This window comes from Ruegeria sp. N8 (assembly GCF_056531325.1).
In genome coordinates this window covers 56834-114504 of sequence record NZ_JBQFLQ010000002.1, presented here as the reverse complement: position 1 = coordinate 114504, position 57671 = coordinate 56834, and the positions used below count along the sequence as shown (strand labels likewise).

Below are 57671 nucleotides of genomic sequence, written 5' to 3'. Positions count from 1 at the left end.
TCTGGCAATTGCGCGAGATGGCGGATCGCGAAGGCAAGCTGTGCGCGTTCTACAGCGTCTCGACCAAATACCTGCCGACCTTTCTGGACCTCGGCCTGTCGATCCTGAAAATAGGAGAGGTCGCGCGGGTGCCGCTGAAAGATTTCTCGCTGGACGGCAAGTCGCGCAAGCGCTTCCGGCAGGCCAAGAACCGGGCCGAGCGCGAAGGCTATGTGTTCGAGATCATCCCGAAAGAGGACTTGGCCCCATACCTGCCAGAACTGCGTCAGGTTTCAGACGACTGGCTGGCGCAGAAAGCGGGCGAGGAAAAGGGCTTTGCCCTTGGTGGGTTTGACGATGCCTACCTGTCCTATTTCGACCACGCCGTGCTGCGCGACAAGGAAGGGGGGCGGATCGTGGCCTTTGCCAACCTGTTCCAGGGCGGTCAAAAATCCGAGCTATCGCTGGACCTGATGCGCTATGAACCCGATAGCCCCAGCTTTGTCATGGACGCGCTGTTCGCCGAGATGATGTCATGGGGCTCTGAGCAGGGCTTCCAATGGTTCTCACTGGGTGCAGCGCCATTTTCGGGGATCGAGAACCGGCAACTGGCCTCAATCTGGAACCGGATCGGAGGATTCGTTTATGAGCATGGCGAGCAGTTCTATCACTTCGAAGGGCTGCGCAGTTTCAAACAGAAGTTCGACCCGGAATGGAGCCCGAACTATCTGGCCAGCCCCGGTGGTCTGGCTGCACCTCGTATTTTGTATGAGGTGAATATCCTTATCTCGGGCGGGTTGCGGGGCCTCACCAAATAGTCGCTAATTCAGGCTGGCTTGCTGCGGCGTCTCTCGCAGCAAATCGCCCCAATCGGTTCGATAGGCCATCTCGGCCAGAACCGTTTCGGGCAGGAATTCCTGATTTTGCCGAATCTGCCAGCCGCCACCCAGCCCTTTGTAGACCGCTACCAGATTGCTGGACACCTGCTGACGCGCTTCGATCAGGTTCGCCTGCGAATTCAGCAGCGCGGTCTGCGTGTTCAGGATGCGGGAATAATCCGCGATCCCGTCCCGGTATTGATCCACCGCGATCTCGGCTGCGCGGCGCGAGGCGGCGACGCTGTTTTCATAGAACACAACCTGTTTGCGCGATTGGGAATAGGCGACCATGGCGCTTTCGACCTCGGAATAGGCGGTCAGCACAGTGTTCTGATAATTCGCGATCAGCGCCTGATAGGCGGCGTCCTGCGCGCGGACATTGTTCTTAATCCGGCCGTAGTTCAGCACGTTCCAGACGACGCCCGCATTGGCCAGTCCTGTGGAGCTGGCCGAGGTGAACAGGTCACGCCCACCGGACGCCTGCACCCCGATCGAGCCGGACAGGATGAACTGCGGATACAGATCCGCCATGGCGATCCCGACCTGCGCAGATTGCGTGGCTGCCGCCAGTTCCGCCGCGCGCACATCGGGACGGCGACGTAGCAGTTCGGCCGGAACACCCACGGCGACGTTTGACCGGGCCGAGGGGATACGCCCTGAATTGCCCAACAGACTGGTCATGCGCGAGGGTGTCGCGCCCAGCAGAACCGCCAGCGCATTCTTGGTTTGTTGCAGATCGCTTTCCAGCGCGGGCACCAGTGCTTTAGTGTTGTTCAGAAGGGCGGTGGATTCCTGCACATCCAGTTCGGTCGTGACGCCATTGTTGAACCGCAACTGGGTCAGGTCCGCCGATTCCTGTTGCAGCCGGATGTTTTCCCGCGCGACCGCCAGCGATTCCTGCAAGGCGCGGATATTGACATAGAGCGCGGCAACATCGCCCGTCAGCGTCACCAGCGCGTCGTCGTAATTGGCCACCTGCAACGCAAGATTGGACCGCGCCGCCTGCACGCCGCGCCGTTGCTGGCCCCAGACGTCCAGTTCCCACTGCGCGTCAAACCCGGCTTGCGATGTCGAAAACTCGGTGTCCAGCGGGATGATCTCGCGGATATCTGCGATGGGGCCGAGGTTTTCGCTGACCTGACGCCGCTCGATCGAGGCGCCGATGGCTTGTGATTGCGGGTACAACTCGCCAAACGCGATGCCCAACTGCGCACGGGCTTGCAATACGCGAGCCCCGGCCACCTGCAGGTCGAGGTTCTGGGCATAAGCCTCGTTTATCAATCTGTTGAGAGTTGGGTCATTGAATGTCTCCCACCATTTGACCACGGGCGCGCTGCGCGAGGTCAAACCGCTGGGTCCGGCACTGGGGCTGTTGACCTCGATCCATTCCTTCACGACCGGAGAGTTTGGGCGCACGAAATCCGGCCCTACCGGTGCGCATCCGGCCAACAGGGCGGCGCATAGCACGGTGCCCATCAGTTGGCGGATCAGGAGGGTTCGTTTCATGCGCTATGTCCTCAGATATCCAGCGGGCGGATGAAATTCGCAAATGAGTAGAGGCGAATGTTGATGCGCCGCAGAAATTCAAAGCTTTTGCCCTGACCGGTATAGATTGCGACCGCCGCGTGACCGCCTGCGGGGAAGGTGTGTCCATCCGGAATATCGACCGAGATTTGCACCGCAATGCGGCCCGGCAGTTTAGGCAGCTCAAAGCCGGGCAGGCGGCCCGAGGGCAGGTATTGCCCCTGACGGGTGGCCCACCAGATCGCTTCGACCTTGCCGGTGAGGATTTCCCCGGGATAAAGGTCCAACGCGATCTCAACCTCTTGCCCCGGCTCAACGAATTTCAGGTTCTGTTGCCGGTAAGTCGCCAGAATATAGGGGTTGTCGGTGGTGACAAAGCTGGCAATTGCCCCCAGACGCAGGTCACCGACGACAAGGCCGGGTCGGGCCTGCTGTGAAACGATCATGCCATCTTCGGGCGCGTAGATCGTGGTGTTGTCCAGATAATACTGCGCCTTGTCCAACTGTGCCTGCGCCTGAAGGATACCGGTATTCACCCCGTCGATCTGCGATGCTTGCGCCAATTCGGCCTTTTCCAGATTGGCTTGTGCCTCTTTGATCTTGGCCTCATCTTCGGTGACTTGTTCGTTCCAGCGATCCAGCTCATCCTGACGCGCCCCGCCTGCGGGAACGAGGTTCTGATATCGCGTCTGCTGGGTCAAAGCGTATGCAAGCTGTGCATTGGCGCGTTCGACCGCCTCGCCTGCGGCGATGACATCCTGTTCAAGGATCTTGGCGTTCTGCTGCGCGGCCACAAGCTGGGCCTTGGCTTCATCAAGCTCTAGCGCGAAGATGGTGTCGTCAAAGCGGTAGAGGGGATCGCCCTTTTTCACTTGCGTGTTCGGCTCGACCAGAACTTCGGTCAGCAGGGTGGGGCCGGTCAGACGCGGTACAATCTGGATGGTCGAACGCACCACATGGCTGTCGATGGAAAACGGCTGGAAGAAGCGCAGGGCGACCAGAAAGATCAACAACAGATGCGCGCCGACCCAGAAGGACACGATCCCCCATGCAATGTTGAACTTCAGCCATTGCAGTTTGAAGAAAATGAGCCAAACGAAAATAAGATAAAAAAGCGTAATGCCGAGGGCGACAAACATCGTGTGGAGGGTCCTTTGGCCTTAGCTTTTCTGCGGCTCATCCGGGTCAAGCGGATCGCGGTATTCCTCATTCAAGGTACCACCCAACCGTTTGATCTCTTTGCGGATCGCGTCGCGTTCGTCGTCTGGCATCCGGCGGATATCGACTGTGGTTCCATCATGGAAGGCCCAGATGAAGGCATGCACCCAGGGCACGATGGCCAGAAAGCCCATCCAGCCCATGATCTTGACGGCCTCGGCATGCGGATGGTTGCGCTTGATCGCGATGCGACCGGGCAGCCCCATGATGAACAAAAACAACGCCATGACTGCGCCCAGCAGCGGGATCAACGCGACAAAAGTCAGATAATCGTAGTAGCCAAGGGGTTGGCCCAACAGTCCCATGCTCGTGCCTCCTTGTTGGAAGGTTGTCCTATCCTCAGACGTCGGCACGGGGTTCGTCAATTAAATTATCGGCTGCCGCCCCGTCAGGCGCACAGTTTGACCTTCGTATTCCATTCCGCGCATTTCTTGGCCAGGTCTTCTGCCAAAGGTTGATCGGTGTAAAACACATCGACATTGGTCAGCGAGGCGATCCGCGCGGGCGCGGTTCTTTGGAATTTCGAGTGGTCGGCGACCAGCAGGCTGTGTCGGGCTTGGGCAATGATCGTCTGGCTGACCTTAACCTCCTGAAAGTCGAAATCCAGCAAATCGCCCGCCGCATCCAGGGCCGAGCATCCAATCACTGCGTAGTCAAACTTGAATTGCTCGATCGTCGAGATCGTCAGATCCCCCACCAGCCCACCGTCCGAGCGGCGCAGCACGCCCCCGGCGACAACGATCTGGCAGTTTGGGTTTTCGACAAGGATATTGGCGACATTCATGTTGTTGGTCACCACCATCAGGTCTTTGTGGTTCAGCAGTTGACGCGCGACGGCCTCGGTCGAAGTGCCGATATTCATGAAGAGGGACGCACCGTCGGGTATGTCCTGCGCGCAGGCTTGTGCGATCTGAACCTTGGTGTCGGCGTTGAGCGCCCGGCGGTCTTCGTAGCCGATATTCGACACGCCCGAGCGCAAGACCGCACCTCCGTGAACGCGGTCCAGCTTTCCCATGTCCGCCAGTTCAGAAAGGTCGCGGCGGATGGTTTGTACAGTGACATCAAATCTTTGCGCCAGTTCTTCGACCATGACACGGCCATCCTGTCGTGCAACTTCCAGAATGTCGGATTGGCGGAAGGACAGGGACATTTGAGACTCCGATAAGGGAATGTTCGATTTTATTCCTTTCCAACCTGTTTGCGGGAGGTTTCGGTAAAACTGCAAGGCCATTTTGCCAAAATTTCCATTTTGATGTAAAAAACGAACAATAACGAAAGTAAACATTGACGACCCGAGCGTGTATCGGGTTAATGGCGCTAAGTTTTCACGTCATGGGCATCTTGAGATATGACTCAGCAAAATCAGCAAGTGACCGACCTTTTCATTATCGGTGGAGGGATCAATGGCTGCGGTATCGCGCGGGATGCCGCCGGGCGCGGATTGTCGGTCATGCTGGCCGAAATGAACGATCTGGCTTCGGCTACATCCTCAGCCTCGACCAAGCTGTTTCACGGCGGGCTGCGTTATCTGGAGTATTTTGAGTTTCGACTGGTGCGCGAGGCTCTGATCGAACGCGAAACCCTGCTGCGGGCGATGCCGCATATCAGCTGGCCGATGCGGTTTGTGCTGCCTTATCACAAGGACATGCGGTTTGACTCTGAGACGCCGACCTCACGGCTGCTCGGCACTGTGATGCCATGGATGAAGGGGCGCCGCCCGGCGTGGCTGATCCGTCTGGGACTGTTTCTTTATGACCATCTGGGCGGACGTAAAATTCTGCCGGGGACCAGCGCGTTGGACCTAAGCACTGCGACCGAGGGCGTTCCGTTACAGGATCGGTTCCAGACGGCCTATGAATATTCCGATTGCTGGATCGAGGACTCGCGGTTGGTTGTCCTGAACGCGCGGGATGCCGAGGCGCGGGGTGCGCAGATCATGACCCGGACCGAAGTTCTGTCGGCAAAACGCGTGGATGATCTCTGGGAGATCACGCTCAGCGACAAGCGGTCAGACGAGACCCGCACAGTGCGGGCAAAGATGCTGATCAATGCGGGCGGTCCCTGGGTCGGCGATATCATCCAGACTAAAATCCACATGAACTCACGCGAAGGGGTTCGTCTTGTGCGCGGTAGCCATATCGTAACGCCACGGCTGTTCGACCACGAAAAATGCTACTTCTTTCAGGGTGAGGATGGCCGCATAATCTTTGCCATTCCTTACGAACGGGATTTCACCTTGATCGGCACCACCGATCAGGACCATGCTGACCCGTCTGAACCGCCTGTCTGCACTGAGGCTGAGCAGGATTATCTGTGTGCTTTCGCCTCGCGCTATTTCAAATCGCCGGTGACGCGGGATCAGATTGTCTGGACCTATTCGGGTGTGCGCCCGCTTTATGATGATGGGGCTAGCAGCGCCACAGCGGCCACGCGAGACTATACGCTGAAGGTGAACGCCGTGGGCGGGGCACCTGTGTTGAATGTGTTTGGCGGCAAGATCACCACCTATCGGCGTCTGGCCGAAAGCGCGCTTGAGAAAGTGGCGGAACACTTCCCCGATCTTCCGGGGCCATGGACGGCAGGCGTCGCCTTGCCGGGCGGAGATTTTCCGGTGGATGGTGTGGAAAAACTGATTGGCCAAATTCAGGCAGAGTTTACGTTCCTTGATCGCGGCTGGGCCGAGCGGCTTGTGCGCGCCTATGGCACCGAAGTACGCAACATATTGGGTGATGCGAAAACAACCAGTGATCTGGGCGAAGACTTCGGCGCGACACTGTTCGCGCGCGAGTTGGACTGGCTGACAACCCGCGAATACGCCTGCACTGCCGAGGATGTGGTCTGGCGACGCAACAAGCTGGGGCTGAGGCTGACGTCGGAGCAGATCGCGCGCATTCAGGCGTGGATGGATCAAAAACTGGCTTGAACGACCTGTACACAGAAAAAAGCCCCGCTGGTTGAGCGGGGCTTTTTGGTTCAGGCTGTTTCCTCGGATGGGCCGGGGTCGTTCTTGGTGCCCTTGATCCATTCTCGCAGTCCCTGCATCAGGGCATAGAGAACCGGAACCAGAATGACACCGATCAGCGTCGCCGCCAGCATTCCTCCGAACACGGCAACACCGATGGCCTTCTGGCTGGCCGCACCGGCGCCATTGGCGGCTAGCAGCGGCACAACACCAAGCAGGAACGAGAGCGCGGTCATCATCACCGCGCGGAAACGCTGATGCGCAGCTTCGGCAGCTGCTTCCTTAATCGACAGGCCGTTGGCGCGTTGCTCCATCGCAAATTCGACGATCAGAATGCCATTCTTCGAAGCGAGCCCCACAAGCATGATCATCCCGATCTGTGTATAGAGGTTGATGTCACTACCGACGATAGCCACCGCCGCCACCGCCCCGAACAAGGCGACGATCACAGATAGCAGGATCGAGACTGGCAACGACCAACTCTCGTACTGACCCACTAGGAACAGATACCCGAACAAGATTGCCAGCCCCAGGATCACGATCACCAGACCGCCCGAAGCCAGCTGCTGCTGCGCTGTGCCGGTCCACTCAAACGCATAACCGGGGGGCAGGGCGTTGGCGGATTCCTCGGTCATGACAGTGATTGCATCGCCGCTGGACAAGCCGGGGGCAGGAACCGCCGTCACCGTGGCAGACCGGAACAGGTTGTGCCGTTTCAGCAAAACCGGACCCAGCACATTTTCCACGTCGATCAACGTTCCCAAAGGAACCATCTCGCCCTTGGTCGAGCGAACATAGAGGTTTGCGATGTCGTCGACCTTGGTCCGGTATGACCCTTCGGCCTGAATCATCACGCGGTAGACCCGCCCGAACAGGTTGAAGTCGTTCACGTAGTACGAACCCAACTGCGCCTGCATGGTCTGGAAAATCTCGGCCACCGAGACTTGCAGTGTTTTGGCCTTTTCACGATCCAGATCGACAAACAACTGTGGAACATTGGCGCGGAAGGTTGTGTAGGCCTGTCCGATCTCAGGTCGTTGGTTCGCCGCATAGACAAACGAACCCACGGCCGAGGCCAAATCCTGAGGCGAGCCCCCTCCGGTCTGCTGTACCTCCATCTCGACACCCGCCGACATGCCCAGACCCTGAATGGGGGGTGGGTTGAACGCCACGATCGAGGCTGCAGATTCGCCGTTTGCAATTGCCAGAACTTTGCTCAGGATAGCGTCGGCGGTCAGGTCCGGCTCTTGCCGCTCTTCCCAGTTCTCAAGGTTCACAAAGATTGCGGCCCCGTTGGTCGTCGTGCCGTTCAGCAACGAGAACCCGTTGACTAGAACGGTACTGGCCACACCCGGAATTTCGCGGATCTTGTCGTCGACGCGGCTGGAGACGGTTTCGGTCCGCTCTAGTGTAGCAGCGTCGGGCAGTTGGATGTCCACGAATAGATATCCGTTATCCTCAAGCGGGATAAAGCCCTTGGATGTGGTGCCCATGATCGTACCGGTGCCCATCGCCAGAACGACGATGACACCTAAAGCCACCACCGGCAGGATCAGCATCTTGCGCACAATGGCGACGTAGCCGCTGCGCACGGTTCCGATGAAGTTTTCGAACATCGCCAGCAGCCCTTTTGGAGGACCGGACCGCGCCCGCAGCACCAGACCGCACAGGGCAGGGGACAGTGTCAGTGCGTTGATGGACGAAATCACAACAGCGGTCGAAATCGTCACTGCAAATTGTGAATAAAGTCTTCCTGAGATGCCCGGCATAAAGGTTACAGGCACGAAAACAGCCAGTAGAACCAGGGTGGTCGCGATCACCGGCCCGGTGATCTGGCCCATCGCCTTGCGGGTCGCCTCGGCGGGGGGGAGGCCTTCTTCGGCGATGATCCGTTCCACGTTCTCGACAACCACGATGGCGTCATCCACCACGATCCCGATGGCCAGCACCAGCGCAAACAGAGAGATCGTGTTCAGCGACATCCCAAAGGCCAGAAGGAATGCGAATGTTCCGATCAGAGAGACAGGGATGGCCACCGCTGGAATGATCGTTGCCCGCCAACTGCCCAGAAAGACAAACACCACTGAAATCACCAGAATGAAGGTCAGGATCAGGGTCGAGACCACGTCATTCAGCGATTGCTCAACGAAATCGGTTGTGTTGAAGGGCACTTGATATTCAACATCCGTCGGGAAGGATCGCGACAGGCGATCCAACTCGGCCTGAACGCGTTCAGACACGGCCAACGCGTTCGCGCCAGGAGCCTGGTAAATGCCGATGACGGTAGCAGGCACAGCCTGGAAATAGCCCGAGGCCGAATAGAACTGAGCGCCCAGCTCGACCCGTGCGATATCTTTGACCCGTACAATCGATCCTGCCTCACCAGTACGGATCACGATATCACCGAATTCATCGGCCGAGGTCAGTCGGCCCTTGGTCTTGATGGTGTACTGAAATGTTTGGCCCTCTGGCACAGGCGGAGACCCGATAGACCCTGCAGAGACCTCGATATTCTGTTCCCGGATGGCACTGATCACATCGCCCGGCGTGATCGACAAGGCGGCCATCTGATCAGGGTCCATCCAGATTCGCATTGCGTATTCCAGGTTGGTCAGAACATCAGCCTTACCAACGCCCTGAACCCGCGCCAGCGCGTCTTTCAGGTTGATCGACGCATAGTTCGACAGGAAGACACTGTCATATGTCCCATTGGGTGATGTCAGCGTGACCAAGAGCAGCATGTTGGTCGAAGCTTTTTGCGTGACGACGCCCGAAGAGGTCACTTCGGTAGGCAGCGAAGACATCGCCTGTGCCACGCGGTTTTGCACGTTGACTGATGCGATGTCGGGGTCAGTTCCGACTTCAAACGTAATATTCAGCGAATAGGAACCGTTGTCGGACGATGTCGACGTCATATAGATCATGTCGTCCACACCGTTGACCTGCGCCTCGATCGGGGCGGCGACGGTGTTTTCGACCGTCTCGGCATTTGCACCGGTATAGGTGGTCGTAACACTGACCACGGGCGGGGTGATGTCGGGGAATTGCGCCACCGGCAGCACCATGTAACCGATGCCGCCCATGATGGTCAGCACCAGCGAAATGACAAGCGCCAGCTTGGGCCGGCTGATGAACAGGGCAGAGAACATCCGTTATTCTCCCGGCTGCTCAGAGGCGACAACCGCATCAACGGCAACACCCGGACGCACCCGTTGCAAACCCTCGACAATCACGCTTTCCCCTGCGCGCAGCCCATCCTTGACGATGATAGCGGTCTCAACCGTGTTGCCGGTGGTTATATAGCGCTGTTCGACCATTTGCTGATCATTCACGACCAGCACAAACTCGCCCCTCTGATCGCGCTGCAAAGCGGCTTGCGGGATCAACACCTCAGTCGTTGGTTTCAATGCCTCGATCTGCACGCTTAAGAATGCACCATCGACGATCAGACGCTTGGCGTTGTCGAATTGAGCCCGCATCCTGATCGCCCCGGTCAGCGGGTCTATTCGGTTGTCGACAAAGACGATTGTACCTTCCTCATCCAGTTCGGTCCCGTTGGGCAGGACAACTTTCACCACTGGGCTTTTATTGCTTTCCGCAAGCGAGGCGGCGTTTTCACCCACCGCCTGCAGAACCGACGTGAACTCCTTTTCGTTCAGCGAAAAATTCACATAGATCGGGGCTTCGCTGACTATATTCACCAGTGGTGGATTATTCGGCCCAACCACATCCCCGACACTTGTAGTAGCGCGACCGATACGTCCGTCGAAGGGAGCGTGGATTTCCGTATAGCTGAGATCAAGTTTGGCTTGTTTAATCGCGGCCTGCGCGGACTTGACCTCGGCTTCGGCCACCAGTTCATTGGCGCGGGCAATGTCGCGTTCGGATTCTGGGGTCGCGTCACGCTCGTACAATTCCTGTTTACGTGCGAGCTCCACCTTGGCCAGTTCCAGATTGGCCTGCGCCCGGTCCAGATCGGCATTTCTGGCATCCAGCGTGGCCTGATAGAGGTCAGGCTCGATGGTAAACAGCAGATCGCCTTCCTTAACCAACGCACCATCTTCCACGTTCTGACTGTCCAGAAACCCGCTGACCCGAGCGATGATATCCGCCTTATTCAGCGCCTCGGCCCGACCGATAAAGGTTGCTTCCTCGGTAATGTCCTGAGTGTAGGCGGCCGCGATTGAAACCTTGGGCGGTTGCGCATCGCCAGTGTCTTGCGCTGTGCTGGGATCGGCAAGTGTAATCAAGCCCAACGCGGCAGCGCAACTGAGCGCTTTGAACGACCGGCCACTCTGCAAAGGTTTCAAAAAGTTTGGATCAAAGAACATGGCGAATGCCTCGTGATGGTCTAACAAAAATCGACCCGACCACCCACTTACAGGCCGAGTCGATTGCACTTTGAGACGAGGATGACGGGTTTGCGATTTTTTCTCAAGCGTATTGAGGTTTTTCGCTGGGGATAAGATCTAGAAAAAATGCTGGAAGTGCGGTTGTTTACGTGGTGTTTTTCGCTTTTTCTCTTTTGGGTTTGGGGTCGTGTGCGAACAGGCGGGCAAGAAAAAAGGGGCCGAAAGGCCCCTTTGTCTTGATCCTTGTTGGCGCCTAGATGCGTGTGCCCGCGAAGCGGGTCTCCCAATCTTCGCGCTGCTCGTCGGTGATCTTGGCGAACAGCACATCCGGCACCGCGAACGCGTGACCCGCAGGTAGCGCTTCCAAAGCCTCGGCCACTTGATCGGGCCAGCTTGTGTCCAGCGTATTCATCGCGCTGAGCATCCGGGCCGAGGTTTCGGGGATGAACGGCGCGCTGAGCACCGCGTAAAGGCGAATCAGGTTCAGGCCCAGGCGGACCTGCGCGGCGGCTTGTTCGGGGTCTTCCTTGAAGGTCGACCACGGCGCCGCAGATTGCAGATATTCATTGCCTGCCACCCAAATCGCGCGCAATTCTTGCGCTGATTTGCGAACCTCCATCGCCTCCATGAACCCTTCATAGGCACGGACGCGGCGGGTGAGTTCCGCGATAAGCTCTTGTTCACGATCACCAAATGTGCCGCCCTCTGGCACCGCCTCACTGAATTTTGAACGGCAGAACTTGGTGATCCGGCTGACGAAATTGCCCAGCACGTCAGCGAGGTCCTTGTTCACCGATTGCTGGAAATTCTCCCACGTGAACTCGCTATCGCTGCTTTCCGGCGCATGGCTCAGCAGCCACCAGCGCCAGTAATCGGCGGGCAGGATCTCAAGCGCCTGATCCATGAAAACGCCGCGGCCTTGGCTGGTCGAGAACTGGCCGCCATCATAGTTCAGATAGTTGAAGGATTTCAGGTGATCGACCATCTTCCACGGCTCGCCCGAACCCAGAATTGTGGCGGGGAAGCTGAGCGTATGGAAGGGCACGTTGTCCTTGCCCATGAATTGTACGTAACGGACGTCATCCGCACCTTTGTCGGTGCGCCACCAGCGTTCCCACTCTGCATCCGGTTTGCCGCTGGCATCGGCCCATTCCTTGGCGCAGGCGATATATTCGATCGGCGCGTCGAACCAGACATAGAAGACCTTGCCTTCCATCCCCGGCCAGTCCTGATCGCCTTTCTTCACCGGCACACCCCAGTCCAGATCACGGGTGATGCCGCGATCCTGCAGGCCGTCGCCGTCATGCAGCCACTTCTTGGCAATCGAAGTCGTCAAGATCGGCCAGTCGGCTTTGCTGTCGATCCATGCATCCAGCTGATCTTTCATCGCGGATTGGCGCAGATACAGGTGCTTGGTCTCGCGGATCTCTAGATCAGTCGAGCCGCTGATGGCGCTGCGCGGCTCGATCAGGTCGGTTGGGTCTAACTGCTTGGTGCAGTTTTCGCACTGATCGCCGCGCGCGCGGTCATAGCCGCAGTTGGGGCAGGTGCCCTCGATATAGCGGTCAGGCAGGAACCGGCCATCGGCGTTGGAATAGACCTGTTTCTCGCTGACCTCACGGATCAGCCCGGCCTCGTCCAGCTTGCCAGCGAAATGCTGGGTCAGTCGTTTGTTCTGATCGCTGGAAGACCGCCCGAAGTGATCGAAGCTCAACCCAAAGCGGTTCGCGATATCGGCCTGAACGGCGTACATATCGGCGCAATAGTCTGCCACCGGTTTGCCCGCCTTTGCTGCGGCCAACTCTGCTGGCGTGCCGTGCTCGTCGGTGGCACACAGGAACATGACCTCATTCCCTCGGCCGCGCTGGTAGCGTGCATACAGATCAGCTGGCAATTGCGAGCCGATCAGGTTGCCGAGGTGCTTGATCCCGTTGATGTAAGGGATCGCCGAGGTGATGAGAATCCGAGCCATTTTGCGTTTCCACGTGTCTAACTGCGCGACCGTCTACCTTATGTGACCGCCCAGCAAAACCCCGGCTTTTACCCACATGTCATTTTAGACACGCATCTATCAGAAAACGCGCCACTGATGCGGCCGCCGATTGTACCCGGATGACAGCGCGCAATACCCATAGGTTGTAAATTGGAATCACAACCTCTTGAATTTCGAGAAATGACTTCCCATATGAAATGTATACCAAAGTATACAATAACGAGGGCGATCCGCTGATGTTCGACTTTTTGCTCGAGGGTGCTTTTGTGCCCTTTACCCTTTCGCTTGCGCTGCTGTTCGGTCTGCTGGCGCTAGAGCTTGTGGCTCTGGCGATCGGCGGCAGCCTACTGGCGGGTGAGGGCGAGGTTGACCTGGATGCGGTTGATGCGCCTGATCTGGATGTGGCCGACCTTGATCTAGACATCGACGCGGATGTTGATCTGGGTGACTTTGAGCTGGCCGAGATCGAGGCTGATGCGCCGGGGGCCGAACTGCCCGGGCCTATGGCATGGTTGGGTCTGGGCAAGGTGCCCTTCATGATCTGGCTGGCGGTGCTGCTTGCGGGCTTTGGCCTGTCGGGCATGGGCCTGCAACTGGCGCTGCGCGACCTGCTGGGCTTTGACATGCCATCTTGGATCGCCGCCATCCCGGCTGGCGCATTCGGACTGTGGTTCGCACGCGGCTTTGGCGGTGTTTTTGCCCGCCTTCTGCCCAAGACCGAGACCGAAGCGATGTCGGAACGGATGCTTGCTCGCCGTCGTGGTGTGATCACCCAAGGCACCGCATCGCGCGGCCGGCCGGCCGAGGTGCGCGTCATGGATCGCTTTGGCAACACGCATTACCTGCGCGCCGAGCCACTGCAGGACAAAGAGATGTTGGAGCAGGGCACGGATGTCCTTGTTCTACGCGACAGACGGCGCGACCGGTTCGTAATGGTCGGCTTGTCAGACTAACCAAATTTCAAACCCCAACTCGGAGGATTTTGCATGGAAGTTCAATTCCTGGCCGTCACGGTTGTGACTATTCTGGCCGTACTCTTGTTCATTGGCCTTGTGCTGGGCCGTCTCTATCGTCGCGCTACGCGTGAAGTCAGTCTGGTGAAAACCGGGGCAGGCGGCAAAAAGGTCATCATGGATGGCGGCGTCATCATTGTGCCGCTGCTGCACGAGGTCAGCCCCGTTAACATGAAGACCCTGCGCCTTGAGGTGCAGCGCAGCGGTGAGGCCGCGCTGATTACCAAAGACCGGATGCGCGTGGACGTAGGTGTCGAGTTCTACGTCTCGGTCATGGCGACCGAAGAGGGTATCGCACGTGCTGCGCAAACGCTGGGCGACCGCACTTTCGACGTTGAGCAACTGCGTGAGATGATCGAAGGCAAGCTGATTGACGGCTTGCGCGCCGTGGCGGCTCAGATGACCATGGATGGTCTGCATGAGAACCGCGCCGACTTTGTGCAAGAGGTGCAGAATGCGGTGTCCGAAGACCTGTTGAAGAACGGTCTGTCGCTGGAATCTGTCTCGCTGACTGCGTTGGACCAGACTCCGTTCGAAGCTCTGGACGAGAACAACGCCTTTAACGCGGTGGGTATGCGCAAGCTGGCCGAGGTGATTGCCGTGTCCAAAAAGGAACGCGCGCAGATTGATGCCGAGGCTGAGGTTGAAGTACGTCGTGCCGCGATGGAGGCGGAACGCCAAAAGCTGCTGATCGAACAGGATGAGGCGCAGGCACGGATTGAGCAGGCCCAAAAGGTCGAAACCATGCGCGTGGCGCAAGAGGCCGAAATCGCAGCCCGGACCGAGGACTCGGTGCGCGAGACTGAACGCGCCCGGATCGCCCGTGAAGAAGCCATCCGTTCGGCCGATATTGAGCGGGAGCGTAAAATCCGCGATGCCGAGATTGCCAAAGAGCGTGAGATTGAAGTGGCCGAACAGGAACGTCAGATCATCATCGCGCAGAAATCCGAAGAGGAAAGCCGCGCGCGTGCGTCTGCCGACTTGGCCCGTGCCGAGGCGACCAAGGCAACCGAAGCCGTCGCGACCGCCCGCGAGGTGGCCGAAGCCGAGCGGATCAAGCAGATCGCTCTGATCGAAGCCACGCGTGAGGCCGAACGTCAGGCGACCGCGATCCGGCTGGCCGCGCAGGCCGAGAAAGAGGCCGCCGCTGACCGCGCCGAAGCCCGCCGCGAAGAGGCGCAGGCCGAGGCGGACGCGCTGAACATCCGGGCCGAGGCCAAGAAAAACGACATGCTGGCCGAAGCCGAAGGCAAGCGCGCCATTGTCGAGGCCGACAATGCTCTGTCCGCGGCCCAGATCCGCATGAAGGTCGATATGGCGCGGATTGAGACGATGCCATCGATCATCTCGGAGATGGTCAAGCCTGCGGAAAAAATCGACTCGATTAAGATCCATCAGGTGGGCGGCATCGGGGCCGGGGCCTCGGGCGGCACGGCCAACAGCGACAAGCCGGTGGTCAATCAGGCACTGGATTCGATCATGGGCATGGCGGTGCAGATGCCCGCGCTCAAGAAGCTGGGCGAAGAGCTTGGTCTGTCGATGGAAAACGGTGTCGGCGGCGTAGTGAACGGAGCGCTAGAGCAGACGCAGGACCCCGTCGAGGGGCTGGAGGACGAGACGCCTCCGACCCAGTAACAAAAGGAAGGGCCGGGATTTCCCGGCCCTTTATTCTTCGCGCGACCGCTTCAGCAGTCGCCCGATGGTGAAGGATGTGCGTGGAGCATAGACATAGTTCGTGCGTTCGTCCGGGGTTGGGCGCGACCGCATCCGCGCTAGACCAAACACGATCAGCCCCATATGACCTACTGCCACAAAGGCAAACAAGGCACCCGGCCCATACTGCTGGATCAGCGTGGATGAGATGTAGGGTGAGGCAATAGCCCCCAGCGCGTACCAGAACATCAGCGCGGCAGAAAGCTCAACCCGTTGTTCGGTCGTGGCAAAGTCGTTGGCGTGGGCAGAAGATACCGAGAAGATCGGGAAGGTGGTCAAGCCAAAGAACCCAGCCGCCAGCATGACGCCGAAGGTACCGGACCCGCTGGCCGCCATTGTGATGCCGCAGCTGAGCACTGCAGCGGCAGACAGCCAGATCAACACCCATCGCCGGTCATATTTGTCGGCCAGCCATCCCAGCGGATATTGCGCCAGCGCGCCGCCAAGAACGAAGGAAGCCAAGAAGAAGGCGATCTGATCCACACCCAGCCCGACCTCTTGCCCATAAACCGGGCCGACCATGCGAAACGAGGCAGAGCTGAGAGCCGAAACAATCACTCCGGCCACCGCCAGAGGTGAGTTTGTCCAGGCCAGTCTGGGGCGCAGGCGGGGCGCGTCGGGCGTCTTAGGCTGGCTGGCCCGGGTCAGGGCCAGAGGCAACAGCGAAGCACAGCACAAGATGGCCAGCAGGTTGTAAGACACATAAGACGCGGGTGGCAGCACGGCGATAATCAATTGCGCGCAAAGCGACGCGCCCAGATCGGCGATGCGATAGCTGCCCATCACGCGGCCACGCGACTCGTTTGTGACCTTGGCGTTCAACCAAGCCTCAATCACTGTATAGCAACCAGCAACGCAGGTGCCTGACGCGATCCGCAGTACGGCCCATATGTTCGGGTTTTCAGTCAGAGTATGGCCCAGCAAGCCCATCGCACCCAAGGCCGTACACACAGCAAACGCGCGCGAATGTCCGACGCTGCCCATGAGGCGAGGTGCCCACCAGCAGCCAACAAAGAATCCTATGAAATGCGCGGACCCCAATAAGCCGATCTGCTCGGTCGAGAAATCCAGTGTCAGGCCCGAGATGGCGTCAAGCGGGCCAACGCCTCCGGTCGAGAGCTGTAGCAAAATGACCGAAAGAAACAGGGCGGCAAAGGAAATCATCGTGCGCATAACGCCCCCACCTTGCGGCATCCGGCATGGGAATCGCGCAGCTTATCGACTTTGTCGCGTCGTTTTTTTGCTATTGGGTCCGTTGAATCTCTGCCCGGATATCCAGCCCGACCGTATCCTGAACCAGATCTGCAAAACCTGAGGCGCCGAAGTCGTGCCTGTTCAGCTCGCCTGTCAGGCGGATGGACAGGTCATCCAGACTGTCCGCAGCGCTGCCGGGCGCGCGAAACAGGTCGGCCTTCAGTTCGATCGGCATGGTAACTCCGCGCACTGTAAGGTCTCCGTTGATGATGGCCCCGTTCGAGATACGACCGCCCTCACCAAGTTGAACACTGGTTGAGACGAAATGGATGGTTGGATATTCCTTTGCCGCCAGCACGCTCTCGCTGAGCATGGGTTTGCGGGCGAAGGGCAGTTTGGTGCGCGCTTTGGCGACGTTCAGGATCACGTCCACCCGACTGTTGAGAAGATCATTCAGGTCGATCTGTATGTCGGCAGACTCGATTGGCATGGTGCCGGATTGGGAAATGCCGGACAGGTCAAAGGTGAAATCGACGGATGTCTCTTCGGGGACCAGTTGATACGTGCGTGGCGCAGCCAGCGCCGAACTCGCAAGAGTCAGTGCAATCAGGCTGGCCAGGACTGTGCGTCGAGTTAGTTGAGTCATGCCATGACCTCCTGCCTGCGGGGGCGCGATCGTTTCAGCAACATCAGCAGGATTGCGATGTTCAGCCCGTTCCAGAGAATGCCGTTGATAAAGGCTAGTTGATAATTTCCGGTTACGTCGTAAATCCAACCCGACATCCAGCCGCCCAAGGCCATGCCCATGATGGTCATCATCATGACAAAACCTACACGGGCTCCGGCCTCTTGCGGGGGCATGTATTCACGCACGACCAGCGCATAGCTGGGCACGATGCCGCCCTGTGCCAGCCCGAACATCAGGCTGATAATGTACAGCGAGACCATGCCGTCATAGGGCAGGAACAGGAACAGCGCGATACATTGCAGGATCGACCCGATCAGCAGGGTCATCAGCCCGCCCAGCTTGTCGGCCACCATCCCGGAAATCACGCGGCTGACCACGCCGCCCAGCAACATCAGCGACAGCATCTCGGCTCCGACAGCGGGGCCATAGCCCAGCCCGACGCAGTATGAGACAATATGGACTTGCGGCATCGACATCGCGACGCAGCACCCGATCCCGGCCAGACCCAGTATGTATTGCAACGCGCGTGGTGAGATCCCGACGCTGCTGGCCTTGATGCTGGCGCTGGCGGCTGCGGTCTGATGCGCCTCGGCCGGGACCTGACGGCGCAGCAACAGGGACAGGGGGATGACGATGGCAGGCGTGATCATGGCAAGCGTCAGGTAGACCTGCTGCCAACCGTCCCGCGCCAGAATATCCGACAGAAGGGTCGGCCAGATCGCACCCGACAGGTAATTGCCGCTGGCCACCAGTGCCACAGCAATTCCGCGCCGCTGCATGAACCAGTGCGAGATATCGGCGATCAGCGGCCCAAACCCGATTGAGGTGCCCAGCCCCACCAGCAAATGTGCCAGTGACAGGGTGATCATGTTCGGCGCCAGCGTTGCCAGCACATAGCTGACGGTGCTGAGTATGGCGGCCCCGATCAACGCTTTGGTCACACCCAGACGATCGACCAGTTGCCCCAGCCACATGTTTCCCAACGCAAAGCCTACCATGGTCAGAACGTACGGCAGCGAGGCTTCGGCCCGTCCGGCGTCGAACTGTTTCTCAATCGCGGGCATCACCACGATCACCGCCCACATGCCGACATTCGCCACCGTAGCGATGGCAAGCGTGATCGTGAGGCGTAGCCAAGAATAGCGGCTGTCGTGGATTGCGTGGCTCATTCCCGGAACGCTAGGGCGCAGGGTGGGGGTTGGCTAGTCACTTCTTTCGTGATCACGCGGTGGTGTCACGCCGATACCTCGTCGGTTGCCGTTCTTTGCAGGTTCAATCCGGCGCGCGGTTTGGTCTGGGTGGCCTGCCATGTGACTGGGGGCAGGGCGCGGGCACGGCGGCGGGTTAGGGTCCAGCGGCGCGCCTCTTGAGTATGGTTCGCGGCCATGTGCCAGCGCGTCTCAACCCCTTGCGCGCCGCCGTCGCCGGGTGTCAGCAACAGCCCCAGTGGGGCCCGTCCCATCGCGCCGCCCTGTTCGGCCGCCAGATGCATCCGCCGCACGGGCGTCAGCCCCGGCGCGCCGGGCAGATCACCGATCACCAGCGGAACGGCCCCGCTGCGCAGTGCCTCTTCCAGACACCACAAGATATCCTCGGCGCGAGTGGGGTGGACAAAGATGAACCGGGCGGGGTCGACAAAGGGCATCATGCCGTCGGGGTTCAGCTGGCCCGGCTCCCACGCGGGGGAAATCCACAGCACGGGGCCTTGCGCCTGACCAGCCAGCCAGACGGAGAAACTGCGCCGGGCAGGGCCGCAGGCTTCGTGCACGCGGCCCAGTTGCAAGGTGATCTGAGGGTGCAGCGCCAGCCCCGGTATATCACGTGCGGGTTTGCGGCCAAGAAGCGTTGTGGACATGCCGACAATCTAACATGTTCTTATTTTGTTCTCAATCCTGAAATATCTCTAGCGAGACAGGATCATACGCCCGTCCGCGAATTGGATGTTCGAAAACAGATGCAGGTAATCCATCCCCAGCAGCGACTGGTGCAGCTCGCCCTCATTCACCCAGGCTGAGATATTCTGATCGGTGATCGGGCCCAAAGTGACCGTTTCCAGCCGTACAGGCGCGGTGCGTACCTCGCCATTCGCAGTCAGAGCGCGTCCGAAATAATTCAATTGGTTCAGGTCAACGCCGATCCGTTCAGCGTCGCGGGAGCTGAGGACTATCTGGCTGGCACCGGTATCCACTAGGAAAGTGATCGTCTGACCATCGACCTCGACCGGCAGGTAATAATGGCCATCTGCCGAGCGGGGCACTTCGATCGTTTCGCCGGTCACGGTCAACTGCGGCACCGGGCTGATGGTCGAGCGGATATCTTCCCACAGGCCAACGACGGCGATTACGCCGATGAAGATGAATACCCAGGCCATGGCCTGTTGCAACGTCTTGTTCAGCGTCTGCCGGTTTTGCGAGATGAACCACGCGACAACCGCCACGCCCAACAGGCTAAGATACGCCAAACGTGCAATGCTATCCCCATCCATACCGATATCCTAACGGGTTGACCTGACACGTATATGGGGGGTCAGGAGGCAAATCCAAAGGCCTTGAGGCCATCCAGAATGAATTGAACCGACAGCGCCGCCAGCAGCATCCCCAACAAACGGGTCAGCACATTCAACCCGGTCTTGCCGAGGATGCGCGCGATCACGCCGCCTGACAGGAAAAAGATCAGAACTACCGCCATGACGGCCAGCATGACGATACACGCTTCGACAATGCCCAGAACGCCGGGATGCTGCCCCGCCAGCAGGATGATCGTGGCAATCGAGCCCGGCCCCGCGATCAGCGGAATGGCCAGCGGGAACACAGACGGGTCGGGATGTTCCTCTTCCTCGGCCCGGTCCTCGCGCCGTTTGGTGCGGCGGTCGAACAGCATGTCGAGCGCGGTCAGGAACAGCAGCGCGCCGCCTGCGACGCGGAAGGCCTCCATCGAGATTCCGACAAAGCCCAGAACCGCCTCACCAAACGCGGCAAAGGCGATCAGGATGCAAACGGCAGTCAGGCAACTGCGGATCGCCGTTTTGCGGCGTGTCGCGGCGTCCATATCCTGTGTCAGAGCCACGAAGATCGGCGTGGTGCCGAACGGGTCGATCACCACGAACAAGGTGGTGAAAGCGGTGATGAAGAAGGCCAGGTCGATCATTCTGCGGCACCGCGCTGAAGTTCTGTCAGGATTGCCACGGCCTTATCGGCCTGATCGCTGGGAACGTAAACGTGGTCATGGTGATACCCCGCGACCATGTTTGCCGGAATGCCGGCTTGTGCAAGTGCGCTTGAGACAGCAGCGGTGAGGCCCACACCTTCCAGCGAGGAATGCACCTGCAGGGTAATGCAGCGCATAGGGACTGCGCCGGTCTGTGCTGCCTCGAAGGGAACGATCAGCGAAAGGCCCTCGGCCTCGATACAGCTGGCCCTTGTGCCCTTTGGCCATTCTGCGTCGGACGGCCAGACAACAAAGGCATATTCACCGGGCTGAAGCGCGGGGCGCATACCGGCAATCATGGCTTTGGTTTCGGTCACGGGGGATGTCATGACGCTTCGGCTTCCTCCAGACGTTCTGCGGCGGCGACCCACAGAGCTTCGGCTTTTTGCATCGCTTCAACCACCTCGGCGAATTTGCGGTTCCAGGTTTCCAGATCGTTGATCCGATCATCTTCATACAAGGCTGGATCAGCCAGTTTGGCAGACAGCTTTTCATGCATATCCGTCAACTTCTCAATCCGGTCCTCGCATTTGCGCAGATCGGCGCGTAGCGCCAGCATTGCATCGCGTGAGGGGCGTTTGGGTTTCGCAACTGCAGGTTTTTCCTTGACCGGCTTGTCGCGGGCCAGCAACAGGGCGCGATAGGCTTCCAGATCGCCCTCGAACGGTTTTACCGTCCCGTCCGAGACCAGCCACAGCCGATCCGCAACCAGCGACAGCAGGTGCATGTCGTGGCTGACCAGCACCACCGCGCCGGAATAGGCGGTCAGCGCCTCGACCAGCGCCTCGCGACTTTCGATGTCCAGATGGTTGGTCGGTTCATCCAGGATCAGCATATGCGGCGCGTCGATCGTGGCCAGCAGCAGCGACAGGCGCGCTTTCTGGCCGCCCGACAGACGCCCGACCTCTGTATCTGCCTGATCGGCATTCAGGCCAAACCCGGCCAGACGGGATCGCCACTTGCCAGGTGCCTCTTCCGGGCGCAGGCGGCGCAGGTGGTCCAGAGGAGTCTCGTCCACATACAGCTCATCCACCTGATGCTGGGCGAAATAGCCGATGCGCAGCTTAGAGCTGCGGGTCATTTTCCCCGCCATCAGGGGCAGGCGGTCGGACAGCAGTTTCGACAGAGTCGATTTGCCCTGACCGTTCTTGCCCAGCAGGGCGATGCGGTCATCCTGATCAATTCGCAGGTTCAGACGGCGCAGCACTTCGGTGCCGCCATAGCCTGTGATACCGCCCTCAAGGTGAATGATCGGGGGCGACAGCTCCTCGGGCTCAGGGAAGGAGAACGCGCGCAGGGCGGCCTCTTGCGGGGTTGAGACAAGCTGTATGCGCTCGATCATCTTCAGACGCGACTGGGCCTGCACGGCCTTAGTGGCCTTTGCGCGGAAACGGTCCACGAAGCTTTGCAGATGGGCAATGCGGGCCTTGGCCTTGGCGTTCTCCGATTCCGCCTGAGCAATGCGTTCGGCGCGGCGTTCGGCGAATTTGTCGTAAGGCACCGCGTAGTAGGTCAGCTTGCGATCTTCCAGATGCAGGATCGACCCCACCGCGCGGTTCAACAGCCCGCGGTCGTGGCTGATGATGATGACCGTGTGCGGGTATTTGGCCAGATAGCTCTCCAGCCACAGAGCGCCTTCGAGATCCAGATAGTTGGTCGGTTCGTCCAGCAGCAGCAGGTCGGGCTGCGAAAAAAGCACCGCTGCCAGCGCAACCCGCATCCGCCAGCCGCCCGAGAAATCCGAGCAGGGTTTCAGCTGATCCTCATCATCAAACCCCAGGCCCTTCAGGATCGAGGCTGCGCGGGCTTCGGCGGACCAGGCGTCGATATCGGCAAGGCGAGTCTGAATCTCGGCAATGCGCGAGGGATCGGTGGCGCTGTCGGCCTCGGCCATCAGGGAACTGCGCTCGGTATCAGCCGCCAGAACGGTATTGATCAGCGAGACATCGGAGGAGGGCACCTCTTGCGCCACACCGCCGATCCGTGCGCGTTTGGGCAGCACGATATTGCCCGATTCCAACGCCAGTTCGCCCCGGATCAGGCGGAACAGAGTGGTCTTTCCGGTGCCGTTGCGGCCCACAAGACCCACCTTGTGCCCATCGGGGATGGTTGCACTGGCCCCGTCGAACAAGGGGCGGCCTTCAACGGCGTAATTGATGTCTTCGATCCGTAGCATGGGCCGCTCTTAACAGAGGTATGATGCCGCCGCCAGCGGCTTGGCATGTTCAACACGGGATCAATGTGATAGCGCTGCCATGTTTGAATGAAGTGGAATGTTTGATGCGGCCTGCGCAGTCCCCTCCGTCCTTGATCACATTGGTTTTGCTGACGGCGCTTTCGGTTCTGTCGCTGAACATGTTCCTGCCATCGCTGCCCAGTATCGGCGCGGCACTGGAGGCGGAATACGGCCTGGTGAACCTGTCGATCGCGGGTTATCTGGCGCTGTCGGCAGTCCTGCAACTGATCATGGGGCCGTTGTCCGACCGGTTCGGACGCAGGCCGGTATTGCTGATCTGTATGGTCATCTTCGTCATTGCCTCGGTCGGTTGTGCGTTGGCGCAGTCGATCTGGGTGTTTCTAGGGTTTCGGATGCTGCAAGGTGCCGTCGTGGCCGGGCAGGTTCTGGCACGGGCCGCGATACGGGATATGCATCCACCGAATGAGGCTGCGGCAAAGCTGGGTTATGTCTCGATGGCTATGGCGCTAGCACCGATGCTGGGGCCGATGCTGGGCGGTCTGCTCGAGATGCTATTCGGCTGGCGCGCCGGGTTTATTTTGTATCTTCTTCTGGGCGCGGGCCTCTTGGCGTTGATATGGGGCGATCTGGGTGAGACCAACACTAACACAACCGCTACCTTCGCCGCGCAGATGAGGCTCTATCCGCAGCTTTTCAATTCACGTCGGTTTTGGGGCTATTCCTTCTGCGCGGCGTTTTCGATTGGAGGGTTCTATGCGTTTATCACAGGTGCGCCTTTGGTTGCAGCAACGTGGTTCGATCTGAACCCCGCGCTACTAGGGTTGGGGATTGGGATCATCACGCTGGGGTTCATGGCGGGCAGCTATCTGACCGGGCGTCTGGCGGCGCGGGCCCGGCTGAATAATATGATTCTTTTTGGGCGTGTGATTGCCTCGGTTGGGCCACTTGTGGGTCTTGTGGTGTTCGCAGCCGAGGGCGGCAGCGTCTGGACCTTTTTTAGTTCAGCCATTCTGGTGGGGTTCGGCAACGGGCTGACCGTCGCCAATGCCACCGCCGGTCTGATGTCTGTACGTCCGCAATTGGCGGGTAGCGCTGCGGGGCTGTCTGGCGCGATGACTGTGGCGTTGGGGGCCGTGCTGACCATGGCCACCGGGGCCTTGGTTACTGCCGCGAATGCCCCATTTATCGTTCTTGGCATGATGTGCCTCAGCAGTTTCGCAGGACTTCTGTCCATCCTCTATGTTCGGCGGGTCGACCAGTTGGACCCATTGCCGGACACGATCTGAGCGCCGCGCCATATAACACTTTTCTTGGGCCACATACCGTGCTAGGCGGCGCGCGATGGATTTCGGCGCACACCACGCGCCACATTGTAAGGAGAGGCCGATATGGCACTGGAACGCACATTCTCGATCATCAAACCCGATGCAACCCGCCGCAACCTGACTGGCAAGATCAACGCCAAGTTTGAAGACGCAGGCCTGCGCATCGTTGCGCAAAAGCGCATCCACATGACCAAGGAACAAGCCGGTAAGTTCTACGAAGTTCACGCCGAGCGTCCGTTCTATGACGAGCTGTGCGAGTTCATGTCGTCGGCTCCGGTCGTCGTTCAGGTTCTGGAAGGCGAAGGCGCCATTGCCAAGAACCGCGAAGTCATGGGCGCAACCAACCCCGCAGACGCGGCCGCCGGCACCATCCGCGCCGAGTTCGCTGAATCGGTTGGCGAAAACTCGGTCCACGGTTCCGACGCACCTGAGACCGCAGCGGTTGAAATCGCCTACTTCTTCTCGGGCATTGAACTGGTCGGTTAATCTTTAACCACAATAGAATTCAGGGCCGCTCCCGTCACCGGGGCCGGCCTTTTTCATTCGGGTTTGAGGTCCGCAGCCGAGACCCGCACGCCGATCGCATCCAGATCAGCGATGATCTGCATCTCAGGCGCGGTGCTGACACTGGCCTTGATCGCATCGAACCGTTTGCGCAGCGCCTTCTTCTCCTCGCCTTTGCAATCGTTCCATGGACGCCCCTGAAGGCCCATGACCAGCACGTAGTACCCGATGAAATGCGGGCGAGAACCCGACTGCAATAGTTTCGTGTAGGCCGCATCTGGCCCCAATTCCCGCAATCCTTGCGCCGAGTGTATCCCGGCACGAGCACAGGCCTGTTCGAAAGCGGGGCCGAGGTTGCGTATGGATGAGACGGGATCGGACATGTGAAAAGTCTTATGATACGGTGTATCCTCTGTCATCCGAATTTCACCGTGAATGGCTCCCGGTCGTAGTAACTTTGCCTGCAGGACCAAGTTAAGATTTCACGGGCAAATACCGTCATGAGGTCCTTTCGTGCCCAAGACTATGGAAATCGCTGAAAAACAAATGCTTACCAGCAAGATGTACATGCGATCCGGGCGGCTGGAGGGTTTTTGATGGGCAAAGAAAGTTTGGTGTTCTTCTTGTTAGGTCGGTTTGACGAAAAAGCTATCGAAGGGGTGCTCAAGAATCATTGGAACTTGACGATCGGCGAGTCATCAAAACGGCTTTTTCACATCCTAGATTGCCATGACCAATCTCTTGTGTCCAAAGGCAAACTTTTGATTGAAACTGATGGAAAGTTGCATCTGTTTTCCTTTAAGCGACATGTGACGCAGCAGGGCAGTGGCGCCGGACAGTTCGTTCAAAATCTACCAAACGGCGCGGTCCGGTCAGGATTGGCAAAGTTTCCCACGCTTCGGGCGCTGATTCCGGTTGCGTCTGGAACTGTGAAGGTGCGCAAGTTCTCGGTTCTCGACGACTTGCGAAAGACACGTGTTCAAGGCCAGGTGGTTGATCTTGTTTCGGATCATGGACGTGCGACGATTGTGGTTTTGTGCCAAGTGAACGGGCCATCTTCAAGATTCAAAAATATCCGTAAGTCGATTGAAAAAAACAAAGATATACGAAACGCAACTGGGGTATTCACTGCGCTGTCTCCGGACACGCCGCGTTATCAGGCCAAACCCGATATCCCCCTCGCTCGAGCAGAACCCACTGTAGATGTGGCGACCAAGATTATTGGGACCTATCTGGCGGTGGCGCGCCAAAACGAAAATGGTGTGATCGCAGATTACGATACCGAGTTCCTGCATGACTACCGTGTCTCACTCCGGCGCATCCGTTCGGTACTCAGCCTGTTCAAAGGAGTTTTTTCACCTCATCAGACGATGGGCTTGAAGAGAACGTTTTCCGATCTTATGGCCCCGACCAACCGGTTGCGCGACCTTGATGTCTATCTACTTGAGAAAAATAATTATTACAGCATGATACCGGAAAACCTTCATGTTGGTGCCGAGATCATGTTTGCACAGTTTGAGGCAGAGCGTAAAAGGTCATGGAAAGTTCTATCTCAGAAATTCAGAAGTGTGTCCTATAACCGGTGTATGTTGGAACTGAGCAGACAAATCACCGATCCAAAGAGTGTACAGACCGGCCCGAACGCAGAGCTTGCAGCTTATGACTTCGCCTGCACCATGATCTGGAAACGCTATCGAAAACTGTGCAGACGGGCGCGTCGGATTATGCCGAATTCGCCCGATACCTTGGTCCATGACCTAAGGATCGAAGGGAAGAAACTCCGTTATTTAATGGAGTTCTTTGGTCCTTTGTTCAACCAAAAATCTTTAAATACCATACTTAAACCGCTGAAAAAACTGCAAGATAATCTAGGCCGATTCAACGACTTCTCGGTTCAGCAAAAAGCGTTGCTGGAATTGGTGGATCGACAGGTTGAAACCAAACAGCCCGAAATCGCCCAGATCGCTCTGTCCGCAGGCGGGGTGATCACTGTGCTAAAACAACGCCAAGAGGCAGAACGCCAGCGTGTGATCGCGCATCTCCGTGGTTTGGACAACCCCGAGATCAAACATCAGTTCCGGAGGCTGTTCCAATGACAGCCTGCGAGCCCCCTCGGTTCGGTGGCAAAGCCTTTTCTCATATGAGATAGTTACTAGTGATGAGGTTGGCCGTCGTTGATAGCAATGTAGGTTCATAGGCATGGGCACTGAAATCGAACGGAAATTCCTGGTTTCAGCGGTTCCAGACTTGCAGCATCTGGACCGGGCCGTGATCCGCCAGGGCTATTTGACTGCGCCTGAGGATTCCACTGAACTGCGGTTGCGGCAAAAGAATGAACGCTATTTCCTGACGCTGAAGGGTTGCGGAGAACTAGTGCGCGTAGAACGCGAAACCGAAATCTCGGGCGAGCAGTTCGAAACTTTCTGGCCCGAGACCACGGAACGGCGGGTCGAGAAGGAACGTTACACTGGAACGCTGTCCGATGGGCGCGTTTTTGAGTTGGATGTTTTTCAGGGTGGCCTGACGCCGTTGCACATGGTCGAGGTTGAGTTTGAGACCGAGGCAGACGCCAAATCCTTTGTTCCGCCTGAATGGTTCGGCGCGGAAGTCACAGAGGATAAACGCTATAAGAACAAGACCTTGGCGATCAAAGGTGTGCCAGTTTGATCGTCGCTTTCAGACCGGGGGCCGCGTCCTGCGGCAGGAATTCTCCACCGTGCATATGCGCGATGGCCGATACCAGCGCCAGACCAAGTCCTGCATTGCGTTCGGTCCGGGCTGGATCGAGGGTCACAAAGGGCACTTGAAGGCGTGAAAGATCCTCGGGCGCAACGCCCGGCCCGCGATCGCGGACGCTTAGGTATGTCTCCTTACCATCATCGGTCAAAGTGATTGTGATTTCAGTATGTTCCGGTGCGTAGCGCAAGGCGTTTTCAAGCAGGTTCGACAGGGCCTGGGACAGCAGGGGTTTATGCCCGCTCAGCGGTGCGGCGGTTCCTTCAATTACCAGACGAATGTTCTCTTCTGCGGCGACGGGATCGTAAAGATCGACCACATCTCGTACCAGTTGTTCAAGTTCAACTGTTTCGAACTGTTCCCGCCCCACGCCGGCTTCGGCGCGGGAAATCTCGGTCAATTGGCCCAGAACGCGCAGTACATGGTCGATCTCGGTTGTTGCGCGGGCTACGTCGATATCGCGGTCTTGATCGGTTTTGGTGGGATCCGATAGCGCTTCGACGCGTTGCTTTAGACGGGACAGTGGGGATCGGAGGTCATGGGCGATTGAGTTGGAGGTGGTGCGCAGGTTGCTGATCAACTCTTCGATCCGGTCCAGCATCGAGTTCAGCGTGCCGGCGACCTGATCGAACTCATCCCCGGTTCCACGCATTGGCATTCGGCGAGACAGATCCCCGGAAACGATATCCTCGGCAGTGTTTGCGATGTCGGACAGGCGGGAAAAGACCAGACGCGTGAACAGCCACCCGGTCAAGATGCTGAGTGCCAGGGCAATGACCAAGACGATCCCAACGGTGCGCAAAAGGACCCGGTCAAACTGCTGTCGCGCCAGCGCGTCTCGCCCGACCAACAGGCGCTCACCGCCGGGTAGACGGATTGAGGCCGCTGAGATGGGTACAAGTTGGTCATTGTCCGCACGGCGCAGTTCCAGATCAACCCAACCGCTGCCAGCCGCGATGTCTGCTGGCCATTGCTTGAGATTTCCGGCTAGTGTCGCCCCAAAGCGATCTGTCAGCAGGTACATCGCATCCCGCTCGGCGGCGGATGGCAGGCGGCGTTCAATCGCTGTTAGCAGCCCGATCAGCCCGCGTCGTTCATATTCATCCGCCAATCCGGTGAGTTCGGCCGATACGACCGAACGCGTCTCGCCCTCGATGCTTCGATTGGCGGTGACGTAGACCAATGCCAGAACCGTCGCGGTCAACAATGTGCTGAGCACCATGCTGGCCAATATCAGGCGCGTGCGTGAATTATTGAACGACAGCCGTATGTTATCCATCAGATATCATGTAACCCGCACCGCGAACGGTTTCAATCAGCGGCGGCCCACCGCCTTCGTCCAGCTGACGCCGCAGCTTCGAGATATGGACATCGACGACATTCGTATTTGGGTCGAAATGATAGTCCCATACCCCTTCCAGCAACATGGTACGTGACACCACGCGGTTCTTGCGGCGCAGGAAATATTCCAAAATCTGGAATTCGCGCGGGGTCAGTGTAACTTCGTGCCCATCGCGTGTGACCTTGCGGGTCAGCAAATCCATTTCAAGATCGCGGCAGGTCAGGATGGCGCTTTCCTCGGATTCCTGCGGACGCCGCAGGAGTGCTTCAATACGGGCATGTAACTCCTGAAAGGAAAACGGTTTTACCAGGTAATCATCCGCCCCCGAACGCAAACCTTTGACGCGTTCGTCCACCGCGCTCATGGCGGTCAGCATCAGGACCGGTGTCTTCAGCCCCGCGGCCCGCAAGGACCTGATCAGGGACAACCCGTCCAGCCCCGGCAGCATTCGGTCCAGCACAATGGCATCAAACCCGCCATCGGTGGCATGGTATAGCCCCTCGCGGCCATCAGCAGCTTGTTCGACCACGTAGCCTTCTTCGCCAAAACCTTTGGCGATGAAGTCGCGCGTATCTTGGTCATCTTCGACGATCAGCAGACGGCGGCTCATGATCGGACCTCCTTTCCAGCGGGATTTAAACACAAATTTCCGGGTAAGGCACCGGGTTTGATGGGATACGTGCCGGGTGCGTTGCGGCGCACCCGGCAGTCCCGGCAGAGAGCGGACAAGACAAACCGCCGGGGAGGCGCACGCCAGATATTCCCCATCACGTGGCGCGCGCGGGTGTCAGATCAGGCGATTTCCACCGCCACGAAGATCTGGTTTCCGGCCCGGTTGATCAGCACCAGCGCGGGATCGGTCTTTTCGCTGTCCAGCGCGGCTTTCAGCGCGTCGGGCGTGTCCGTCTCCTGGCTGCCCAGTTTGACGATGACATCACCGCGTTGCAGGCCCGCTTTTGCCGCAGGGCTGTCGGGCTTGAGGTCGGTCACGATCACACCGTTGACCGAGTCGGACACACCGATCTCGGAGCGGGTGGTTTCGGTCAGCGGGGCGACGGTCACACCCAGTGCGGTGCCCGAGGTCGCCTCGGCCACCGGGTCTTCAACGTCCAGTGCCGCGCTTTGGTGCTGGCCGATGGTCAGTTCCAGCTGCTGTTCGGTCCCGTCCCGCAGCACCGTCAGGGTGCTTTCGGTGCCAACCTTGGTAGTGCCCACCAGAAGCGGCAGGTCACTGCTGGAGTCCACGGCCTCGTCATTGAAGGTCAGGATGATATCGCCCTGTTGCAAGACGCCTTCGGCGGGGCTGCCATCGACCACATCCGACACCAACGCGCCGGTTGAGGTGTCAATGCCCATGGCTGCGGCAATTTCGGGGCTGACATTCTGGATCGAGACACCCAGCCATCCACGGCTGACCTGACCGTCATCGCGCAGGTCGGCGGCGATATGCTCGACGATGTTCGAGGTTACCGCAAAGCCCAGACCCACAGATCCGCCGCTGGGCGAATAGATAGCCGAGTTCACGCCAACCACTTCGCCGTCCATGTTGAACAGCGGCCCGCCCGAGTTGCCCTTGTTGATCGCCGCATCCGTCTGGATAAACTCGGCATAGGGCCCTTGCGAGATGTTGCGCCCCTTGGCCGAGACAATCCCTGTAGTCACGGTCGAGCTAAGCCCGAACGGGTTGCCGATGGCCACCACGTCCTCGCCTACGCGGATCACGTCGCTGTCACCCAGTTCAACGGCCTGTAATCCGGCGTCGGCGTCAATCTTCAACACGGCGATGTCTGTCAACGGGTCGGTGCCGATGATTTCAGCATCGAATGTGCGGTCGTCATACAGGCGAACGGTGACGGTCGTAGCGTTATCGACGACGTGGTGATTGGTGATGATGTAGCCTGCCTCGTCCAGCACGAAACCGGATCCCAGACCTTGTGCCGGTCCGCGCTGTGGTGTGTTGAAGCCCTCGGGCGTGCCGAAACGTTTGAAGAATTCGCCAAACGGGTGGGCCTCAAAGTCAAAGTTCTGACCCTGTGCCGGTGTCGGCTTTGCCTCTTGTTCCGCGATAATGGTCACAACCGAGGGTGACACGCTCTCAACCAGGTCAGCCAGGGCTTCGTCCGCTTTCGAGGGCAGGGCGGTGGTGGCCAGCAGCGCGGCGCTCAGGGCGCTGACGCCGATCCAGCCGGACGTGCGCGGCACGAGAAGAGAGGATTTACGGATGCTCATTTTGGTCTCCTGTTTTATCGCGCGGTTCCGTTCGCGCGTTAACTCAGGAGGTGGCGCACCAGTCTGATCATTTCCTGTGCCAAAGGTTAAGAAATCTTAATTTTGCCATAAAGACACGGTGGTATGACGACCGGTCGGTCATACGACTCGGGTCAACGGAGCGAATCGCGTGGCTCGAATCGTGAGATTGTCCTCTATTGCCGGTCCAATCCTCCAAAAGACGCGAATTGATTCAATTTGATGAACAAATGATCAAGCCAAGGTGGTGTTGGCTTAGGGTTCGACTATTGGTTGTGGAGATGTGTCAAAACATATTGGTCGCGCAGGTATAATCGTAGATTTTCGGTGGGTATACATGTTAAATGTGCATATTTGACCTGCTATTTTCGTTAAATTTCAATAGCAGAATGCAACCTAAGGGAGAAGTCAATATTCAGAGATGTTGCTGAAAAACCATTCCGATACATCCTAAATGACCCGATCTATCCAAATTTACGTTGTTTGCCCTCAACCAATCGGTGACGATGATTAGGCCCAAGCGAGGGGAAGCCGACGGCACTAGGGGGTGCCGAAGGTTCGTCACGATCACTGGAAGCGCTGAGCGGCATGTTAACGAGGGGGTCTTGTTTAGGTTCGGCAGCGGATAGCCGAGGTGCCTTATAGGCAGCTTTGGCCGCGCTTTCAGGGTTGATGAAAAGTGGTAGTCCTGTTTTGGGCACCGGCCCGGTCTGCAAAGACCGGGCCGTGTTTGTTTTACGGACCTGCCTTACAAGCTGTGCCGCGCCCGCCATGCCGCCCAATCTTCGGGCGTATCCAAGTCCAGCAGTGCGTTCCGATTGGGCAAGGGGTGAAGATGCACCTTGTCGGAATGCGCGCGCACAACAGTTTGCGCACCTTCATCGCCGGTCAGGCGGCGCAGCTCCGCGAACAGAGATTTGTCAAAAATAACCGGGTGACCGGGTTTTCCATCCTTAGTTGCGCCGCGCCATATCAACTTTTTCGGGTGTTCTGTAACCGAGCTGACCACACTGTTTAAATCCTCGGCCGTGATGTTGGGAAGGTCCGCAAGCAGGACCATTGCGGCTGTTGCTTCGGCCGGCAGATGGGTCATGGCACCCCGTAGGCTGGCATTCATACCTTCGGCGGCGTCCGGGATCTCGACCAGTGTCAGGTCTAGCCCGTCCAGCGCTTGATAGCGCGGATGAGGGAGCGGGGGCAGGGCGACGATCACCGGCCCAACCTGCCGGGCCGTCATGGCTGAGCGGCGCAGAAGAGGAGTATCTCCGACGTTTTGCATCAGCTTATCCGTGCCGCGCATACGGCTGGATTGCCCGGCGGCCAAAAGGATGATCGGGATGAGACTCATTTATTTAAGATGGCCGCGTTCCGCCCCGCTGTCATCCCCGCATTCGCGAGCCATCCGTATCAAAAAGTGGGGTTGAAATCACCCGCGCGCGGCGGCGTTGCCCCAATATCTCGATCTCGACGTCCTGACCGTCTGTCGCGTGTTCGACGGGCAGGAACCCCATGGCAATCGACTTTTCCGCAAAATGGGAATAGCCGCCCGATGTGCAGAACCCGACCACCTTGCCGTTCAACCAGATCGGCTCATAGGCGTTGACGTCGGCGTCCTCGGCATTGACCTGGAATGCTACAAGCCTTCGGGAGGGGCCGTTTTGCGCCTCACGTTCGACCGCCGCACGCCCTATGAAATCGACGGGTTTTGCGAAGGATATGAACCGATCCAACCCGGTTTCAGCCGGTGTGTAGTCGGGAGAATACTCCCGCATCCATGATCCAAAGAACTTGTCCAGACGTAGGCTCATCATGGCGCGCATGCCGAAGGGGGTCAGGCCCATCGGCTCTCCGGCTTGCCACAGCGTCCACCACAGCTGCCGCTGCGCCATCGGATCACAATAGATCTCGTACCCCAGGTCACCGGTATAGCTGACGCGTTGGACGATGCACTCGGTCATGCCCACGGTCATGCGGCGCACATCCATGAAGCGCAGCGCCGAGACATCATCGCGGGTGCAGGCGGCCAGAACCTCTGCTGCCTTCGGGCCTGCGATCTGGAATCCATTCAGCCGGTCGCTGATATTTTCGATCTGCAAGCCGTCTTCGCGATGTTGCAGTAACCACCGCATATGGAACGCCTGCGCCCCGTATGAGGCGGTCAGGCGGAACTCGGTCTCATCCAGGCAAGAGACAGTGAAATCCCCGATCAGCTTACCCTTGGGCGACAGCATCGGCGTCAACGACAGGCGACCCGGTTGCGGGATGCGCCCGGCCATGATCCGATCCAGCCAAGCCCGCGCATTGGGACCTGTGATGCGGTACTTACCGAAATTGTGGACTTCGTTGATGCCCACGGCAGTGCGCACAGCACGAACCTCGCGCCCGGTGGCTTTGAAGGCATCGGACCGGCGGAATGAGGGCGTCTCATAGTCTGGTTCATCGCCCTGAGCGAAGTAATTGGGGACCTCCAGCCCGTATTGCTGGCCCCAGACAGCGCCCAGATCGGTGAAGATGTCATACATCGGGGTGGTTCGGTTGGGGCGGGCGGCGGGCAGTTCTTCGTTCGGATAGGCGACGCTGAAGCGTTTTTGGTAATTCTCGATCACCTTGGGGCGGGTGTAACCGGGACTGATCCAGTCGCCAAAGCGGGCCACATCCATAGCAAAGACGTCTCGCTCAGGCTCGCCTTCAATCATCCATTGAGCCAGCGTCAGGCCAACGCCACCACCTTGGCTGAACCCGGCCATCACTCCGCAGGCCGACCAATAGTTGCGTAGCCCCGGCACTGGCCCGACCAGAGGGTTCCCATCCGGCGCAAAAGTGAACGGACCATGGATCACCGATTTCACTCCGGCTTCGGCCAGAACCGGAAAGCGGCGATAGGCGAATTCAATACTGTCGGTGATCTTGTCATAGTCGTCGGGCAGCAACTCGTGCCCGAACTCCCACGGGGTTCCGTCCACGGCCCAGGGCTTGCAGGGTTGTTCGTAAAAGCCGATGCACAAGCCCCGGCCTTCCTGCCGCAGGTAGCTCTCTCCAGCAGGATCCATCACATGCGGATGCTCTCCGCCTGCGTCGATGATGGCCTCGATCTGAGGGATCGCGTCGGTGACCAGATACTGATGCTCCATCGGGTGCAGCGGGAAATAGACCCCTGCCATTGCGCCGACCTCACGCGCCCATAGGCCACCTGCGTTGACCACATGTTCGGCGTGGATGGTGCCCTTGTCTGTCACCACATCCCAAGTGCCGTCGGGGCGCTGGTTGGTCTCGTGCACCATGCAATGGGTTTCGATCGCGGCCCCGCCCATCCGGGCCGCTTTGGCATAGGCGTGGGTGGTGCCAGAGGGGTCAAGATGGCCGTCCAGCGGATCATAGAGCGCACCAAGGATGCCCTCGGTATTGGTGATGGGTGCGATTTTCTTGATCTCGTCAGGGCCAACGATCTCTGTCTCTAGCCCCATGAACCGGTGCTTGGCGCGCTCGGCCAACAGCATGTCGAACCGATCCTGATTGTCGGCCAGCGTCACACCGCCCACATGGTGCAACCCGCAGGACATGCCAGTGATCTCTTCCAGTTCCTTGTAAAGGCGGATCGTGTAACCCTGCAAAGCGGCCATGTTGGTGTCGCCGTTCAGCGTGTGAAACCCGCCCGCCGCGTGCCAGGTGGACCCGCTGGTCAGCTCAGAACGTTCCAGCAGCACCACGTCTGACCAACCCAGCTTGGTCAGGTGGTATAGAACCGAACATCCGACAACACCGCCACCAATCACTGCCACCCGCGTTGTCGATTTCATGCCTGTGCCTCCGCTTTGAATCTGGCCAAAGCGTGCAAGGGCAGACCGGGGCTGACTGTTCCGTTTCCGACGCGACATGTCGCACGAGACGTTTTACAGCGGACGGATTTTCAACTCAGTGATGCGGTTACCTTCACGGGCGGTAACTTCGAACCGGAAACCGTGGAACGAGAATACTTGACCCACTATGGGGATCATCTGCGCCTCGTGGATGACCAGACCAGCCACGGTATTGGCCTCGTCGTCAGGCAGGGTCCATTCCATCGCGCGGTTCACATCCCGGATCGTCATCGCTCCTTCAACAAGGTACTGACCATCTTCGGTTCGGGTGACGGGGACGTCCTCATCAATGTCGAACTCATCGGCGATCTCGCCCACGATCTCCTCAAGAATATCTTCCAGAGTGATCAACCCCCGCAGCGAGCCATATTCGTCCACCACCAACGCAAAATGACTGTGCATCCGCAGGAATTCCCGCATTTGATCGTCCAGAGTGGTGGTTTCTGGCACGAAATACGGATCATTGGCCACCTTCGAGATATCGAAGCTTTCCAGCCGGTTGGCTTCGCTTTCACTGTCGCCGGCATGTGCGTACATGGCGCGGAACAGGTCTTTGGCATGAACGACACCCACGATGTTCTCGGGCTCGTCCCGAAAGACGGGCAGGCGGGTATGAGGGCTTTTCAGACACTGCTGCAAGATTGCCTCGGGCGCGTCGTCGGCGTCGATCATCTCGATATTCGAGCGGTGCAGCATGATTTCCTCGACTGCACGGTCCGCCAGATCCAGCGCGCCCAGAATACGATCGCGGTCTTCCTTTTCGACCACACCTTCGGAATGCCCCAGTTGCAGCGCACCGGCGATTTCCTCGCGCACGGCAAGGATGTTGCTGTCGGGGTCGATCTGAACCCCAAACAGCCGCAGAACACCCCGCACCAAAAGTCGGACGGCGGCCACGACCGGCGAAAAGACGGTCACCACTACGCTGATGATCGGAGCGACCAGCGAAGCAGCTTTCTCGGCATTGGTGATGGCATAGGTCTTGGGAAGTACTTCGGCAAAGATCAGCACCAGCAAGGTCATCACCAGCGTTGCCAGCGCTACGCCGCTTTCACCAAACAGCTTGGTGAACAGCGCCGTTGCCAGCGAGGCCGCGAGGATGTTCACGAGGTTATTACCCAGCAGGACCGAGCCGATCAGACGTTCATTGTCATCGGTGATATCCAGCGCCTTCTGCGCCCCGCGCGAGCCTTTGTCGGCCTGCGCCCGCAGCTTTCCGCGTGACGAGGCGGTCAATGCTGTTTCGGAACCCGAGAAAAATCCTGACAGGATAAGCAAAAGCAAAATGGCGCCGGTCGTAAACCAGAATGCGCCGTCGATCATAGAAGCAGAGGGTTCCATCGGTCCTTGGTTGTTTGGGTTGTTGTCTTCGTTATGGGGGTGCAGCCCCTGCGGATCAAGGGGTTAGCCCTTATCACAGGGGTCTTTCGCCAGCGGGTGATGCTCTAGCACCAGCTCGGCCAGACGTTCGTCCAGCACATGGGTGTAGATTTCCGTTGTGGCGACATCGGCGTGACCCAGCAATGTCTGGATCGAGCGTAGGTCGGCCCCGTTTGCCAATAGGTGAGTAGCAAAGGCATGGCGCAATGTGTGGGGCGTCACCTTTTCAGGCGATACGCCACCATGCACGGCCAGGTCCTTGATCAGGTGGAAGAACATGTGCCGGGTCAGATGCCCGGACTTGCCCCGCGACGGGAATAGGTAGCGCGAGCGCTGACCGCCTTTTGACACCGTGTCGTCCTCGGCGGCGTCCCGCGTGTTTAGCCACAAAGCCAACGCGTCGCGGGCCGGAGGGGAGAGGGGGACCATCCGTTCCTTGCCGCCTTTACCCAAAACCAGCAGCATTCGGGGATCGCCCCGCGCCGACGAGACTGGCAGTGACACCAGTTCGGTCACGCGCATGCCGGTGGCATAAAGCAACTCCATCAGGCAGGTGTTGCGGATGCGGTCGGCCTTTGAGCGGCCGGTTTCGCGCGCGGCTTGCAGCAAGCGATCGACCTCGGGTACATCCAGCGTCTTGGGTAGGCGTTTCTGGCGGCCCGGACCCTTGATCTGGATTGCCGGATTGGTGTCGCGCCAACCTTCTTCAAACGCGAACCGGTATATCTGCTTGATCGCAGACAAGCGGCGGGCGCGGGTCGACTGGGACAGGCCCTGCGCGTCGCAATCGATCAGATAGCGCTCGATCAAGTCGCGGTCTGCTGCGGTAAATCCCATCTTGCGGCGTTTCAGCCAAGCGGCAAAATCCTTCAGGTCGTTGCCATAGGCCAAAAGGGTGTTATTGGCCGCACCTAGCTCGGCAGCCTGAGCTTCCAGAAAGGTCGAAATCCAAATCTCGGCGGAGGCAGGGGCGGCCATGATCAGGTGCCTTGCAGGATCAGCAGGTTCAGTGCAGCGCGGCGGGCGGTATCCTCAAGCCCGACGCGGCGCAGGGTGGCGATGGCAGCAGTCAGGTCCACGAGGTTCCCGCGAGAGCCATGAGCAAACAGGTTCATCGCTTCCAAAATCGCCTCACCCAGCTGGCTGTTGTTTAGTAGCGTTTCGATATCTGACGGCACAGGTGCGGCCCAGGCAAAGCCTTGTGCAACCGCATCGGCTAATGGCGATGGCGAGCGCGCGCGCCCCGGATCCCCTTGGGCTAGTGCGGCCAAAAACTGGTTCTCCTCGCCTTTGTCCGGGACGGATAGGGCGGCGCTTTCATAAAGGTCCGAGAGCAGCAGGATACGCCACCGCAAGGTCTCGGCTTCGGCATCCGTCAGTGAAACCTGCGACAGCCGGTCTGCGAAAAGTTCGGCAAACGGGATCTCAAGCCCGACGCTGCGCATTTGGGTCCAGACATCGAGAAGGGCGGGTGATATGGCCTCGGGCTTGCCGGAATCCAGCGCGGTTTCGAACCGCTGCACCGCCGCGACGCGATCCCAAACCGCACCTGAAGCGGCAGGCGAACGTTCAGTATAAAGCCCCAACAACTGGTTCGGCGTCAGCGCACCCACACGGGTCAACCGCTCGGCCGCCTCGATCTGGGCTTTCCAGCCCGCCACATCCCGTAGGTCGGCATTGGCAAAGGCCCGCGGCAATGGGGCCGAGGGCAAACGCTCGCCAATCGCCTCATAAAGGCGGAAGGTCAGCGGATCAGGGTCATCAGGTTGCGGCAGGTATTCGGCGTCTTCGAATAGTTCGGGGCTGAGGAAGCGGTCCAGAACGGCCAAATCCTCATCGGGCAGCACTTGCAGCGCATGGGCCGCCTCAAGCGTCAGCGCTGCTGAGGCCCAGTCGCCGCGTCGCGCTTTGCAGAAAATCTGCGCCGCGTAATCCTGTGACAGGTGCGGTTGCGCGATCAGTGCGGTGCAACTGCGATCTTCGTCGCCCGTCAGCAGCGTCGCGTCAAACCAACGTTGAAACCTGTCGCGGCTGTCGGTCGGACCAGCCAGTTGCACCAGCGATTGCGCAGGATCGGCCGCGCCCAGTTGCATCAACCGATCCAGTCGCGCCAGCAGCAATATCTCTTGGGCATTGGGGCCGGATGGCGCACGCGCCTCGGACAGCAGCAAGGTGAACAGCAGGCGCTGCATTGCCGGGTTATACCTTACGGGTACATCGGCGATCAGTTCGGCCAGCCTGCCTGGGTCGCTGTTTTTCCACATATCGACCGGCAGGCCTGTCACCGAGGACGACACCAACCCCAAGGGCGGCAACAAAGCCTCAAGCGCTGTGACCTCGACCCCCGGCTGCAGGCCGGTCTGTGACACGGGCGGTTCCAGCAAAACGGTGCCGGGCAAGTTTTCCGGAGGTTGTGTCAGCCATTCGATCGCAGACAGGGGTTCCTGCTGCGCCTGTGCGGCTCCGGCCAGGAAAAGCGCGGCAACTGCGCTCCTACTCCACATTCAGGATGACCGGTTCGCGGACTTCATCCTGCGGGGCCGAGAAATCCACCCCGAAGAACGGGCCAAGATAGGCATAGCCCACCAGCCCGATAAAACACAGGCAAACCAGATATATCAGCAGTTTGATCAGACGGCCCATTGCTCAACGTCGCCTCAATTTTTTCTTTTGTCCCAGTTATAGCTGGCATTTTTCTTAAGATCACGTCATTCACGGTGAAATGAGCGAAATAAAGCAAAACACTGACACGCTTGCCCCAGTCCAGCACCTTGTGTTGCACAAAACCGTAGTTCTGGTGGGGATGATGGGGGCTGGAAAGACCGCCGTGGGCCGTGCATTGGCCTTACGTCTGGGTGTCCCGTTCCTTGACAGTGATGCCGAGATCGAATCGGCAGCAAACATGACCATCCCCGAGATTTTCGAACGCGACGGCGAGCCGTTCTTTCGCGCCAAGGAAAGTCAGGTCATCGGGCGGCTGCTGGATGAGGAAAAGGGCATTCTGTCTACCGGCGGCGGCGCGTTTCTGTCCGAGCAGAACCGCAAGATGATCACCGAACGCGGCGTTTCCGTCTGGCTGAATGCTGATCTGAGCGTGTTGTGGAACAGGGTCAAGCACAAGGATACCCGGCCCTTACTGCGCACCGACGACCCTTATGCGACATTGCGAGGGATATATGAGGCGCGCGTGCCGGTTTACCAGCAGGCCGATTTGACTGTGACCTCGGACGGTGAGATTTCGATCGACAATATGGTTGGCCGCGTTGTCGAGGCTTTGCTCAAGCGGCCTGATGTTCTGGAACAAAAATAAATGCACCAAACCGTACATGTTGAGCTGGGCGAACGCGCGTATGATGTCGAAATCGGGCCAGACTTGCTGGCGCAGTCCGGCACGCGGATCGCGCCGTTGTTGCACCGGCCCAAAGTCGCCGCCCTGACGGATGAGAACGTGGCCGCTCTGCATCTGGATGGGCTGCGCGAGGGGCTGGCGACAGCTGGGATCGAGATGTCGGCGCTGGCCTTGCCTGCGGGTGAGGCGACCAAGAGCTGGCCTCATTTCGAACGTGCTGTCGAGTGGCTGCTGGCCGAAAGGGTTGAGCGTCGGGATGTTGTCATCGCGTTGGGCGGTGGCGTGATCGGCGACCTTGCGGGCTTTGCCGCGGCCGTTTTGAGGCGCGGTGTTCGGTTCGTACAAATCCCGACCTCGCTGCTGGCGCAGGTGGACAGTTCCGTCGGGGGCAAGACCGGCATCAATGCACCACAGGGCAAGAACCTGATCGGAGCCTTCCATCAGCCCTCGCTGGTGCTGGCCGATACCTCGGTGCTGGGCACGATGACAGATCGGGATTTCCTGTCCGGCTATGGCGAAGTCGTCAAATATGGCCTGCTGGGGGACGCCGACTTCTTTGAGTGGCTCGAAGACAACGGAACCGATGTGGCGGGGGGCAATATGGCGGCGCGGGTGCGGGCCGTGACCCGGTCGGTGCAGATGAAGGCCGATATCGTGGCACGGGATGAGACCGAGCAGGGCGACCGTGCGTTGCTGAACCTCGGCCACACCTTCTGTCACGCGCTTGAGGCTGCAACGGGTTATTCCGACCGGCTGCTGCATGGCGAGGGCGTGGCCATTGGCTGCGCGCTGGCGTTCGAGCTGTCCTCGCGTCTTGGTCTGTGTTCTCAGGAAGACCCCAGCCGCGTGCGTGCGCATTTGCGTACGATGGGCATGAAAACCGATTTGGCGGACATTCCCGGAGAACTTCCAGGCGCTGAGGCTCTGGTTGATCTGATGGCGCAGGACAAGAAGGTGATCGACGGTCAGTTGCGGTTCATTCTGGCGCGCGGGATCGGTCAGGCGTTCGTGACCTCTGATGTACCGGGCGATGCTGTGCTGTCGGTGCTTCAGGACGCGCTGGCCACAGCCTGATCAACGCCCGTTGAGCACCATCAGCTCGCCGATATTCTCGCGTGTGATATAGCCCACCATCGCCCCCGAAGCAGTGCAAACCGCAATGGCTGGGGCGCCTTTATGCAGCCCGTCCAGCACGGCCTCCAACCCGTCGGTCAAGCGAACTTTTGGAATGTCCGGTTCCATGATCGAAGTGGCCGGATTGGACCGGGGTGTTTCATCGGCAAGGGCCGCGAACAGGCGATTGCGCGTGACAAAGCCTTGCAGCTTGCCATCGGGGGATAGCACCGGAAACTCATGCTGCGTGGTATGGATGACGGCCTGCGCGGCGGTCGCCAGCGTGTCGTCGGGGGAAAGAGCGTGAAATTCGGTGATCATCGCATCGCGCGCCAGCACGCGCCGCGCGACCGAGCGCATGGTCACGTCCTGACTTTCGGCATTTGCTGCTACGAAGACGAATACCGCGATCAGCACCAACAGCGCATTCCCGGTGCTGAGCCCAAGGAACCCGAACCCGACCGCCACCGCCTGTCCCGCCAGCGCGGCGACCCGTGTGGCTTTGACGCGATCCATTTTCAGACACAGCAGGGCACGGAACACACGCCCGCCATCCATCGGAAAGGCGGGGATCATGTTGAACGCGGCCAACAGCAGGTTCACATAAGCCAGACGGTTCAGCAGGCCGGGGCCGGTGCTGTCGATCTGAGCCATGGTTTCAAGAGGCATTCCCGCGCCCAGAAGAACCAGCAAGACCCAGATTGCAACATTGACCGCAGGGCCTGCCAGCGCCACCCAAACCTCTTGCATGGGGTTTTCCGGCATCCGCTCGAGCCGAGCCAGTCCGCCGATTGGCAATAAGGTGATGTCAGGCGTTTTGATCCCATAGCGCCGGGCCATCAGCGCATGGCCAAATTCATGGGCGACCACACAGGCAAATAGCGCCAGCACGAAGATCAGGTTTTCAACCGCGGCCGCCAGACCTCCGCTGGAATAGGCGGCAAACCCGACCCAGGCCAGCAACAGGAAAAAGGTGACATGGACCCTCAGTTCCGACCCCAATATCCGGCCGAGTGAGAAGGACCATGTCATGATATTTCTCCGTCTTGGTTAGAACGGAATCTCGTCGTCGTCGATACCGCCGGATGCAGGGGCCGGAGACCCGGACGGCCCACCATAAGGATCCCCATAGCCGCCACCGGCCTGACCGCCATAGCCGCCACCGGATTGGCCGCCGCCATACCCACCACCGCCGCCACCTTCACCGCGCGCGTCCAGCATGGTCAGTTCACTGCGGTAAGGGCGCAGAACCACTTCGGTCGAATATCGATCCTGTCCGGACTGATCCTGCCATTTGCGGGTCTCAAGCTGGCCTTCGATGTAAACCTTGCTGCCTTTGCGCAGATACTGCTCGGCCACACGCACCAAGGGCTCCGAGAAGATGGCGACCGTATGCCATTGCGTTCGGTCCCGGCGTTCGCCGGTATTGCGGTCTTTCCATGTCTCAGACGTGGCGATGCGCAGGTTGCAAACCTTTCCACCATTCTGGAACGACCGAACCTCAGGGTCGGCACCGAGATTTCCGATCAGAATGACTTTGTTGACTGAACCCGCCATATATTCCCTCGTTCTTGTCTGACTGAGCAGTGCCCGAATCTGGCACCTGTTATTTCTGCGACCCTATACGGCCTGCGCTTTGGTTGAAACATGGTTGATGACGCGAAAATGAGCGCGCTAATTCTTTAGGCATGATTTACCAAGCTTTCATTCTTTGCTGAAATATCTATACTCGTTCAGGTTCGTAGAGATCGGGATCGGCATTTATGCGGTTGTTGTTAGCGAGTTTTTCGGTGCTATGCTGTGCACTGGTCTCAGCCCCGGCTGAGGCGGATACCTTGTCGACGAAAAGCCGCAAGGACATTTTCCTCAAGCAATCCAAGGTGTTGGATTCGCGAGCGGCCACACAATACCGCAATTCCGAGCGCTATAAGCCAAAGACGCCGAGGCGTCAGTTCAGCCAGCGTTATAATGGGAAATACAAAGGCCAGTATCTGACCATCGCGCGGCAAGCGGCGCGTAAGCATAACGTCCCCGAAGACTTGTTCTTGCGGTTGGTGCAGCAGGAAAGCGGCTGGAACCCCAATGCTGTCTCGCATAAGGGAGCACTAGGTTTGGCACAGCTTATGCCTGCGACAGCAAGAACGCTTGGCGTCAACCCGCTGGACCCACGGGAAAATCTGGAAGGTGGCGCGCGCTATCTGTCCGCTCAATACCGCAAGTTCAAATCCTGGCGTCTGGCGCTGGCGGCATATAATGCTGGTCCGGGCGCGGTGGAAAAACATGGTGGCGTTCCGCCGTATAAAGAAACGCAGAATTACGTCAGGGTGATCTGGGGCGGTTAAACTCCGCTTCCCGTCCCAATAGGTAAAAGGCCAACCCTGCGGCTGGCCTTTGTGTTTTATTCAGCTGCAATCTTGATGACCGGCTCCATACGTTCCAGGACATCCTCGGCCAAATGACATTTGACCTGATGTCCCTCGGCCAGAGTTTTCACCGGCGGAACGCGCTGTTCGCACAAGCCACCCGGCACCTCGGACTTCCAGCGGCACCGCGTCTGGAACGGACAGCCCGGAGGCGGGTTCATCGCAGAAGGAATATCGCCTTCTAGCACGATATGCTGTTTCTCGATTGACGTATCAGCGATGGGCACCGCGCTCAGCAACGCTTCGGTATAGGGATGATAAGGCGGGGCAAAGACCTGATCGGTGGTGCCCAACTCGACCACATGGCCCAGATACATGACCATCACCCGGTCGCTGAGATAGCGTACAATCGACAGGTCATGGCTGATGAACAACAGAGTCGTTTTGTGTTCACGCTGGATCTCCATCAACAAGTCCGTCACGGCCGCCTGCACGGACACATCCAGTGCCGAGACCGGCTCATCCGCCACCACGATCCGCGCGTCCCCGGCAAACGCACGGGCAATGCCCACACGCTGTTTCTGACCGCCAGACAGCTGGCGAGGCATCCGATCGGCAAAGGCGCGCGGCAGCTTCACCAGATCAAGCAGCTCCAGCATCCGCTTCTTCCGCTCGGCTTCCGAGTTGCCGACACCGAAAATCTCAAGCGCGCGGATGATCTGGCGGCCAACGGTCATCGACGGGTTCAACGTGTCAAACGGGTTCTGGAATACCATCTGAACTTCGCCCACCGTCTTGGCGTCCCGCTCTTCAATTGGCACGGCCTCGATGTTGCGATTGTCCAGAAGGATTTGCCCATCCGTCGCCGTTTCCAGCCCCATCAACACCTTGGCAAACGTAGACTTGCCACAGCCGGATTCGCCCACAATGGCCAATGTCTCGGATTCATGCGCCTCAAAGCTGAGCGTTTCGTTGGCCTTCACCACCTTAGTCTCGCCGCCGCCAAACAGCGCATTCGCCGCGACCTCATAGTATTTCTTCAGATTGTCCATCTTCAGAACTGTGCGGCCAATCGCAGCCTTTTCCTTTTGTTCCCCAACGGTGATCGGTGCGTTCCAGTCAATCTCCTGGAATTTCAGACAGCGCGTATGGTGTCGGTCATTTCCGGGCACAGCCTGCATCAGGATATCCTGAGCATCACAACGCCCTTCTTCGAAATAGTCACAGCGCGGCCCAAAGTTACAGCCCGGCGGGCGCTCATGGGGCAGGGGGAAGTTCCCCGGAATGGCCACCAGCGGGCGCGTGTTCTTGTCGGCCCCAGGCAAAGGGATCGAGCGGAACAGCGCCTGTGTATAGGGGTGCTGCATCTCGTCAAACACATCCTTGATCGAGCCGCGCTCGACCGCCTCACCCGAATACATCACGCAAAGCCGGTCGCAGGTTTCCAACACCAGCCCCAGATTGTGCGAGATAAACAGCATCGAGGTGCCGTATTTCTTGCCCAAATCCTTGACCAGTTCGACCACAGCCGCTTCAACCGTCACGTCCAGCGCGGTCGTTGGCTCATCCAGAATCAAAAGCGCCGGTTTCGACATCAATGCCATGGCGATCACGATGCGCTGCTGTTGTCCGCCAGAGAGCTGATGCGGGAAAGAATTCAGCATTCGCTCGGGGTCGGGCAGGCGCACATCGGTGACAACCTCCAACGCGCGGGCATAAGCCTCTTCCGCGCCTACGCCTTCGTGGATCATCGGCACTTCCATCAACTGCTTACCGATCTTCATCGCTGGGTTCAGCGATGCCATCGGTTCCTGATAGATCATCGCGATCTCGTTGCCGCGAATGTCGCGCAACTCCTCGGTAGTCATCTCACCCAGATCACGCCCTTTGAACTTGATCGAGCCGCCAACGATGCGCCCGTTCTTGCCCAAATCCTGCATGACACCCAATGCAACCGTGGACTTGCCACAGCCAGACTCACCAACCAGCCCCACAGCCTCACCAGGTTGCACGCTGACCGAGAAATCCATAACGGCGGGAATTTCCCTCAACCGGGTAAAAAACGAGATCGAAAGCTTGTCGATCTCAAGAATTGGCCCGTCATAATCCGCCAGTTTGTTCATCTTGTTACTCCTCGCGAGAGTCAGGGGGATCCCTTCATCTGGCTAAAAATATCCCGGGGGGTCCGGGGGGCTGGCCCCCCGGCCTCGATCACAATCAGTCCTTCAGACTTTCTTCGCGCAAACCGTCGGCCAGCAGGTTCAAACCCAGAACCAGTGACAAGAGGGCCAAAGCAGGCGGAAGGGCAGGGTGCAGATAGATCGACAGCAGCTTACGCCCCTCGTTAATCGTTGAACCCCAGTCCGGGCTTTCCGGTGGCAGACCCAATCCAAAGAAACCCAAGGTCCCCAAAAGAATGGTCGTGTAGCCAATCCGCAAACAGAAATCGACGATCAGCGGACCACGCGCATTGGGCAGTATCTCCCATAGCATGATGTACCAGGGGCCTTCGCCTCGCGTTTGCGCCGCCGCCACATAGTCGCGGGTTTTGATATCCAGCGCCAGCCCGCGAACGATACGGAACACAGTGGGCGAGTTAACAAAGACCACCGAGACAAACACCACCAAAATACCGCCAGGGATGTCGAATAGGTCCAGATAGGTTGGCAGACCCCAGATGCTATAGCTGTCGGTGTTGACAATGTACCCGCCGGTCGAGATCAGCGATAGATACAGCCACAGCGCCACTCCAAGCACACCAATCAGCAGCGGCGTGCGGAAATTCGGACGTGTATAGTAACGAGAGTTCAGTAACACCCCCAAAAAGATGATCGGAAAGACAAACAGGACAGCGGCCATATAGTTCGGCACCCCTGTCGCCACGATCTCGGGCGTGACAAGCAGGTAGAACAACAGGATCACCGGGAAAGCCAGGATCAGGTTGGCCAGGAAGGACAGCAGCGTGTCCAGACGCCCGCCATAGTACCCGGCAGGCAAGCCTAGCGTGATCCCGACCATGAAGGCGAACATCGTTGCCAGCGGGGCGATCTGCACCACGATCCAGGCCCCTTTGACCATGCGGCTGAACACGTCGCGGGCCAAGTTGTCTCCGCCCAGCAGATACCAGGCGTATTGACCCTCTTCCAAACTGGACAAAGGCGTTCCTGGTACTTTGTTCTTCATGCCCGAAATCTGGTCCAGCGGGTCATGGGTGACGATCAGATCCATCGCCCCAAAAATTCCGGTAAACACCCAGAACATCACAAGGCCGAACCCGATCATGCCGATGGGGCTGTCGAACAGCTTGCCATACAGACCCAGCTTGCGCTTGAACGCGATCGACATGGCGTAAAGCAGGATCAGCGACATCCAAACCGGCAGAAACTGCTGGGACATGGCGCCGATGATCCCGGCGTTTGTGCCCATCAGGATGCCAAGGACGATATAGGCAACCGCAAGGCCGACACTGGCCAGAAAACTGTATCGCATCGCGGCTTGGATCATATTTCGCAGCCCCGAACTGGACGTGAGCGTGCCGTCCGGGTTCACGGTCATCTGATCCTCGGGCAGGATGATGCTCGCCAGCATCCAGGCGACAACGGACAGCGCCATCAGTGCCAGCGCCAAGGCGATCAGCGGGTTGAGGAAGGCGATAGAGCCGGTCCAGGTAAGTGGTTCCATGATCTAACCCTCCCTTAAGAAATGCGAATACGCGGGTTGAGGTAGACATAGCCGATATCCGAGATCAGCTGCGTCACCAGCACCACAAAGACCGACACGACCGAAATCGCCAGCAAGAGCTGGATGTCGTTATTCCCCGCCGCCTGCACCAGCGCCCAACCAAAGCCCTTGTAGTTGAACAGGGTCTCGACGATCACCACACCATTCAGCAGCCATGGGAACTGCAACATGATGACGGTAAAGGGGGCGATCAGCGCATTGCGCAGCGCGTGTTTCATGACGATGTTCGAGAAGGACACGCCTTTCAGCCGCGCGGTACGGATATACTGTGCCGTCATTACCTCGGTCATCGAGGCGCGGGTCATCCGAGCGATATAACCCATCCCGTAAAGCGCAATCGTCAGCACGGGCAGGAAGAAATTCTCGAATGTCGGGTTCTCCATAGCCTGCGTGGCCGTGCCCTTGAACCACTTCAATCCGACGGCGGATGAAGTGAAAATTGCGATGAAGATCACGCCTGACACATATTCCGGTGTCGCTGTCGTGGTGATGGCAAAGGTGGACAGCGTGCGGTCGGTGGCCGAACCCTCTTTCATGCCCGCCAGAACGCCAAGGATCAGTGCCGAAGGGACCATCAGCAGCATCACCCAGAACATCAGCCGACCGGTTAGGGCGAGACGTGTGCCGACAACTGTTCCGACCTCTTCTTTGAAGACTGTGGAATAGCCCCAATACCCCTGCAAGATACCGCAGAAATTGGGGGATTCCTCGGCGGTTTTACCCGGAAGGATGCATCGGCCCTGAATGGTTCCGTCTTCGTTGGTGTGCCGGTACGACGGCAGAACACCCAGCCATTCGCCATATTTTATGGGCGTTGACTGAAGATAGCCGCCTTTTTCCAGAAAACTCTCGACCTGTTCATCCGACATCCGAAAGTTGCCCTGCGTTTTGGCAAGCTTTTCGAGGTTCGGATACAGGTTGGTGAGGAAAAAGACCAGGAATGTCAGGCACAATGCTGTCAACAGCATGATCCCGACCCGCCTTAGAATGAATAGTCCCATGATAGCCCCTGTTGGTCGGCTGGCGCTGGTTTCAGGCCGTGCGCGTCGCTAGTATTTTCGCCGGGTCAGCGCCGACGAAAAGGCCGCGCCCTTACGGCGCGGCCCTGTAGGTGTCGGCTTAAGAGACGATGCCGAACTTATACAGCTGCGGCAGGTCCGCGATGTGCTTTTCAACACCAACCATGTTGTCACGGTGGTGACGCATTGCTGTCCGCCAATAAGGCTGGATGGTCACACCCTCTTCGATCATGATCGTTTGCAGCTTGGCCATCACCTCGCGGCGCTTGTCCACATCGGCGATCGAGTTAGCTTCGGCCAGAAGCGCATCGAACTCGGCATTGGCAAAGCCGGACTCGTTCCACGCCACGCCTGACTTATACGCCAAGGCCAGAACCTGCGTGCCCAGCGGGCGGTGGTTCCAGTTGGTCGAGGAAAAGGCGTATTTCGTCCAGTCGTTCCAGAAGGTCGAGCCGGGCAGAACCGTGTGTTTGGCCTTGATGCCCGCATCGTTCAACTGCGCAACCACAGCAGCGGTGGTATTGCGACGCCAGTCATCGTCGATCGACTGAACTTCGTGCTCGAAGTCCGCCATGCCCGCTTCTTCCATCAGGGCCTTGGCACCTGCCGGATCATAGGGAATACGGGTCACCGCCGAGTCATATTCGGGGTGCATCGGACCTACATGGCAGTTCTCGGCAGGGATGCCGTAGCCGGACATACCAAGCTCGAGGCAGACATTGTTGTCCACGGCCATGGCCAGCGCCTGACGCACACGTTTGTCGCCATAGATCTTATTGCCATTGGCGTCTTCGGCCAACTGGTTCGGACGAATGACGATGGTAAAGCCCGAGGGGATTTCCGAACGGGTCAGGCCGATGCCGTCGAAGATGTCAACAAATTCGCCGACCGATTCCCAGTTCATGTCGATCTCTTCGGCCTCATAGGCGGCCAGGAAGGCTGCCGGGTCGGTGCCGTAGTCGATAAACTCGATCCGGTCGATATAGCCGCCTTTGCCGGCCTCATAGCCCCACCAGTCAAAGCCTTCGTTGCGCACGAGCACACCTTTGACGCCGACCTCGTGGCTTTCGGGGATCATAAAGCCGGTGCCGACAGGGTTGGCCAGCATGTTATTGGCATCAAAGCTACTGTGTACGATGGCGGCCGGATAGTCCGCCATGCCGGGAATGATGGTGATGTCGGGCGCGTTACACGTCAGTTTGACGGTATGGGAATCCACAACTGTAATTGCACCGTCCGCGGCCTTCTGCGTGGCCTCGTCAATCAGCGATGCCATGCGGGATGCCATCGAGTTGCCCTCTAGCCCCGCATCACACCAGCCGGTGATGTTGCGTGCCACGTCTTCGGCGGTGAAGTCGTCGCCATTGTTCCACTTGACGCCTTTGCGGACGTTCAGAGTGTATTCTGTCGCGTCGTCATTGGCCTCCCAGCTTTCCAGCAGCATGGGTTTGAACGAGCCGTCATTGTTGTATTCGACCAAATATTCCAGCCAGCCAGCGGTGTAAGTGGCGATTTGGGTCCAGTCATAGGTGCGCGGATCCTTCAGCGCGCGCACTTCCATCTGATAACGGATGGTGCCGCCACGCTGCGGTTCTTGCGCGGCTGCGGGTGAATTCAGTCCGATCATGCCATAAGCGGCGGGCACGGCAACGCCCAACGCGGTGGCGCGAGCCATGAACTCGCGCCGGCTGAGCTTGCCGTCACGATATTCCTGTGCGTGCATCTCCGCCGCCCAGTGCATCGGTGCTCCGGTCAAGGTTTGCTTTGTCATTTATGTCTCTCCCTGTGACATCAATTTTTGTGATTTGTGAGTGGAACCGCTCAACGCCGAAAGAAGCGTGCAGCGCGTCCGCGGGTATTCGTTGCTGTGATACTGAACATCCCCATGCCTTCATTCGGCACCAGAAATTCTGTTAGGTCAACGTTCGAAATCGTCATTCAGGAGACAAAAGCGACATTGTGGAGGGTCGCAGCCTGGAAATACGGGATCGTGTCCTGGCTCAAGATGCCTGGCGGGTTCCCATTAACACAAGGGATTCGGATCATCGATGGCGCGTAATTCTTGCCGTCTATCGCGGTGGCAAGTTGCGCTAGTATCACTTTGAGAAATCAACGTGAATCCAGTTTTTCATCCGTGCTCGAAACCAGGTGCGTTGTCGTTTGGCGAACTGGCGGGTCGAGATCGTGGCGCGATCTCGGGCGGCATCCAGGGAAAGCTGGCCGTCAAGATATGACATAAGCTCGGGGACACCGATGGCCTTGAAGGCGGGAAGAGAGGGGTCGTAGAGGGATCGCATCGCCTCGACTTCATTCAAAGCGCCTGTATCTAGCATGAGATCGAAACGGCGATTGATCCTATCCAGAAGCCATTGTTTGTCCACGTCAAATACGATCGGCACCGTGTCGTCCGGGCTCAGAATAGGCGGCGGAGTATCAGCTTGCCAGTCCCGCAGGCTGCGTCCGGTGGCGCGCTGCACTTCCCAAGCGCGCTGGACGCGGGCGCGGTTTTGCCGGTCCAACCGGGCCAGAGTTTCGGCATCCACACCCTTGCTCAACGTTTGCAGGTCAAGCTGGTCGCCCTCGGCACGTATTTCTGGCGGAGTAGCGGGTATTTCAGCCATGCCCTCGGTCAAGGCCGAGAAATACAGCCCCGTGCCCCCAACAATAATCGGGCGTTGTGGGCCGGTCAGCAAGGGTGTGACCTCGCGCAGCCAATGGCCGGTCGAATAATCCTGATCATACGCGACATGACCATAGAGCAGATGCGGTGCGCGGGCCTCATCCTCAGTCGAGGGGCGGGCCGAGATCACCTGCCAGCAGTCATACACCTGACTGGCATCTGCATTGACGATGATGCCGCCAAATTCATCGGCGATCCGAAGTGCAAGTTCGGATTTACCTGACGCTGTCGGCCCCGCAATCAGTACGGGTTTATCGTCTGGGATAGGGGGCAGGCGGTCCCAAACTGGCGATGTATCTGTTTTGGCCATCGGGGCTGACTTGTTCCTCATGATCCGCATTGAACCTGTCGCGGTTTTGCTTCATTTTGCGCCGGAATTAAACCCGTGCCAGCCCGGAGCGCAACATGACCCTTTCCCCAGACATCGATACCCCGAAAACCAAATACAGTCGCGTGATGCTGAAGATCTCTGGCGAGGCGCTGATGGGCGACCAAGGGTTTGGCCTACATCCGCCGACCGTCCAGCGCATCGCGCAAGAGGTCAAATCGGTGCATGATCTGGGTGTTGAGATCTGCATGGTGATCGGCGGCGGCAATATTTTCCGGGGTCTCAGCGGCTCGGCGCAGGGGATGGAGCGGACGACGGCGGACTATATGGGGATGCTGGCCACGGTGATGAATGCGCTGGGGATGCAATCCGCGTTGGAAGAGATCGGGGTGTTCACCCGTGTGATCTCGGCTATTCGCATGGATGAGGTGTGCGAACCTTATATCCGTCGCCGTGCTGTACGGCACCTTGAGAAAAAGCGGGTCTGCATCTTTGCAGCGGGGACCGGGAACCCTTATTTCACCACCGACACTGCGGCTACTTTGCGAGCAAATGAAATGGCTTGCGAGGCGATATTCATGGGGAAGAACGGCGTGGACGGTGTCTATGACAAAGACCCCAAAGAACATGCGGACGCGGTGCGCTATGACACAGTCACCTACGATGACGTGCTGGCAAAACGGTTGCGGGTTATGGACGCCTCGGCCATTGCGTTGGCGCGAGACAACAACCTGCCGCTCATCGTGTTTGGTCTGGACGAACCAGGCGGCTTCCGGGGAATCCTTGCCGGTGAAGGGACTTATACCAAGGTTCAGGGCTAAGCCTTCACCCATATGTGACAAAAGCCGGGCCATCGCGCCCGGCTTTTTTTGTTCGGGCGCTTGACGGGATTGGTCGGTCTGGGCAGTTTGGCCGCGTCCTTGCCTGTGCTGGGGCTGTCGTCGCGGCTGCGGCGGCTCGGCTGGAAGACCTGCCATGATGTCCGAAGAGGCCGGAATCATGCCCGGTCCCTTAAAAGATTGACCTGCATGATCAAGGAGTTCCGTGCCATGAGCACTTTGGATATAGACTTTGTCCGCGCGCAGTTTCCCGCCTTTTCCGAACCATCTCTGCAAGGCCAGGCCTTTTTCGAAAACGCCGGTGGGTCTTACACATGCAAGCCCGTGCTGGACCGGCTGTTTCGCTACTATACCGAACGCAAAGTACAACCCTATGCGCCCTATGAGGCCAGTCGTCTAGCGGGCGCCGAGATGGACGAGGCGCGTCGGCGCTTGGCGGCTATTCTGGGCGTCGACACCGATGAGTTAAGCTTTGGCCCTTCGACCACGCAGAACACTTATGTCATGGCGCAGGCATTTCGGCAGTGGATGCAGCCGGGTGAAGCGATCATCGTCACCAATCAGGACCATGAGGCCAATTCCGGCCCGTGGCGGCGCTTGGCCGAGGATGGGATTGAGGTCAGGGAGTGGCAAATCGACCCCGAGACCGGCTCGCTTGACCCGCAGGATCTGGCAAACCTGCTGGACGACAAGGTGCGTCTGGTCTGTTTCCCCCATTGCTCGAACGTAGTTGGTGAGATCAATCCGGTGGCCGAGATCACCGCTATTGCGCATGCAGCGGGTGCGTTTGTCTGTGTTGATGGGGTGTCCTACGCGCCGCACGGCCTTCCGAATGTGGATGAGCTGGGGGCGGATATCTATCTGTTTTCAGCCTATAAAACTTATGGTCCGCATCAAGGATGTATGGTGGTCCGGCGAAAATTGGGGCAGACGCTGCCCAACCAGGCGCATTTTTTCAACGGCGATGTGCTGTATAAGCGGTTCACGCCTGCCGGACCCGATCATGCGCAGATCGCGGCCAGTGCTGGCATGGCGGATTATATCGCCGCACTCAGCGTTCATCACGGTGGTCCCGACGGGTCCGACACTCAGCGTGGAGCGTTCGTGCATGATCTGATGCGTGGGCACGAGGTGTCATTGCTGCAGCCGTTGCTGGATGCGGTGTCAAACCGCAATGCTGTGCGCTTGATTGGCACCGCTGATGCAGAAAAGCGCGCACCCACGGTTGCTTTGGCGTTGAACCGAAATGCGGAAGAGGTGGCGGGTGAATTGGCCACACACGGGATTATGGCGGGTGGAGGCGATTTCTACGCCGGGCGTCCGTTGCAGGCGATGGGGGTCGATCCGGCGCAGGGCGTGTTGCGGGTCAGCTTTACGCACTACACATCGCAACAGGAAATTGATCAATTATTGAATGCACTTGACGCCGTTTTGTGATCCAGTTCCCGTCCACTCCCGTAAAATGGGAAAAACATCTGGGCGGTTATGGAACAGCAATCTGCGATCATCATGTGGTTCCGGCGGGACTTGCGCCTGTCAGATCACCCAGCGCTAAGCGCGGCCGCCGCCACCGGTCGGCCCGTCATCCCGCTGTTCATCTGTGATGATCTGACGGACAAATTGGGCGCTGCGCCGAAATGGCGGCTGGGTCTGGGGATTGAGGCTTTTCAGAGCGCCCTCGGCAAGGCCGGAAGCCGTCTGATCCTGCGCAAGGGCATCGCGTTGCAAGTATTGCAAGACGTTGTCGCCGAAACTGGGGCTTCGGCCGTCTATTGGTCGCGCGCCTATGACCTGGATGCCATTTCGCGCGATACCCAGCTAAAATCTGCCCTTAAAGACCAAGGGGTTGAAGCCAAATCCTTCCCTGGCCCTTTGTTGTTCGAGCCTTGGAACGTGGCCACCAAAACGGGTCAGCCGTTTCGCGTGTTTACTCCAATGTGGCGGGCTGTTCAGGGTCGGGCGGTTCCACAACCGTTGGCCGCGCCGACTCGATTGACGCCTCCGGTGCACTGGCCCGAGTCCGAAGATCTGTCCTCATGGCGTTTGAGTGCAGCGATGAACCGGGGCGCGCAGGTCGTGACTCGCTTCGTGCAGCCGGGCGAAACTGCGGCACTGGCCGTATTGCAAGGGTTCTTGAATCGTCTGCCTGACTATTCCCGAAACCGCGACCTGCTGGCGTCCGAGGGGACCTCAACCCTGTCGGAATACCTGTCGCTGGGGGAGATCAGCCCTCGGCGTATTTGGCACGCGGTACAGAATGCTGCCCTGAACGGGGTGTCGGGCTCGGATGCCTATCTGCGTCAGCTTGTCTGGCGCGAGTTCGCCCATCACCTGATGTTTCACTGGCCGCATATCACATATCAGAACTGGAAGCCCGAATGGGATCAGTTTCCATGGCAAACGCGCACTGACCAACCCGAGGTTCTGGCCTGGACGCGGGCCCGAACAGGTATACCAGTGGTGGATGCCGGTCTGCGTGAGATGTATGTGACGGGACGGATGCACAACCGCGCGCGTATGATCGTGGCAAGCTATCTGACCAAGCATCTGATGACACATTGGAAAATCGGGATGCGGTGGTTCGAGGATTGCCTGATTGACTGGGACATCGCCGCCAATGCGATGGGCTGGCAGTGGGTGGCCGGATCGGGGCCGGATGCGTCTCCGTTCTTTAGAGTGTTCAACCCGGTCACGCAGCAAGAAAAGTTTGACCCAGACGGCGAATATGTCCGGCGGTGGATCGCTGAAGGACAAGCCAATCCGCCCGACACCGCGCTTGCCTATTTTGAGGCCATCCCGCGCGCTTGGGGGCTGGCCCCAGATGACGGCTACCCTCAACCCGTTGTCGAATTGGCCGACGGGCGCAGGCGCGCGCTGGCGGCCTATGAACACTACAAGAACCAGTAAGGAACTGAAAACTTGCCAGAAACACAAACTCGGCCTAGCCTACGCCAACAACCGCATAGGGGAGAGCGGATGATCCTGACAACGACAGATGGGCAAGAAAACCTGCCACGATACTTCACGCAAGTGACGAAGATGTTGCGAAAGATGGAGTCCGGTCGCCTGGACATTGTGCTGCCTGATGGCCGCGTGTTTCGCACCGAAGGGGCCAAGCCCGGACCAATCGCGCAGGTAGATATCCATAACCCCGACGTTTTTGCCCGACTAGTGCGTGAAGGTGAGCTTGGGTTCTCGGACGCCTATCTGGAAGGTGACTGGAGCACGCCAGACCTGCGCTCTTTTATGGACCTGGTGCATCTGGGCACCGAAACGGTTTACGACGATTTCACCGGCAAGTTTCTGGTGCAGGCTTATGAGCGTTTGCGGTTCTGGCTAAACGGAAACAGCCGCAAGCAGGCCAAAAAGAACATCTCGTATCACTATGATTTGGGTAATGATTTTTACTCCGCATGGCTGGACGATACGATGACTTATTCCAGCGCTTTGTTCGAAACCGGACAGGAAAGTCTGGAGAAGGCGCAGACGGCAAAATATGCCAGCCTTGTCGACGAGATGGGCGCAAAACCCGGCGATCATATCCTTGAAATCGGATGTGGCTGGGGTGGCTTCGCTGAATATGCCGCGAAAGAGCGTGGCTTGCGGGTCACAGGGCTGACCATCAGCCAAGAGCAGTTGAAGTTTGCGCAAGAACGTATTGAGAAAGCTGGTCTTTCTGATCTTGTTGAATTCAAGTTGCAGGACTACCGGGACGAGCGTGGGCAGTATGATGGCATCGCCTCGATCGAGATGTTCGAAGCAGTGGGTGAGAAATACTGGCCGATTTATTTTGAAACCGTCCGCGAAAGGCTCAAACCAGGCGCGCAGGCCACGTTGCAGATCATCACTGTCGCCGACCATCGCTGGGACGTCTACCGCAATGGTGTTGATTTCATTCAAAAATATATCTTCCCGGGTGGGATGCTGCCCGCGCCGTCCGTGCTAAAGGATCAGGTGACTCAAGCGGGTTTGACCGTGGTCAAATCAAGGGAATTTGGCAAAAGTTACGATCTGACACTGCGACGTTGGTATGACACGTTCAACGATAAATGGGACGATATCGCTCAGATGGGTTTTGATGAGCGTTTTCGCCGCATGTGGAATTATTATTTGACCGCATGTGGCGCGGCCTTTGACACGGGTAATTGCGATGTGACACAGATCACAATAGCAAAACCGAGTTAAACAACGGACCCTTACAATGCCCACCGCGTCTCGTCTTGTCGCTGCAACCTGCTTATTGGTTGTGGCTTTTCTCGTCTCCAGCATGGTGATCGAGAACGGCGAAGAGGGGAAGGATTACGGCTGGTTCACCTATGTCAACATGTTGCTTGGGGTCATCTGTGGCTGGAAAGTCATGGGCAAACGTGCGGGCCGCGGGTGGACAGCCGGTGTGAACAACGGCCTGACCGGGATGGCGGCTCTGGTGTTCTGGGGCCTGTTTGTTCAGGGCTGCAACGAAATGATCCGGCTGGCCATGCGTCACCGCTATGATGGCCCGTTCGAGGCTTTGCTGGCCATTTTTCAGATCAGTGTCGAATTTGGGCAGCAGTTGCTGGCCCCAGAAATACTGTGGACGTTGGCGATCGGTGCGTTGGTCGCGGGTCTTGCCACAGAAGAAGCCAGCCGTCGCTGGCGGTAATTCTCGACCGAATACGAGATTTGATCCGTGACTGAACTGTTTTTCTACGGCACGCTGCAACACCTGCCTTTGCTCGAGCTTGTGCTGGATCGCCCCGCATCTGAAATGAAACTGTCCGAGGCCAGACTGCGCGACCACGCGGTTTATGGGGTCAAAGATCAGGCGTTTCCGATGATCCTGTCAGAAAATGGCGCGTATGCGGAAGGATTGCTGGTTCAGAATCTGTCTCAGAACGACCTTGAGCGGCTCAATTTTTATGAGGGTGGATTTGACTACGAACTGCGCCCACTTCGGGTTGAGACAGTGGGAGGGGCCAGCGTGCAGGCGGATGTGTACTTCCCCGATCCGGGTCTCTGGACCCCGACAGAGCGTTGGGAATTGCGAGATTGGGTAGATCGTTGGGGCGATATTTCCGTAACCGCCGCGCATGAGGTGATGGGCTATTTCGGCAAGATCGACGCGGCCACGCTGGCCAGAAGCTTTCCGGCACTTCGAACACGGGCATGGGCAAAAATCGCCGCGCGTCAGCGCGGGACAGGGGACCTGCGTGATGTTACCAAGGATGTGGTCTTGCATAACCACCGGTATGCTCATGTGAACTACTTCGGAATGGAAGAGGTCGCGTTGCAACACAGGCAACATGACGGCACGATGGGGCCGGTTCTACAACGTAGCAGCCTGATGCAAGGCAGCGCTGTTGTGGTTCTGCCCTATGACCCGGCGCGCGATGTGGTCTTGCTGGTTGAACAATTTCGCCCGCCGGTTTTCATTATCGACGATCCCGAGCCCTGGATGTGGGAACCCGTCGCAGGGATGATCGACCCGGGTGAAACGCCCGAACACGCCGCCCGCCGCGAAGCGCAAGAGGAAGCGGGCGTGGTCTTGCAGTCGCTGGAATATGCGGGAGGGGCCTATTCCTCGAGCGGGTCATCGACCGAATACATTCACCTTTACGTGGGTCTGGCGGATCTGGAACTGACAGTTCAAGGCGGTGGGTTGGCCTCGGAAGGAGAAGATATCCGAAGCCAAATCCTGCCATTTGTCGATTTCATGGATCGTGTCGATGCGCATGGGTTCAAAGATTTGCCTTTGCTGGCGCTGGCCCATTGGCTTGCGCGGCACCGAAACCGTTTGCGCGCCTGAGGATCGCCGCTTGTGGTTGGCGCGCGGCAACTGTAAATCTGCCTTGATCCGTAATGAAATGAGGGCGCCATGCGCATTGCGAAAGACCTTGCCGACGCAGTCGGAAAAACACCACTTATCCGATTGAAGCGCATCAGCGAGGAAA

The 57671-nt window shown here is 58.5% G+C and carries 50 protein-coding genes (2 of these 50 running past the window's edge); 18 read left to right on the top strand and 32 right to left on the bottom strand.

From position 1 onward, the window contains the following. Positions 1-797, top strand: the end of a protein-coding gene (gene mprF / locus ACR0C5_RS04625) for a bifunctional lysylphosphatidylglycerol flippase/synthetase MprF (protein WP_170769502.1). The gene continues 1813 nt to the left of window position 1, outside the view; 797 of the gene's 2610 nt are visible here — the last part of the coding sequence; the start codon falls outside the window, past its left edge; it ends in the stop codon at positions 795-797. Positions 798-800: 3 nt separating this feature from the next. On the opposite strand, the gene ACR0C5_RS04620 is transcribed toward mprF, so the two are convergent. The 4 genes from ACR0C5_RS04620 to ACR0C5_RS04605 all read right to left on the bottom strand — a co-directional run bounded on the left by ACR0C5_RS04620 (position 801) and on the right by ACR0C5_RS04605 (position 4749). Beyond that, positions 801-2363: an efflux transporter outer membrane subunit gene (locus ACR0C5_RS04620; RefSeq protein ID WP_480874900.1), complete on the bottom strand. Its 1563-nt coding sequence runs from the start codon at positions 2361-2363 to the stop codon at positions 801-803. 11 nt (positions 2364-2374) lie between these two features. Then, positions 2375-3520, bottom strand: coding sequence for an HlyD family secretion protein (locus tag ACR0C5_RS04615; RefSeq protein ID WP_480874897.1), 1146 nt, complete (start codon positions 3518-3520; stop codon positions 2375-2377). Between the two features lie 21 nt (positions 3521-3541). Further along, complete coding sequence (locus ACR0C5_RS04610; RefSeq protein ID WP_480874895.1) at positions 3542-3904, bottom strand: DUF3302 domain-containing protein; 363 nt, start codon at positions 3902-3904, stop codon at positions 3542-3544. Positions 3905-3987: 83 nt separating this feature from the next. Beyond that, the gene (locus tag ACR0C5_RS04605; RefSeq protein WP_480502961.1) at positions 3988-4749 is read right to left on the bottom strand and encodes a DeoR/GlpR family DNA-binding transcription regulator; all 762 of its coding nucleotides are present in this window, start codon (positions 4747-4749) and stop codon (positions 3988-3990) included. Between the two features lie 198 nt (positions 4750-4947). On the opposite strand from ACR0C5_RS04605, the gene glpD reads away from it, so the two are divergent. After that, the gene (gene glpD / locus ACR0C5_RS04600) at positions 4948-6522 is read left to right on the top strand and encodes a glycerol-3-phosphate dehydrogenase (protein WP_170769507.1); all 1575 of its coding nucleotides are present in this window, start codon (positions 4948-4950) and stop codon (positions 6520-6522) included. A gap of 50 nt (positions 6523-6572) precedes the next feature. Here glpD and ACR0C5_RS04595 read toward each other — a convergent pair whose 3' ends face one another. The 3 genes from ACR0C5_RS04595 to metG all read right to left on the bottom strand — a co-directional run bounded on the left by ACR0C5_RS04595 (position 6573) and on the right by metG (position 12885). Further along, a complete protein-coding gene (locus ACR0C5_RS04595) occupies positions 6573-9710 on the bottom strand; it encodes an efflux RND transporter permease subunit (protein WP_170769508.1) in 3138 nt (1045 codons plus the stop codon). 3 nt (positions 9711-9713) lie between these two features. Continuing rightward, positions 9714-10892, bottom strand: a complete 1179-nt coding sequence (locus tag ACR0C5_RS04590; protein ID WP_170769509.1) for an efflux RND transporter periplasmic adaptor subunit — start codon at positions 10890-10892, stop codon at positions 9714-9716. A 274-nt stretch (positions 10893-11166) separates the two neighbouring features. Then, the gene (gene metG / locus ACR0C5_RS04585; RefSeq protein WP_170769510.1) at positions 11167-12885 is read right to left on the bottom strand and encodes a methionine--tRNA ligase; all 1719 of its coding nucleotides are present in this window, start codon (positions 12883-12885) and stop codon (positions 11167-11169) included. A 218-nt stretch (positions 12886-13103) separates the two neighbouring features. On the opposite strand from metG, the gene ACR0C5_RS04580 reads away from it, so the two are divergent. Together ACR0C5_RS04580 and ACR0C5_RS04575 are read left to right on the top strand one after the other, a co-directional pair. Continuing rightward, positions 13104-13859 (top strand): OB-fold-containig protein, encoded by a 756-nt coding sequence (locus ACR0C5_RS04580; RefSeq protein ID WP_480874890.1) that lies wholly within the window; start codon positions 13104-13106, stop codon positions 13857-13859. Positions 13860-13892: 33 nt separating this feature from the next. Then, positions 13893-15554: a flotillin family protein gene (locus tag ACR0C5_RS04575; RefSeq protein WP_480502956.1), complete on the top strand. Its 1662-nt coding sequence runs from the start codon at positions 13893-13895 to the stop codon at positions 15552-15554. Between the two features lie 30 nt (positions 15555-15584). Here ACR0C5_RS04575 and ACR0C5_RS04570 read toward each other — a convergent pair whose 3' ends face one another. The 8 genes from ACR0C5_RS04570 to ACR0C5_RS04535 all read right to left on the bottom strand — a co-directional run bounded on the left by ACR0C5_RS04570 (position 15585) and on the right by ACR0C5_RS04535 (position 22897). Continuing rightward, positions 15585-16805: an MFS transporter gene (locus tag ACR0C5_RS04570; RefSeq protein ID WP_170769512.1), complete on the bottom strand. Its 1221-nt coding sequence runs from the start codon at positions 16803-16805 to the stop codon at positions 15585-15587. 70 nt (positions 16806-16875) lie between these two features. Further along, entirely contained in the window at positions 16876-17472 is a 597-nt protein-coding gene (locus ACR0C5_RS04565) for a YceI family protein (protein WP_170769513.1), read from the bottom strand. Continuing rightward, positions 17469-18683 (bottom strand): MFS transporter, encoded by a 1215-nt coding sequence (locus ACR0C5_RS04560; RefSeq protein ID WP_480874885.1) that lies wholly within the window; start codon positions 18681-18683, stop codon positions 17469-17471. The genes ACR0C5_RS04565 and ACR0C5_RS04560 overlap by 4 nt, the downstream gene beginning before the upstream one ends. 65 nt (positions 18684-18748) lie before the next feature. After that, on the bottom strand, positions 18749-19369 hold the full coding sequence (locus ACR0C5_RS04555) for an ImuA family protein (protein ID WP_480874883.1): 621 nt from the start codon (positions 19367-19369) through the stop codon (positions 18749-18751). Positions 19370-19417: 48 nt separating this feature from the next. After that, positions 19418-19999, bottom strand: a complete 582-nt coding sequence (locus tag ACR0C5_RS04550; RefSeq protein WP_480502953.1) for a retropepsin-like aspartic protease family protein — start codon at positions 19997-19999, stop codon at positions 19418-19420. A gap of 41 nt (positions 20000-20040) precedes the next feature. After that, positions 20041-20661: a MarC family protein gene (locus tag ACR0C5_RS04545; protein WP_170769517.1), complete on the bottom strand. Its 621-nt coding sequence runs from the start codon at positions 20659-20661 to the stop codon at positions 20041-20043. Further along, positions 20658-21050 carry an ACT domain-containing protein gene (locus ACR0C5_RS04540; protein WP_170769518.1) on the bottom strand — a complete coding sequence of 131 codons (393 nt, stop codon included), beginning with the start codon at positions 21048-21050 and terminating at the stop codon, positions 20658-20660. The genes ACR0C5_RS04545 and ACR0C5_RS04540 overlap by 4 nt, the downstream gene beginning before the upstream one ends. Next, positions 21047-22897: an ABC-F family ATP-binding cassette domain-containing protein gene (locus tag ACR0C5_RS04535; RefSeq protein WP_480874879.1), complete on the bottom strand. Its 1851-nt coding sequence runs from the start codon at positions 22895-22897 to the stop codon at positions 21047-21049. Before ACR0C5_RS04535 ends, ACR0C5_RS04540 begins: the two co-directional genes overlap by 4 nt. A gap of 104 nt (positions 22898-23001) precedes the next feature. On the opposite strand from ACR0C5_RS04535, the gene ACR0C5_RS04530 reads away from it, so the two are divergent. Then, on the top strand, positions 23002-24204 hold the full coding sequence (locus ACR0C5_RS04530; protein WP_480874877.1) for a Bcr/CflA family efflux MFS transporter: 1203 nt from the start codon (positions 23002-23004) through the stop codon (positions 24202-24204). A 102-nt stretch (positions 24205-24306) separates the two neighbouring features. Further along, complete coding sequence (gene ndk, locus ACR0C5_RS04525) at positions 24307-24729, top strand: nucleoside-diphosphate kinase (protein WP_170352964.1); 423 nt, start codon at positions 24307-24309, stop codon at positions 24727-24729. A gap of 53 nt (positions 24730-24782) precedes the next feature. Here the strand turns inward: ndk and ACR0C5_RS04520 are convergent, their stop codons facing one another. After that, positions 24783-25130 (bottom strand): TfoX/Sxy family protein, encoded by a 348-nt coding sequence (locus ACR0C5_RS04520; protein ID WP_170769521.1) that lies wholly within the window; start codon positions 25128-25130, stop codon positions 24783-24785. Positions 25131-25343: 213 nt separating this feature from the next. On the opposite strand from ACR0C5_RS04520, the gene ACR0C5_RS04515 reads away from it, so the two are divergent. Together ACR0C5_RS04515 and ACR0C5_RS04510 are read left to right on the top strand one after the other, a co-directional pair. Further along, positions 25344-26843: a CHAD domain-containing protein gene (locus tag ACR0C5_RS04515; RefSeq protein WP_480874873.1), complete on the top strand. Its 1500-nt coding sequence runs from the start codon at positions 25344-25346 to the stop codon at positions 26841-26843. Between the two features lie 103 nt (positions 26844-26946). Beyond that, positions 26947-27414, top strand: a complete 468-nt coding sequence (locus ACR0C5_RS04510) for a CYTH domain-containing protein (RefSeq protein ID WP_170769523.1) — start codon at positions 26947-26949, stop codon at positions 27412-27414. On the opposite strand, the gene ACR0C5_RS04505 is transcribed toward ACR0C5_RS04510, so the two are convergent. The 9 genes from ACR0C5_RS04505 to ACR0C5_RS04465 all read right to left on the bottom strand — a co-directional run bounded on the left by ACR0C5_RS04505 (position 27395) and on the right by ACR0C5_RS04465 (position 38952). Continuing rightward, a complete protein-coding gene (locus ACR0C5_RS04505) occupies positions 27395-28762 on the bottom strand; it encodes a sensor histidine kinase (RefSeq protein ID WP_170784560.1) in 1368 nt (455 codons plus the stop codon). The two genes, ACR0C5_RS04510 and ACR0C5_RS04505, sit on opposite strands and share 20 nt — an antisense overlap. Next, positions 28755-29435, bottom strand: a complete 681-nt coding sequence (locus tag ACR0C5_RS04500) for a response regulator transcription factor (protein WP_170769525.1) — start codon at positions 29433-29435, stop codon at positions 28755-28757. Before ACR0C5_RS04500 ends, ACR0C5_RS04505 begins: the two co-directional genes overlap by 8 nt. Before the next feature lie 182 nt (positions 29436-29617). Continuing rightward, complete coding sequence (locus tag ACR0C5_RS04495; RefSeq protein WP_480874869.1) at positions 29618-31054, bottom strand: DegQ family serine endoprotease; 1437 nt, start codon at positions 31052-31054, stop codon at positions 29618-29620. A 766-nt stretch (positions 31055-31820) separates the two neighbouring features. Continuing rightward, the gene (locus ACR0C5_RS04490) at positions 31821-32420 is read right to left on the bottom strand and encodes a nucleotidyltransferase family protein (protein ID WP_480874866.1); all 600 of its coding nucleotides are present in this window, start codon (positions 32418-32420) and stop codon (positions 31821-31823) included. A gap of 31 nt (positions 32421-32451) precedes the next feature. Beyond that, on the bottom strand, positions 32452-34869 hold the full coding sequence (locus tag ACR0C5_RS04485; protein ID WP_480874863.1) for a GcvT family protein: 2418 nt from the start codon (positions 34867-34869) through the stop codon (positions 32452-32454). A gap of 93 nt (positions 34870-34962) precedes the next feature. After that, positions 34963-36270 carry an HlyC/CorC family transporter gene (locus tag ACR0C5_RS04480; protein WP_480874860.1) on the bottom strand — a complete coding sequence of 436 codons (1308 nt, stop codon included), beginning with the start codon at positions 36268-36270 and terminating at the stop codon, positions 34963-34965. 63 nt (positions 36271-36333) lie between these two features. Continuing rightward, the gene (locus ACR0C5_RS04475; RefSeq protein ID WP_480874859.1) at positions 36334-37287 is read right to left on the bottom strand and encodes a site-specific tyrosine recombinase XerD; all 954 of its coding nucleotides are present in this window, start codon (positions 37285-37287) and stop codon (positions 36334-36336) included. 2 nt (positions 37288-37289) lie between these two features. Further along, the gene (locus ACR0C5_RS04470; RefSeq protein ID WP_480874857.1) at positions 37290-38813 is read right to left on the bottom strand and encodes a hypothetical protein; all 1524 of its coding nucleotides are present in this window, start codon (positions 38811-38813) and stop codon (positions 37290-37292) included. Next, entirely contained in the window at positions 38803-38952 is a 150-nt protein-coding gene (locus ACR0C5_RS04465) for a hypothetical protein (RefSeq protein ID WP_170769532.1), read from the bottom strand. Before ACR0C5_RS04465 ends, ACR0C5_RS04470 begins: the two co-directional genes overlap by 11 nt. A gap of 79 nt (positions 38953-39031) precedes the next feature. Between ACR0C5_RS04465 and ACR0C5_RS04460 the strand changes: the two genes are divergently transcribed. Both ACR0C5_RS04460 and aroB read left to right on the top strand, forming a co-directional pair. After that, complete coding sequence (locus ACR0C5_RS04460) at positions 39032-39619, top strand: shikimate kinase (RefSeq protein WP_480874854.1); 588 nt, start codon at positions 39032-39034, stop codon at positions 39617-39619. Then, complete coding sequence (aroB, locus tag ACR0C5_RS04455) at positions 39620-40732, top strand: 3-dehydroquinate synthase (RefSeq protein ID WP_480874852.1); 1113 nt, start codon at positions 39620-39622, stop codon at positions 40730-40732. On the opposite strand, the gene ACR0C5_RS04450 is transcribed toward aroB, so the two are convergent. Beyond that, a complete protein-coding gene (locus tag ACR0C5_RS04450; RefSeq protein ID WP_170769535.1) occupies positions 40733-41803 on the bottom strand; it encodes a site-2 protease family protein in 1071 nt (356 codons plus the stop codon). It abuts the gene before it with no gap. Positions 41804-41821: 18 nt separating this feature from the next. After that, positions 41822-42328, bottom strand: a complete 507-nt coding sequence (ssb, locus tag ACR0C5_RS04445) for a single-stranded DNA-binding protein (RefSeq protein ID WP_170769536.1) — start codon at positions 42326-42328, stop codon at positions 41822-41824. 206 nt (positions 42329-42534) lie between these two features. On the opposite strand from ssb, the gene ACR0C5_RS04440 reads away from it, so the two are divergent. Next, positions 42535-43113: a lytic transglycosylase domain-containing protein gene (locus tag ACR0C5_RS04440; RefSeq protein WP_170769537.1), complete on the top strand. Its 579-nt coding sequence runs from the start codon at positions 42535-42537 to the stop codon at positions 43111-43113. A 56-nt stretch (positions 43114-43169) separates the two neighbouring features. Here the strand turns inward: ACR0C5_RS04440 and ACR0C5_RS04435 are convergent, their stop codons facing one another. From ACR0C5_RS04435 to miaA, 5 genes are all read right to left on the bottom strand, one after another. Next, positions 43170-45257: a dipeptide ABC transporter ATP-binding protein gene (locus ACR0C5_RS04435; RefSeq protein ID WP_170784581.1), complete on the bottom strand. Its 2088-nt coding sequence runs from the start codon at positions 45255-45257 to the stop codon at positions 43170-43172. 94 nt (positions 45258-45351) lie between these two features. Further along, complete coding sequence (locus tag ACR0C5_RS04430) at positions 45352-46815, bottom strand: ABC transporter permease (protein WP_480502936.1); 1464 nt, start codon at positions 46813-46815, stop codon at positions 45352-45354. A 14-nt stretch (positions 46816-46829) separates the two neighbouring features. Further along, on the bottom strand, positions 46830-47876 hold the full coding sequence (locus ACR0C5_RS04425; protein WP_170788569.1) for an ABC transporter permease: 1047 nt from the start codon (positions 47874-47876) through the stop codon (positions 46830-46832). Positions 47877-47994: 118 nt separating this feature from the next. Continuing rightward, complete coding sequence (locus ACR0C5_RS04420) at positions 47995-49665, bottom strand: ABC transporter substrate-binding protein (protein ID WP_170769541.1); 1671 nt, start codon at positions 49663-49665, stop codon at positions 47995-47997. 325 nt (positions 49666-49990) lie between these two features. Next, positions 49991-50884 carry a tRNA (adenosine(37)-N6)-dimethylallyltransferase MiaA gene (gene miaA, locus ACR0C5_RS04415; RefSeq protein WP_480874846.1) on the bottom strand — a complete coding sequence of 298 codons (894 nt, stop codon included), beginning with the start codon at positions 50882-50884 and terminating at the stop codon, positions 49991-49993. Between the two features lie 95 nt (positions 50885-50979). Between miaA and pyrH the strand changes: the two genes are divergently transcribed. From pyrH to ACR0C5_RS04380, 7 genes are all read left to right on the top strand, one after another. After that, positions 50980-51723, top strand: a complete 744-nt coding sequence (gene pyrH, locus ACR0C5_RS04410) for a UMP kinase (protein WP_170769543.1) — start codon at positions 50980-50982, stop codon at positions 51721-51723. A gap of 228 nt (positions 51724-51951) precedes the next feature. Beyond that, complete coding sequence (locus ACR0C5_RS04405; protein ID WP_480874843.1) at positions 51952-53178, top strand: aminotransferase class V-fold PLP-dependent enzyme; 1227 nt, start codon at positions 51952-51954, stop codon at positions 53176-53178. 48 nt (positions 53179-53226) lie between these two features. Beyond that, the gene (locus tag ACR0C5_RS04400; protein WP_480874840.1) at positions 53227-54648 is read left to right on the top strand and encodes a cryptochrome/photolyase family protein; all 1422 of its coding nucleotides are present in this window, start codon (positions 53227-53229) and stop codon (positions 54646-54648) included. Between the two features lie 69 nt (positions 54649-54717). Further along, positions 54718-55926 (top strand): SAM-dependent methyltransferase, encoded by a 1209-nt coding sequence (locus tag ACR0C5_RS04395; protein ID WP_170769546.1) that lies wholly within the window; start codon positions 54718-54720, stop codon positions 55924-55926. Between the two features lie 16 nt (positions 55927-55942). Next, positions 55943-56383, top strand: coding sequence for a TrgA family protein (locus ACR0C5_RS04390; protein ID WP_170769547.1), 441 nt, complete (start codon positions 55943-55945; stop codon positions 56381-56383). A gap of 27 nt (positions 56384-56410) precedes the next feature. After that, complete coding sequence (locus tag ACR0C5_RS04385; protein ID WP_480874836.1) at positions 56411-57526, top strand: NUDIX domain-containing protein; 1116 nt, start codon at positions 56411-56413, stop codon at positions 57524-57526. Positions 57527-57595: 69 nt separating this feature from the next. Next, on the top strand, positions 57596-57671 hold the 5' end (the start) of the coding sequence (locus tag ACR0C5_RS04380) for a cysteine synthase A (RefSeq protein WP_170788575.1). Its footprint extends 959 nt past the window's final position; 76 of the gene's 1035 nt are visible here — the first part of the coding sequence; it begins with the start codon at positions 57596-57598; the stop codon falls past the right edge of the window.

Coding starts and splice junctions, on each gene's coding strand:
- ACR0C5_RS04620 (WP_480874900.1), bottom strand. CDS start 2,363: ATGAAACGAACCCTCCTGATCCGCCAACTGATGGGCACCGTGCTATGC.
- ACR0C5_RS04615 (WP_480874897.1), bottom strand. CDS start 3,520: ATGTTTGTCGCCCTCGGCATTACGCTTTTTTATCTTATTTTCGTTTGG.
- ACR0C5_RS04610 (WP_480874895.1), bottom strand. CDS start 3,904: ATGGGACTGTTGGGCCAACCCCTTGGCTACTACGATTATCTGACTTTT.
- ACR0C5_RS04605 (WP_480502961.1), bottom strand. CDS start 4,749: ATGTCCCTGTCCTTCCGCCAATCCGACATTCTGGAAGTTGCACGACAG.
- glpD (WP_170769507.1), top strand. CDS start 4,948: ATGACTCAGCAAAATCAGCAAGTGACCGACCTTTTCATTATCGGTGGA.
- ACR0C5_RS04595 (WP_170769508.1), bottom strand. CDS start 9,710: ATGTTCTCTGCCCTGTTCATCAGCCGGCCCAAGCTGGCGCTTGTCATT.
- ACR0C5_RS04590 (WP_170769509.1), bottom strand. CDS start 10,892: ATGTTCTTTGATCCAAACTTTTTGAAACCTTTGCAGAGTGGCCGGTCG.
- metG (WP_170769510.1), bottom strand. CDS start 12,885: ATGGCTCGGATTCTCATCACCTCGGCGATCCCTTACATCAACGGGATC.
- ACR0C5_RS04580 (WP_480874890.1), top strand. CDS start 13,104: ATGTATACCAAAGTATACAATAACGAGGGCGATCCGCTGATGTTCGAC.
- ACR0C5_RS04575 (WP_480502956.1), top strand. CDS start 13,893: ATGGAAGTTCAATTCCTGGCCGTCACGGTTGTGACTATTCTGGCCGTA.
- ACR0C5_RS04570 (WP_170769512.1), bottom strand. CDS start 16,805: ATGCGCACGATGATTTCCTTTGCCGCCCTGTTTCTTTCGGTCATTTTG.
- ACR0C5_RS04565 (WP_170769513.1), bottom strand. CDS start 17,472: ATGACTCAACTAACTCGACGCACAGTCCTGGCCAGCCTGATTGCACTG.
- ACR0C5_RS04560 (WP_480874885.1), bottom strand. CDS start 18,683: ATGAGCCACGCAATCCACGACAGCCGCTATTCTTGGCTACGCCTCACG.
- ACR0C5_RS04555 (WP_480874883.1), bottom strand. CDS start 19,369: ATGTCCACAACGCTTCTTGGCCGCAAACCCGCACGTGATATACCGGGG.
- ACR0C5_RS04550 (WP_480502953.1), bottom strand. CDS start 19,999: ATGGATGGGGATAGCATTGCACGTTTGGCGTATCTTAGCCTGTTGGGC.
- ACR0C5_RS04545 (WP_170769517.1), bottom strand. CDS start 20,661: ATGATCGACCTGGCCTTCTTCATCACCGCTTTCACCACCTTGTTCGTG.
- ACR0C5_RS04540 (WP_170769518.1), bottom strand. CDS start 21,050: ATGACATCCCCCGTGACCGAAACCAAAGCCATGATTGCCGGTATGCGC.
- ACR0C5_RS04535 (WP_480874879.1), bottom strand. CDS start 22,897: ATGCTACGGATCGAAGACATCAATTACGCCGTTGAAGGCCGCCCCTTG.
- ACR0C5_RS04530 (WP_480874877.1), top strand. CDS start 23,002: ATGCGGCCTGCGCAGTCCCCTCCGTCCTTGATCACATTGGTTTTGCTG.
- ndk (WP_170352964.1), top strand. CDS start 24,307: ATGGCACTGGAACGCACATTCTCGATCATCAAACCCGATGCAACCCGC.
- ACR0C5_RS04520 (WP_170769521.1), bottom strand. CDS start 25,130: ATGTCCGATCCCGTCTCATCCATACGCAACCTCGGCCCCGCTTTCGAA.
- ACR0C5_RS04515 (WP_480874873.1), top strand. CDS start 25,344: ATGGGCAAAGAAAGTTTGGTGTTCTTCTTGTTAGGTCGGTTTGACGAA.
- ACR0C5_RS04510 (WP_170769523.1), top strand. CDS start 26,947: ATGGGCACTGAAATCGAACGGAAATTCCTGGTTTCAGCGGTTCCAGAC.
- ACR0C5_RS04505 (WP_170784560.1), bottom strand. CDS start 28,762: ATGGATAACATACGGCTGTCGTTCAATAATTCACGCACGCGCCTGATA.
- ACR0C5_RS04500 (WP_170769525.1), bottom strand. CDS start 29,435: ATGAGCCGCCGTCTGCTGATCGTCGAAGATGACCAAGATACGCGCGAC.
- ACR0C5_RS04495 (WP_480874869.1), bottom strand. CDS start 31,054: ATGAGCATCCGTAAATCCTCTCTTCTCGTGCCGCGCACGTCCGGCTGG.
- ACR0C5_RS04490 (WP_480874866.1), bottom strand. CDS start 32,420: ATGAGTCTCATCCCGATCATCCTTTTGGCCGCCGGGCAATCCAGCCGT.
- ACR0C5_RS04485 (WP_480874863.1), bottom strand. CDS start 34,869: ATGAAATCGACAACGCGGGTGGCAGTGATTGGTGGCGGTGTTGTCGGA.
- ACR0C5_RS04480 (WP_480874860.1), bottom strand. CDS start 36,270: ATGGAACCCTCTGCTTCTATGATCGACGGCGCATTCTGGTTTACGACC.
- ACR0C5_RS04475 (WP_480874859.1), bottom strand. CDS start 37,287: ATGGCCGCCCCTGCCTCCGCCGAGATTTGGATTTCGACCTTTCTGGAA.
- ACR0C5_RS04470 (WP_480874857.1), bottom strand. CDS start 38,813: ATGTGGAGTAGGAGCGCAGTTGCCGCGCTTTTCCTGGCCGGAGCCGCA.
- ACR0C5_RS04465 (WP_170769532.1), bottom strand. CDS start 38,952: ATGGGCCGTCTGATCAAACTGCTGATATATCTGGTTTGCCTGTGTTTT.
- ACR0C5_RS04460 (WP_480874854.1), top strand. CDS start 39,032: ATGAGCGAAATAAAGCAAAACACTGACACGCTTGCCCCAGTCCAGCAC.
- aroB (WP_480874852.1), top strand. CDS start 39,620: ATGCACCAAACCGTACATGTTGAGCTGGGCGAACGCGCGTATGATGTC.
- ACR0C5_RS04450 (WP_170769535.1), bottom strand. CDS start 41,803: ATGACATGGTCCTTCTCACTCGGCCGGATATTGGGGTCGGAACTGAGG.
- ssb (WP_170769536.1), bottom strand. CDS start 42,328: ATGGCGGGTTCAGTCAACAAAGTCATTCTGATCGGAAATCTCGGTGCC.
- ACR0C5_RS04440 (WP_170769537.1), top strand. CDS start 42,535: ATGCGGTTGTTGTTAGCGAGTTTTTCGGTGCTATGCTGTGCACTGGTC.
- ACR0C5_RS04435 (WP_170784581.1), bottom strand. CDS start 45,257: ATGAACAAACTGGCGGATTATGACGGGCCAATTCTTGAGATCGACAAG.
- ACR0C5_RS04430 (WP_480502936.1), bottom strand. CDS start 46,815: ATGGAACCACTTACCTGGACCGGCTCTATCGCCTTCCTCAACCCGCTG.
- ACR0C5_RS04425 (WP_170788569.1), bottom strand. CDS start 47,876: ATGGGACTATTCATTCTAAGGCGGGTCGGGATCATGCTGTTGACAGCA.
- ACR0C5_RS04420 (WP_170769541.1), bottom strand. CDS start 49,665: ATGACAAAGCAAACCTTGACCGGAGCACCGATGCACTGGGCGGCGGAG.
- miaA (WP_480874846.1), bottom strand. CDS start 50,884: ATGGCCAAAACAGATACATCGCCAGTTTGGGACCGCCTGCCCCCTATC.
- pyrH (WP_170769543.1), top strand. CDS start 50,980: ATGACCCTTTCCCCAGACATCGATACCCCGAAAACCAAATACAGTCGC.
- ACR0C5_RS04405 (WP_480874843.1), top strand. CDS start 51,952: ATGAGCACTTTGGATATAGACTTTGTCCGCGCGCAGTTTCCCGCCTTT.
- ACR0C5_RS04400 (WP_480874840.1), top strand. CDS start 53,227: ATGGAACAGCAATCTGCGATCATCATGTGGTTCCGGCGGGACTTGCGC.
- ACR0C5_RS04395 (WP_170769546.1), top strand. CDS start 54,718: ATGATCCTGACAACGACAGATGGGCAAGAAAACCTGCCACGATACTTC.
- ACR0C5_RS04390 (WP_170769547.1), top strand. CDS start 55,943: ATGCCCACCGCGTCTCGTCTTGTCGCTGCAACCTGCTTATTGGTTGTG.